Genomic DNA, 54,305 nt, shown 5'->3' on the forward strand with positions numbered 1-54,305 from the left:
CCTCTGCGATGCGTGCTGAAGCTGTAGGTGCCGTCGCCGCACCGGGCGGATGCGCCGGCCGGAGCCTTGCCGGTTTTCGAATGCGCCGGGCTATGCACGGTCTGTCCATCCGAGTTTTGGTAACTGCCATGCTCTAGCAATTGGGACTCGTTAGGCTTGTCGCTATAGGACTGGCTGGGCTTCTTGGCGAAAACAGGCTGAAATGCCAATGCTGCGGCGAGGGCGAGGATGGCGAGGCGCATGCAATTTCCTTTTCTGCTCGAGAAATGTCAAGTGCATTTTACGTATTTCTACCAGCTCTCGCATACAGGATTCTGACGCTGCGCTGCCTGGCCGGGCGCGATACCCGGCCTCTGCCGAATCCATACGCCGGGCATGAGGGCGATTGGCGGTACGAAACAGCCGCGCTTTGGTTTTGCGACATGGCGGACGGCGTCATGCCCACCGCGAAGGCAGCCGCAGCGGCGTGTTTCTGGCCAGGCTATGCCCTGCGCTGCTGACGGTTTTGGATTTGGCGATCGTGAAAAGCGGCGCAATGCCCGGCGGGAAAGGCGGCGGCATCGGCGGGTTTCTAGCCGGGTATTGCACCCTAACACTCTGTGGAAAATCACACTCTCAGTGGAAGCATCAATCACTGTGCTTGAAAGTTTTCTCGGTAAACATCGGGCTTCCTGTTACTCATCCCAACCTACCCCCCTTCCCCGCGCAGATCGCAAGCGCGCTGGCGAACATGACGGGCTCCTGGCAGATCGGGCGATATTTGGCGGGTCTCCGGCGCCAGGTGTTGACCAATGCGACCCGACTAGGGGAGGACGAATTGGAAGAAGGTCATGATGGCTTGATATGTGACTGAAAAGGGCGGCTGTTGCCGCCCTTTGTTACTGGTTGGTCTGATACGCTTTTAAAATCTGAAGCCCATGGGCTTGGGCGCGGACTTGATCATATCGGCCAATCATCTTGCTGTTCTCTATCAAGCTTTGCACACCAGAAAACAGATCGAAACGGGCAGGCTGCGAATATCCCAACTGCTCGTTGATATCGCGAAGCATAACAGTGGGCGAGATGGTCTGATATTCCTCAAGACTCAGCGTTCCATTCCTGAGCATGCCAATCAACAAGTCCGATGCTTGCTCGGTCGTAAGATTGGAGAGATCAACCTTGCCGGATGCTGTGGAGGTTTGTGTTGCGACATCGGACTTGGCTTGCTCCAGTACCTGGGAAAAGTTTGATGCCCTTCCACTCGCAACCTGCTGTTGGGGCATTGCAGCTTGTTTTTCAGACGCTGAAGGGATGAGCATTCTTCCTCCTTCGTATTTTTGGACTTGGTGATACACCACAACGGTGCAATGCCCGGCTGAAAGGCAGCTACAGCGACACATTTCTGCCAGGTCTTGCACCCTACCCACGTTAACGCCCCATCTTGCGCAGCGCCGCCGCCCGCGCCTCGAACTGAGCGAAGCGCTGGTCCAGCCGCTGCCGTTGCCGCGCCTTGTCCGCCGGGCTGAGGAAAGAATAGCGGATGCTGTTGTAGACGGTGCGCTTCAGTTCGTCGTACGAGGGCTGGTAGCGGCTGACGTACAGCAGGTATTCATTGCTGATGTCGCTGCGCGACACGCCTTCATCGTCGGTGGAGATCACGAACGGCACGCCGTACTTGCGGTACAGCAGGATGGGATGCGCGGCGCCCTGCACGCCCAGGATGAACTGGTTGCTGGTGAGGTTGATTTCCACCGCCACGTCGCGGCGGCGCATTTCGTTCAGCAGGCTGTCCGGCCGGCTTTCATGGCCGACGTCTATGCCGTGGCCTATCCGCTGCGCGCCGGCCAGCTCCACCGCCAGCCGGATATGGTCGCGCAGGCCCTCCGGCGGCACCATGCCCAGCACCAGCTCGCCGGCGTGCAGCGCCAACTTCACATCGGGAAAGCGCTGCTTGAGGAAATGGATCATGCGCATGTGCAGCGCGTAATCGCGCATCGCCACAATGCCGTTTTCCGGGCCGACGATGTTCAGCCCCACCACCAGCGGGTTGTCGTGCGCGGCGGCGAAGCCGGCGTACAGCCCGGCGAAGGTGATGGATGGCTTGTTATTGCGCGAGACATAGGTCTGGAAGCGCAGCGTGAAGTCGTCGTCGTCCATGCCCTGGGCGAAGCCGGCCAGATCCTGCCGGTAACGCTGGACTTGCTCGGCGGTGGAGGCGTCCGCCGCCAGCGCCGATGCGGCCTGGCCCAGCGCCTGCTCGATGGCGGCCGGAGCGGCGTCCGGGGCCAGGCTGTCCAGATTGGCGGCCAGCGCGCTGTTGCCGGACGGCGCGCCGCGCAGCATGGTTTCCAGGTATTGCAGGTTTTCCGCCTTGGCCCGGGTTTTCAGCAGCTGCAGGCCTTCGCGCGGCGAATAGCCGGAAACGCCGCCGAAATAGCCGAAGGTATCGAAAAACTGCTTGTCCGGCGGCGGCTGGTCATGGCTGTGGTTGTCGAAATCCTTGTCCGACCACAGCGTCAGCAGCTTGCGGTACAGCGCGTTGTCGTCCTTGATCTGGCTGCCGCTCAGGCACGCCGCGCCCGGCTGCGCCTGCTCCGGCTTGGTTTCTATTCTCAGCGTGGCCTGATAGACGCAGTACTTCTGCCTGTCCACCCAGTCCAGATAGGTTTCGGCGTACAGCGCGCCGGTGTAGTGGTGATGCAGATCGCCGCCCTTGGGCAGCATGTTCATCAGCATGCCCAGTTCGGCCACCCGTCCCTTGTCGGCCAGCAGCTGCTGGTAATAAGCGCGCGCCGCCTGGTAATTCGTCTTTTGCTGCGCCGCGCCCAGCGGCGCTTCCGCCCGCGCGCCCAGCGGCAGCAGCGCCAGCGACAGTTGCAGGCAGGCCAAAGCCAGTATCGATTTCACATTCGCTCCCATTCGCATTTTGACGACGGCATAACCGTAACAGCAGCGCAGGGAAACCGGAAGGATGGCGGCGTGGCAGCATGGCCAGCTGGACAAAGGCCAAGCGGCCAGACAAGAAGCGTACCAGCCGTAACAAAAAATAACGAAAACAGCTATTTAGGCCAGCTATAAAAGACCGATATAAGGCACAAGCAGTCCCGATCATCTCACCATGGAGCGATGCATAGCGGCAAACTCAGGCGAACCTTCCGATCCCGCACTTTGATTGGTTGCGCCGCGCCACACCGCCATCCGCAGCACCCACCAGACCGCTATTCCGGCCAGGACTCCGGCAACGGTCACACTGCGAGACGACAGGCGGCAGCGACGCCAGATTGCCAGCGCTCTGCGCGACAACATCAACTCAGGCCATCCCAGCAGGATGGCCTTTGTTATGGCCAGGCGGGCCATGCCCCGCGGGTTTTACCAAACTTTTACCGTTTGCGCCGGCACTCGGCGGCCGGCGGCGGTCTATTCCTGTTTCGCCATCTTGCGCAGGAAAGCCGCCACATGCTGCAAAACTACTTCCCCATCCTGTTGTTCATTCTGATCGGCCTGCTGGTCGGCGTCGTGCCGCTGCTGCTGGGCAAGCTGCTGGGCCCCAACCGGCCGGATGCGGAAAAATTGTCGCCGTACGAATGCGGCTTTGCCGCGTTTGAGGACGCGCGGATGCGCTTCGACGTCCGCTACTACCTGGTGGCCATCCTGTTCATCCTGTTCGATCTGGAAGTGGCCTTCATGATTCCGTGGGCGGTGACGCTGAAAGACGGGCTGGGCCTGTTCGGCCTGGGCGCGATGGCGGTGTTCCTCGCCATCCTCACCGTGGGCTTTGTCTACGAATGGAAAAAGGGCGCGCTCAATTGGGATTGAGCGCGCCAAAGAGGCCATCCGGGGCGGGATGGCCTGGAGCCCGGTTTATCAGGCCAGCAGGTGGCCCAGGAAGGCGTAGGCCAGGCCGAAGTAGATGAACACGCCCAGCATGTCCATGATGGAGGTGATCAGCGGCGAGCTGAGCGTGGCCGGGTCGGTGCCCAGGCGCTTGGCCAGGAAGGGCAGCATCGCGCCGATCACGCCGCCGGCCAGCGTGCACAGCATCATGCTCAGGCCCACCACCAGCAGGATGTCGGCGCCGACGCCCTTGCTGAAGTGCGACAGCACCATGTCCAGCAGCGCCACCGCCACGCCCAGCGCCGCCGCCACCGGCAGTTCGCGCCGGATGACGAAGGCGACGTCGCGCCAGTTCAGCTTGAGCTGGCCCAGCGCCATCGAGCGGATCACCAGCGTGGCCGACTGGCTGCCGGCGTTGCCGCCCATGTCGACGATGGGCGCGATGAAGGCGGCCAGAATCACCACATTGCTCAGCAGCTCTTCCTGCTGGGCGACGAAGGTGCTGGTGATGGCGCCGAACACCGTCAGGATCAGCAGCCAGAACACCCGCACCGAGAACATGCGACGGACGCTGGAATGCACCACGTCCAGATTGCCCTTGTCCAGCGGCGCGGCGCCGCCGAAGCTGGCCAGCCGGCCGGTGTCGTCCTCGCGCTCGATGTCCATCGCGTCGTCGATGGTGACGATGCCTATCATCCGCTGCGCCTCGTCCAGCACCGGCAGCGCCAGCAGCTCGTAATGGCGGATCAGGTCGGCGGCGCGGTGGCGCGCCCAGCCGGCCTCGGCGTAGGCCGGATTGTGCTGCATCAGCTCGGCCACGCTGGTTTCCAGCGGCGCCAGCACCAGCTCGCGCAGCGGCAGCGTGCCCAGCAGCTGGTGCTCGTGGCCGACGATGTAGATCACCTCGATCTGCTGCCGGTCGCCGGCGCGCAGCGCGGCCATCGCCTCCGCCGCGGTCAGCTGCGGCGAGATGGCGGCGTAGTCGGAACTGGTGACCGAACCCACCGTATCCTCGCCATAGCTGGCCAGCTTGAGGATGTCGTCGCGCACCATCCGCCCCAGCGCCGGCAGCAGCCGGCTTTGCTCGTTCTGGCTCAGCCGCTTGTAGAGGTCGGCGCGCAGGTCAGACGGCAGGCGCTCGAACACCGCCACCACCGCCGGCTGCGGCAGCCGCTGCAGCAGCTCGTCCTGCTGCTCGGCCGGCAACAGCGCCAGCACGTCGGCGGCCAGCTTGGGCCGCATCGCCTGCAGCAAGCGCGACACCGCCTCCGGCGGATGGGCCGCCAGCGCCTCCACCACGTCGGCCAGCGGCAGCGCGCGGGTCAGCCGGTCGAAAGCCTGGTCGTCAAAAGCGCGCAGCTGGGCGCGGATCGATACTTGCAGTTGTTCCTGGTTCATCGCTTGGTCCTGTGCGAATGTCCGCGGCGCGGCCGATAACACCGGCGCGCCGGGGGAAGAAATGCTTGCCGCAATGAATGCAGGCGCGACAAGCCGCATCGCCTATTCGCGCTGGCGATGTTTATTTCTTCCGCAATATTGAATACGGGGTGGTTTTATCAGTCGGCGCGCCAATTAAAAATCCATGCCTGGCCATTGAATGGAAATTCAAAATCAGCCATGCATCAGGCATTGCGCAAACTGAATGGGCGGGGTCGGCCGGGCGCTGCGCCGGCCGCTGAAAAGGCGGGATCAGGCGGCTGGGCGCGCGGGCCGACACGGTCGAGGTTCTGGCTCTTCTGGCATCGCTGCCTCCGTGTGGCGTAGAAATGAAACCCTGCCGCGGGCGCTGCGCCCGGGGCGAGGGAAATTATTTAATGTTCAGGAACAACGAGATAACAACACAAGACAGGCGCAGTGAGGCCTGGACGCGTCGCCGCCGCTGGGGCGGAATCGGGAAGGGCGCGAGTTGGCCGATGGCCAAGGGCAACCGCATCCTGGCTTTGCAGGATGCGGCAGAAGAAATCAGTTCTGCGGGATCCGGCAAAGCGGCGTGGCGATCGAAGATCGACTACTGCCGTCGTTGTTCACGATGAACCTTTGCTTTGTGGATAATGGCGCAAACTATAAACCAGCTATTAATTCGAATCAAACTTTGTAATGGTGGTTTTACATTTCTCTTATTTAATGGGCGGATATTATATGCCCCCTCTTTATTCAGCCATGCCATGGCGATGAGGCTCGCCATTTTTCATATCCATTCTTTATTTCAAATAAATAACCATACGCCGCAAACTTGCCGCTCGCCATGCTCGGCAAGCGGAAAATCAACTGTCATTCCGCTGTGATATCATGGCGCCACACCACTACAAGCCATGTCCGAATGGCACACGCTCCGTGAAACCCATCGCTCGCGCCAACCTTATCCTGATGGCGGCCGCCCTGCTGTCGTTCGCCTGCGCGCCGCTTCGCGCCGCCGACGCTAGCGACGCCGCCCATGCCGCCAACCGCCCCGCCGCGGTGTTCAACCACGGCGTGGCGGTGTTCGAGCAGCAGCGCGAGCTGGCGCCGCGCGCCAGCCTGCGCTTTCGCGTGCTGCACGGCGGCGGCGGCGCGTTGACGCTGTGGCTGAAAAGCCCGGCCGGCCAGATGCCCTTGCCGCTGACGCCGGACTCCACCTTCAACCCCACCGCGCTGTCCGACGGCCAAAGCATCGTGGCGGCGCCGGACAACCATGCCGGGCCGCTGGCCTGGCGGCCGGACATCCGCAGCCCCGGCCTGCCGCCGCACAGCCGCCGGCTGGGCGATTTGAGGCTGGAATGCCTGGTGGACCAGCAAAGCGGCCTCAATCCGCAGGAGCCGCGCGCCAATTGCCTGCCGCCGGCGCGCCAGGCCGACTGCCTGGAACAGATGGGCGATTGCCTGCGCGGCGCCTCGCTGGCCCTGCTGGCGCAATGGCACGCGATGCACCGGCTGCAATGGGCCCGCGCCACCGGCCAGCCGCAGCCGGCGCGCTACCTGTTCATCGCCAAGCATCCGCTGGCCGCCATCCAGCTGGCGCACGGCGAGCATAGGCTGACGCTGCCAGCCGGCTGGCTGCACGGCGGCGGCGCGCAAAACGGCGCTCCCTGGCCATACCCGCGCGAATACCTGTATTCGCTGCCGCTGGACGCGGTCGAGTGGCCGGACGACACGCTGGTGACCTTCGGCGACGCCGCCAAATCCTGACGCGGCGTGGACGCGCCGATACAGTCAATACGCGGATAATTGTGTAACATTCAGCATCATCCCCCCGCAGCCCGCGCCATGATCGTCCGCAACACCTCTTCCTGGTTCCGTCTGCTGTTCGTCTGGCACGGTTCGGTGCTGCCGCGCATCCTGCCGCGGTTGCTGCTGGTTTTCGCGCTGGCCATCCTCGCCTCCTCCATCCGCCACTGGTGGCTGACCAGCCTGGCCGATTCGGCGCTGAGCATCCCCACCTTCACACTGCTGGGGGTGTCGCTGGCCATCTTCCTGGGCTTTCGCAATTCGGTGAGTTACGACCGCTTCTGGGAAGCGCGCAAGCTGTGGGGCAGCCTGGTGATCGCCAGCCGCTCGCTGGCGCGGCAGATGATTTCGCTGACCGGCGCCGGGCCGGACAGCCGGCGCGTGGCCGACGGCTGCTGCGCCTTCGCCTACGCCTTGAAGGAACAGGTGCGCGGCCAGCAGGACGACGCGCCGCTGGAAAGGCTGCTGCCGGCCGACGTGTTCCAGCGGGTGCGCGCCGGCCGCTATCGCCCGGCTTTGATTCTGCTGTGGCTGGGCGAGGAAGCCGCCCGCCTGCAGCGCGAAGGCGCGCTCAGCGAGCGGCAATGGCAGGCGCTGGACCGCAGCCTGAATACGCTGTCGGAAGTGCTGGGCGGCTGCGAGCGCATCGCCACCACGCCCATTCCCTTCACCTACCGAGTGCTGCTCAACCGCACCGTCACCCTGTACTGCCTGCTGCTGCCGGCGGGGCTGGTCAGCAGCATAGGCTGGCTGACGCCGCCGATCGCGGTGTTCATCTCCTACACCTATTTCGCGCTGGAGCAGATCGCGGAAGAGCTGGAAGACCCGTTCGGCTTCGAAGGCAACGACCTGCCGCTGGCCGCGCTGTGCCACGGCATCGAGTCGTCGCTGCGCGAGATGCAAGGCCTGCCGCTGCTGGACGAGCCTGCCCCGCGCCAGGGCATTTACCTGCAGTAAGCCGGTCAGCGCAGGCGTTCGCGCACCGTTTCCTCGCGCAGCAGCAAGTGGCTATTGGCCAGCAGATCGGCCAGCGACACGATGCCGACCAGCCGCATGCTGTCCGGGCCGTCCACCACCGGCAGCCGGCCGACGCCCAATTGCGCCATCCGCCCGGCCGCGTGGCGCGCGCTCATGCCGGCCAGCAGCGCCTGATCGCCGGATAGCGGCTCCGCCCACACCACGCAGGGCTGGCGGCTGGCCGCCGCCTCCTGCAGCCGCCGGCGCAGCAGCACCCCCACCACCTTGCCGTCGCGCAGCACCGGATAGCCGTTATGGCCGCGCGGGCCGAAGAATTGGCGCCAGGCGTCCGCCGCCGGCAGCGCGCCGTCTATCGCCACCGCCGCGCGCGTCATCACGTCGGCCACGTTCAGCCGCTCCAAGGGGTCGACGCTGTACTCGCGGTGGATGTGCAGACCGCGGCGGGCGATCTTCTCGGTCATGATCGACCGTTTCAGCGCCAGCGCCGTCACCGCGCAGGCGACGGCGGTGGTCAGCGTCAGCGGCAACAGCGCCGTGGCGTCGCCGGTCAGGCCGAAGGCGAACACGATGGCGGCGAGCGGCGCGCCCAGCACGCTGCCCAATACCCCCGCCATGCAGGCCAGCGCCCATAATTCCGGCGAACCGCCCGGCAAGGCCGGCGCCAGCGCCGCGCCCAGGCCGGCCCCCAGCATCAGCAAGGGCGCCAGCACGCCGCCCGAGGTGCCCGAGCCCAGCGCCAGCAGCCAGATCACGGCTTTCACCGCCAACAGCGCCAGCAGCGCGCCCAGCAGCAGCCGGTTGTGCAGCAGGTCGCCGATCACGTCGTAGCCCACCCCCAGCGCGCGCGGCTGCAGCCTGCCGCCGATGCCGACCGCCAGCCCGCCCAGCGCCGGCCACCACATCCAGTGCAGGCGCAGCTTGCCGAAGCCGTCCTCCACCCGGTACAGCCCCCAGGTCAGCAAGGCCGCCAGGGCGCCGCAGGCCAGGCCGGCCAACAGGCAGGAGCCCAGCGCCGCCAGCGTGGCCGGCGGCGTGCTCAGCGGAAACAGCGGCCCGGCGGCGAAGCACAGCCCGCGCAGAAAGCCGGCGCAGGCGCAAGCCAGCGCCACCGGCAGCAGGCTGCGCGGCCGCAGTTCGAACAGCAGCAGCACCGCCGCCACCGGCGTGCCGAACACGGCGGTCATGCCGGCGCAGGCGCCGGCCACCAGCAGCGTCTTGCGCTCCGCCGCGGTCAGGTGCAGGCGCTGCGCCAGCAGCGAGCCCAAGGAGCCGCCGGTCATGATGATGGGGCCTTCGGCGCCGAACGGCCCGCCGCTGCCGATGACGATGCCGGACGACAAGGGCTTGAGCAGCGCCACCTTGGGCGACATCCGGCTCTGGCCGAACAGGATGGCCTCCATCGCCTCCGGAATGCCGTGGCCGCGGATCTTGTCGCTGCCGTAGCGCGCGATCAAGCCCACCAGCAGCCCGCCCGCCACCGGCGCGGCGATGGCCCAGGCACCCAGCGCGTGGCCGGCCGGCCCGCGATCGGCCAGCGACAGCGTCTGGTAATAGAACAGATTGGTGCACAGCCGGATCAGGTCCAGCAGCGCCGCCGCCGCCAGCGTGCTGACCGCGCCGGCCAGCAAGGCCAGTCCGGACAGCAACAGCAGCCGCCGGTCCACCGAATAATCGCGCCGCGCCGCGCTCATTTGCCGCCGTCCCCGTCGTTGAAGGCGGTGATGCGCGACACCCGGAACACGTCGCGCAGCGAGCGCAGCTCCGCCTCGTGCCGCGCCGCCAGCCGCGCGAGATGGCCTTCGCCGGCCGCGGTCAGATGCACCTCCACCTGGCGGCGGTCGTGCTCGCTCTTGCGCCGCGCCACCAGGCCCAGTTCCTCGCAGCGGGTCAGCAGCGCCACCGCGCCGTGATGCAGGATCTGCAGCCGCTCGGCCAGTTCGCCCACCGTCGCCCAATCGCGCCCCGGCACCCCGCGCACATGCAGCAATAGCAGGTATTGCTGCGGCGTCAGTCCCTCGCTTTTGGCCGCCTCTTCGCTGAAATGCAGGAAGCGGCGCAGCTGATAGCGGAATTCCGACAAGGCCTCGTATTGCTGCTTGCCCATGCCGACAGCCGGCGCGGCGGTGTGTTCCATGGCGTTTCCACGCTCCACATATATCATAATATGATATTTATACCCGACCGCGCCTTAGCCTGCAATATGCATCACAATATGATATATATGCCGGTCACGGCCGCAAACGGCATGGAACCACACCACGATGCGACATCTGAAACGACACTGCGGCGACTGGCTGCGCGGCTTCTGGCCGCAAGCCATCGCAGCCAGCCCGCGTGACCGGCTGGCCGGCAGCCTGGGCGCGGCTTTCGGCCTGATCGCCGCCGCCTGGCTCAGCCGCCACGCGCTGGGCGAAGCCAATCCCTGGTTCATCGCGCCGATGGGCGCGTCGGCGGTGCTGCTGTTCGCGGTGCCGGCCAGCCCGCTAGCCCAGCCCTGGTCCATCATCGGCGGCAATCTGTGCGCGTCGCTGGTGGGGGTGAGCTGCGCGCGGCTGATCGGCGACCCGGCGCTGGCCGCCGGCGCAGCCGCCGCCCTCGCCATCGCGCTGATGTTCCCGCTGCGCTGCCTGCATCCGCCCAGCGGCGCGGTGGCGCTGACCGCGGTGCTGGGCGGCCCGGCGGTGGCCAGGCTGGGCTACGGCTTCGTCTGGCATCCTGTGCTGCTCAATTCGCTGCTGCTGGCCGCGGCGGCGCTGCTGTTCAACCGCCTGGCCGGCCGCCGTTACCCGCATAACCAGTCCGCGGCGCCCACCCCCAGCGAGCGCGTCGGCGTCAGCCGCGCCGACCTGCACGCCGCGCTGGCGGAGCGCGGCGAAGTGGTGGACGTCAGCGAGGACGATCTGGAGGACATCCTGCAGCGCGCGGAGGAAAGGCTGCACCAGCGCCGCTTCGGCGCGCTGCGCTGCGCCGACTTCATGGCGCGCGAGGTGCTGAGCGTAGGCGCCGACGCCCGCTGCGCCGACGCGCTGGCTTTGCTGCGAGCCCACCGTTTCGAAGCGCTGCCGGTCACCGCGTCCGACGGCAGGCTGCTGGGCGAAATCACCCTGCGCGGGCTGCTGGCCGAAGCCGTCCGTCCCGACGCCCGCGTCGGGCAATGGATGGACCCGCGTCCGCACACCTCAAGCCCGGACGACCCGATCGAGCGGCTGATCCACCCGTTCGCCGACCGCGGCGTGGCGCGCAGCATGGTGGTGGACGCCGATGGCCGGCTGCTGGGCCTGGTGGGCCAGGGCGACCTGATCGCCGCGCTGTTCCGCGAGCAACTGGAGCGGCCGGTCTGAACGCCTATCGGCTATACCGAAATCTGCCGGACGCCATCGCGCCGCTGGCCATGACAATGGCCTTTGCATAGAATGTGCACTCTCAAACCGCCGCGCCGCCAAGACCCGCCCATGAGCCTGCCCCGCCTGCTGTTTTCCTTCGTCCTGCGCCATCTGCGCCCCTACTGTCTGGCCGCGCTGATGCTGGCGGCGGTGGCGGCGCTGACCGTGATGATCCCGCGCGAAGTCGGCCGCATCGTCGACGCGCTGGTGGCGCACCGGCTGGCCGGCGGCGATCTGCTGCGGGAGCTGGCCAAGCTGCTGGCCATGGGCCTGGCCATCTATTTTCTGCGCGTGGGCTGGCGGCTGCAGCTGTTTTCCACCTCCTACCAGTTGGGCGTGGAGCTGCGCACCCGGCTGTACCGCCAGCTGTCGCGCCAGGGGCCGGCGTTTTTCCAGCGCCAGCGCACCGGCGACCTGATGGCGCGCGCCACCAATGACATCGATTCGGTGGAAATGGCCGCCGGCGAGGCGATACTGGCCGGCTTCGACGGCCTGCTGACCCTGGTGCTGGTGCTGGCGATGATGACGCTGAGCGTGGATTGGCGGCTGGCGCTGGCGGCCTTGCTGCCCTTCCCCTTCATGGCCTGGGCTTTCTCCCGCATTTCCAACCACATCCACCGCGAATGGGGCGAGGCGCTGTCGCGCTTCGGTCGGCTGAACGACCACGTGCAGGAAACATTGAGCGGCGTGCGCACGCTGCGCTCGCTGGGGCTGGAGGCGCGCAACGACGCCGAATTGTCGCGGCTGGCCGCCGCCGCCGCCGACAGCAGTTTCGAAGCGCAGCGCTGGGAGGCGGCGTTCGAGCCGGCTGTCGGCGTGTCGCTGGTCAGCGCCTCGGTCATCGCGCTGTCGGTCGGCGGCTACCTGGTATGGCATGGCCAGCTGACCATAGGCGCGCTGACCAGCTTCAATATGTATCTGGTACAGCTGATCTGGCCGATGTTCGCCGCCGGCTGGGTGCTGTCGCTGCTGCAGCGCGGCTCGGCCGCCTGGCAGCGGCTGCAGCCGGCGCTGGAGGCCGAGCCGGACGTGGCCGACGCCGGCGGCCGCGCCGAGCTCGTCCCCGGCGCGCTGCATTTCGACAGTCTGACCTTCCATTACGCGCCCGAGGCCGCCGCCGCGCTGAGCCAGGTTTCGATCGACCTGCCGCCGGGGCGCACGCTGGGGGTGGTCGGCCCCACCGGCAGCGGCAAGTCCACGCTGCTGAAGCTGTTGCTGCGGCAATACCCGCTGCAGCAGGGCGCCATCCGCTGGGACGGCGCCGACATCGCCGACTACCGGCTGGCCGCCTTGCGCGCCGCCATCAGCTGGGTGCCGCAAGAGGCCTTTCTGTTTTCCGCCAGCGTGGCGGAAAACATCGCGCTGGCGCGGCCCGACGCCAGCCAGGCCGACATCGAGCGCGTGGCGCGCCTGGCGGCGGTGCACGACGACATCCTGCGCCTGCCCCAGGGCTACGCCACCCCGGTGGGCGAAAAGGGCGTGGCGCTGTCCGGCGGCCAGCGCCAGCGCGTCGCCATCGCCCGCGCGCTGCTGGCCGACGCGCCGCTATTGCTACTGGACGACGCCTTGTCGGCGGTGGACACCCAAACCGAGACGCAAATCCTGCAGCACCTGCGCGAAGCGCGGCGCGGCCGCAGCGTGATCATCGTCAGCCACCGGCTGTCGGCGGTGGCCGACGCCGACCACATCGTGGCGCTGCACCACGGCCGCATCGCCGAACAAGGCAGCCACGAGCAACTGCTGCAACGCGACGGCTGGTACGCCAGCCAATGGCGCTATCAACAACTGGAGGCCAGCCTGGATGAAATCTGACGCCACCCGCACCCAAAGCCGCGAGGCCGTCGCCCTGCTGACCGACGCCGCCCGCCCCGACCTGCGCCATCTGTGGCTGGGCGGCGGCTGGCTGCTGATCGCCGCCCTGCTGGAAGCGGCCGCGCCGCTGCTGGGCAAGATCTTCATCGACAGCTACCTGCTGCCGCACCGGCTGGAATGGTCGCCCGTCGTCGGCCTGCTGGCCGGCAGCCTGGCGCTGGGCGTCATCGCCGCCGTGCTGCGCTACCGGCAGCTGGTGCGGCTGGCCGGCGTGGCCATGCGCGCGGTGCTGCGCCTGCGCGAGCGGGTGTACGGCCATGTGATCCGGCTGCCGATGGCCTTCTTCGACCAGGCCATCACCGGCCAGCTGGTCAGCCGCGTCACCAACGACACCGAGTCGGTCAAAGCGCTGTACGTGCAGGCGCTGTTCGTCATCCTCAACAGCAGCATCGTGGTGCTGGGCGCGCTGGCGGCGATGGCCTGGCTGGACTGGCGGCTGATGCTGGTGACGCTGCTGCTGTTCCCGGCCACTTTCTTCATCGTCTGGCTGTACCAGCGGCTGAGCGCGCCGTCGGTGGCGCGCGCCCGCGCGCTGCGCAGCGACATCAACGCGCAGATGGCGGAATCGATAGCCGGCATCGCCGTGCTGCAGGCCAGCAACGCCGAGAGCCGCTTCGTCTCCCGCTTCGACGACACCAACCAGCGTTATTACCAGGCGCGGCTGCGCGAATTGAACGCCAACGCCTGGCTGCTGCGCCCGGCGCTGGACCTGTTGAACGTGCTGCTGTTGATCGCGGTGATCTACAGCTACGGCCAGCGCGAGCTGGGCGGGGTGGAAATCGGCGTGCTGTACGCCTTCGTCGGCTACATCGGCCGGGTGGTGGAGCCGCTGATCCAGATCACCTTGCAGTTCGGCCAGCTGCAACAGGCGGTGGTGGCGGCCAGCCGCGTCAGCCACCTGCTGCGGGAAACCGCCGCGCCGCAGTCGGCCGCCGACGGCGCCATCGCCGCCGGCGCGGTCAGCTTCCGCGGCCTGCGCTTCGGCTACCAGCCGGAACACCCGGTGCTGCACGAGCTGAGCCTGGAGATTCCGGCCGGCGGCTTCGTCGGCATCGTCGGCCACACCGGCAGCGGCAAATCGACGCTGCTGTCGCTGCTGCTGCGCTTCTACCGGCCGCAGCAGGGGCAAATCCTGATCGACGGCCAGCCGCTGGACGATATCGGCGACGCCGCCTTCCGCGCCGGCGTCGGCCTGGTGCCGCAAGACCCGTTCCTGCTGGCCGCCAGCGCCCGCGAAAACATCGACATGGGCCGCAACCTGCCGCAGAGCGAAATCGAGGAAGCCGCCCGCGCCGCCGGCGTGCACGAGCTGATCCTGTCGCTGGAGAACGGCTACGACAGCGATATGGGCGAGAGCGGGGCGCGGCTGTCCAGCGGCCAGAAGCAGCTGATCGCCATCGCCCGCGCGCTGGCCGGCAAGCCGCGCATCCTGCTGCTGGACGAGGCCACCTCGCACATCGACAGCGAGACCGAGCGACTGGTGCAGCAGGCGCTGGCCAAGCTGGCCGGCAAGATCACGCTGATCTCCATCGCCCACCGCCTGTCCACCATCCGCGACGCCGACGCCATCATCGTGCTGAACCACGGCCGCATCGCCGAAACCGGCGACCACGAGCAGCTGATGCAGCTGGGCGGCATCTACCAGCGGCTGTACCTGCTGCAGCAGATGCAGACCGAGGACGAGGCGTGAGCCTGGATGCGTGCGCGGCCATCCGCGCCGAGGTGGCCGCCATTACGCCGCTGGACGCGCTGGAGGCCCAACACCGCCAGGCCGCGCTGGATTGGATAGACTCCGGCGCGGAATTGTGGCGGCGAGCGAAGCCGGCCACGCCGCTGGTGCATTTGTCGACCTATTTCGCGCTGAAGGACGATGCCGGCCTGCTGCTGGTGGACCATCGCATCGCCGGCTTGTGGCTGCCCGCCGGCGGCCACGCCGAGCCCGGCGAGCACCCGCGCGATACGGTGGTCCGCGAGCTGTTCGAAGAACTGGGCGTGAAAGGCTTGCCGGTGCCAGCCGCCTCGTTTCTCACTTGCACCAAAGTCGCCGGCGGCCATACCGATGTGACGCTATGGTATGCGCTGCCGATTTCGCGCTCCCTGCCGCTGCGCCATGGCCAGGAAGAATTCCGCGAAGCGCGCTGGTTTGATTTCGACCAGATGCCTCCCGCCAGCGAGCCGCATCTCGCGCGCTTTGCCGCCAAACTGGCTAAGATAGACGCCTGAACGCGGGCCCTGGCCCTTTCACACTACCGGAGCCCCCATGTCCCGCCTGCACTTCCTCGCCAGCCTGCTCTTGCTGTCGCTGGCCTCCCTCTCCTGCCGCGCCGACGACGGCAAGGACCTCGACCTGTCGATCAGCACCGAGCTGATGACCCGGCAGACCGCTTACGGCAATTCCTCGCGGCTGCAGCCCAGCGTGGACATGCAGTACCGCACCCGCTTCGGCGCCTTGTACATCCAGGATGGCGAAGGCGGCTGGGCGCTGCCGGCGCCGGCCGGCTGGGTGTCGCTGGGCGTGGCCAGCGAGCCGGCCTGGAGCCTGGGCGGCGGCGTGTCGCAGAGCCTGGCCATCGCCCGCTACGGCTTCGACCTGCCGCGCGACGGCAGCCTGTCCTTCGGCTACGCCAGCCGCATCGGCGACAGTCACCCCGGCCAACTGCTGGTGGCCAGCCTGGACGCGCCGCTGGGCGATTGGCGCGGGCAAAAATTCTCGGTGCTGGGCTGGGCCAGCCTGGCCAACCAGGAGCGCCGGCTGGGTTTGAATCACCATGACGACGGCGCCGGCTGGCAGCTGGAGCAAAGCAATCTGATGCTGGTGATGTCGCACCCGCTCTCCCGCCACTGGACGCTGGACCTGGGCGCCGGCAGCCGCTGGGCGGCGGAAAACACCGGCAGCCATACCGCCGGCTGGCAGACGCTGCTGGGTTTCACCTGGAAACTGTGATGCGCTTCGATCCGCTGCCGCCGGAGGACTGCCTGATAGACAGCCACTGCCACCTGGACGCGCCGGAGCTGGCGGCGGACGTGGACGGCGTGGTGGCGCGCGCGCGCGCGGCCGGCGTCGGCCAACTGCTGGTGCCGGCGGTGACGGCCGGCACTTTCGCCGACGTGCTGGCGATGCGCGAACGCTACGGCTGCTGGATCGCCTTCGGCCTGCACCCCATCTATCTGGACCAGCATCTGGACGAGCACTTGGCGCTGCTGGACGCCGCGCTGGCAGAGCACGCGCCGGTCGCCGTCGGCGAGATCGGACTGGATTTCTACTTGCCCGAGCTGGAGCCGGCGCGGCAGGAAAAACTCTTGGTCGAGCAATTGAAGCTGGCGCGCAAGCACGGCCTGCCGGTGGTGCTGCACGTGCGGCGCTCGGTGGACCGGGTGCTGAAACACCTGCGCGAACAGAAGGTGGAATGCGGCATCGCCCACGCCTTCAACGGCAGCGAACAACAGGCGCAGGCCTTCATCCGCCAGGGCTTCAAGCTGGGCTTCGGCGGCGCGATGACCTACAGCGGCTCGCGCCGCATCCGCGCGCTGGCCGCCACCCTGCCGCTCTCCAGCCTGGCATTGGAAACCGACGCGCCCGACATCCGGCCGGAATACGCGCAGGACACGCCGAACGAGCCGTTCCAGCTGGCCCGCTTCGTCGAGGTGCTGGCCGAATTGCGCGGCATGGCGGCCGCGCCGCTGCGGCGGGCGCTGCGCGAAAACACCCTGGCGGCGCTGGCCTTGCGCTGAGCGCCGGCCCAGCGAAAAGCCCCGGACCTGCCGGGGCTTTTTTGCGACGGGCGCAGCCGCGGCCGCTCAGGTGCGGAAACGCTGCAGGCAGCCGTCCAGTTCGTGCGACAGCGTCTGCAGCCGCGACGCCAGCGTGCTGGCTTCGCCGGCGGCCTGGTTGGTCTGGCCGTTCATCTGCGCGATCTGCTCGACGTTGCGCGCCACTTCCTGGCTGGCGTGGCTTTGCTCGGTGATGGCGCTGGCGATGTCGGTGATGCGCTCCACCGAATGCTCGGCCAGCTCGCGGATCTGGCCCAGCGCGTCTGCGACGCTGGAGGCGCTGACCACGCCGGTTTCGATGCGGCTGTTGGCCTGCTGCATGCTCTGGTAGGCGCGCTGGGTATCGGCCAGCACGCCGTCGATATGGCTGGAGATCTCGGTGGTGGCCTGGCTGGTGCGTTCGGCCAGCTTGCGCACTTCGTCGGCGACGACGGCGAAGCCGCGCCCCATCTCGCCGGCGCGCGCCGCCTCGATCGCCGCGTTCAGCGCCAACAGATTGGTCTGGTCGGCGATGTCGTGGATCACCCGCACGATGTCGCCGATATCGGCCGAGCGCTGGTTCAGGCCTTCCATCACCGCGGCGGTTTCGGTGATGCTGCTGGCGATCTGGCGGATTTCGCCGGCCGCCTTCTGCGCCAGCTCGTTGCCCGCCGACGCCTGCTCCATCGTCAGGCGCGCCTGGCGCTCCACGTCCTGGGTGCTGTCTGCCACCAGATTGATGCTGACCGACATCTGCTCGATCGCCGCGGCGCCGCTGGCGGCGGCCTCGGATTGCCGCGCCGACGCCGACGACACGTGCTCGCTGACCTGGCTGAGCTGGCCGGCGGCCTGGGCCAGGCTGGTCGAGTGGCCCTGCGACTCCACCACCACCGCCCGCACCGTGTCCACCAGTTTGGTCAGCGAGCCGGCGACGTTGCCCAGCTCGTTCTGGCCGAAATCGGGCAGTTGCAGCCTGAGGTTGCGCTGGTCGGCCAGCTCATGGCTGCTATCGCGCATCTGCAGCAGCGGCTGGCGGATGGAGGCGATGATGATCCAGGCCACCAGCGCGCCGGCCGCCAGCGCCACGGCGATTTCCACCAGCAGCTGGTTGCGCACGCTGGCGGCGGTGGCGTCGATCTGGTCGTCCAGCTGGCCCACCGCATCGGCCGCCACCTTGCCCAGCGCCTCGCTGACGCTTTCCATCTGATGGATGTTGTCCTTGTACTGATCCAGCTGCTTGTTGGCGTCGGCGGTGGCGGTGACCTGCTTGCCTTCCACCATGCCGGACACCTTGCCGACGCCGTCGGCGTAGCCGGCCAGCAGCGTCGACAGCTTGTTCAGCTGCTGAGCGGCGTCGTCGTTGAGCGGATGGCCGCCGGCCTGCTGGATGGCCTTCTGCGCGCCCGCCTGCGCGCTCTTCCACTTGCCCAGGTATTCGGCGCGCTTGGCGTCGTCGGCGATATTGATGAAGTAGTCTTTTTCGAAGCGGCGCAGATTGCCCATATTGCGCTGCAATTCGACGATGTCCGTGTAGAACAGCAGGTCATGCGAGCTGACCTCCTCCACCCGCTTGGAGATCTTGTTCAGACCCAGCTGGGTCAGACAACCGGTCAAGATCAGGGCCGCCAACAATAGCCCGAAGCCCAGGGTGATCCTGGCCGCGATAGACAAATTCCGCATGGTATTTCCCCATACCCGATGAGATTGAACCTGGCCGGGCTGAGCCCGATCCGTTTTAGTGCTGCGATTCTAGTTGACGACTGTCGTTACAAACCAGTTACAACATCCCCAACGGTTAAATTCACGCCGTCGCAGTATCAAAAAGCTCAAAAAAAAGCCGGCAGCATGGGCCGCCGGCTTTTTCGCGCGCGTGTCGCAGCTCAAGCTCTGCGCTTGAAGCTCCTGGCAAATCCCAATACACAGATAAAGAATAGTGTACTAAGCAGAACTTCACCCAAGGCAAAGCGTCCGGCGAGGCCGGGGTCCGCCCAGCCGCGCATCACCCCTTCGCTGAAAAAAGCCAGGATGAACATGCTGGACCATTGATAGGTATAGAGCCGGCCGGCCAGGATGCCGCGCAGCGGCAGCAACAGCAGCAAGGCCTTGAACGCCAGGAAGGAGCCGCCCGGACGCAGCGGCGCCAGCGACAGCTCCCAGGCCAGCGTCAGCAGGATCAGCGCGATCAGCGCCGCCGACGCGCCGCGGCGGAAGAAGTCGCGGCTCATGGCGCCGATTCGGCCTGTTCGCGCGCGCGCGCCTTGCGCTCCATCAGCGCCGCCGCCAGGACCCCCACTTCGAACAGCAGCCACAGCGGCACCGCCAGCATGGTCTGCGACAGCACGTCCGGCGGCGTGACGATGGCGGCCACCACGAAGGCGCCGACGATCACGTAAGGCCGCGCCTCGCGCAGCTTGGCCACCGTCACCACGCCCATCCGCGTCAGCAGGATCACGATCACCGGCACCTCGAAGGTGGTGCCGAAGGCGAGGAACATGCCGAGCACGAAGGACAGGTATTTGTCGATGTCGGTCATCATGCTCACCCCCGCCGGCGTCACCGCCGACATGAAGTGGAACACCACCGGAAACACCAGGAAATAAGCGAAGCTCATCCCCAGGAGGAACAGCAGCAGGCTGGCCAGCACCAAGGGCAGGACCAGCTTTTTCTCATGGCTGTAAAGCCCGGGCGCGACAAAGGCCCACACCTGGTACAGCGTGTTGGGCAGCGACACCAGGAAGGCCACCAGCATGGTCACCTTCATCGGCACGAAGAAGGTGGACGTGACTTCGGTGGCGATCATGCTGCCGCCCTGCGGCAGCGCGTCCAGCAAAGGCTTGGCCAGCAGATGGTAGATGTCGGACGACCAATGGAACAGGCCGAGGAAGACCAGGGCGATGCCCAACAGGGCGCGCACCAGCCGGGTGCGCAGCTCGATCAGGTGCGCGAGCAGCGGTTGTTCGTTCATTCGCGGGCTTGGGAGGCGGAGGGTTGGGAAGCGGGCGGATGGTGCGGCGGCAGATCGTCGAACAGGTCGAGCTGGTTTTCGTCGCGCGGCGCGGCGGCTTCGGCCGCGGCCGGCGCCTCGGCCGCTTCCGCTTCGGGATGCAGGCTCTGGTGTATCGTGCGCTCGGCCTCGAACAGCGGGCCGGCGGCCTCGTCAGCCAGCGCGCGCGCTTCGGCGGCATGGCCATCCACCGCCTGCCGCACTTCATTCACTTCCGCTTCCAGCTGGCCGCGGAAGGTATGGGCGGCATCCTGCAAGTCCTGGCGCAGGCTGTCCAGCCCGCTCAGGTTGGCCTGCTGGTGGATGTCGGCCTTCACCGTGGCGACGAAACGCTGCGCGCGCGCCACCAGCGCCCCCACGGTGCGGGCCACGGTGGGCAGGCGCTCCGGCCCCAGCACCACCAGCGCCACCACGCCGATCAGGACGAATTCGCCGAAACTGATGTCAAGCACGCCGCGTCACCGTGCTTATTTCTTGTCGGCTTCGCCGTCGATGATGCGGCCGGTCTGCTCGGGAGGCTGCTGCGCGCCGCCCTTGCCTTCGTTCATGCCTTCCTTGAAACCCTTGACCGCATTGCCCAGATCCTTGCCGATATTGGGCAGCTTCTTGGTGCCGAACACCAGTACCACGATCAGCAGCACGATCAGCCAGTGCCAGATGCTGAGAGAACCCATTTTCACTTTCCTTATTTCAGAAACGGGCGGCGCCGCGCGACGCCCAGGCGCGCTCAGCCTTTGTGGCCGAACACGTGCACATGCAGGTGGAACACTTCCTGGCCGCCGCCGCGGCCGGTGTTGATGCCGGTCTTGAAGCCGGACTCCAGGCCCTGCTCCTTGGCCAGCTTCGGCGCCAGCGTCAGAATCCGGCCCAGCACCGCCTCATGCTCGGGACCGCAATGGGCCAGCGAATCGACGTGCAGCTTGGGAATGATCATGAAATGCACCGGCGCGATCGGACGAATGTCGTGAAAGGCCAGCACGTCGTCGTCTTCGTAAACCTTGTTGGCGGGAATCTGTCCCGCCACGATCTTGCAGAAAAGGCAGTCGCTCATCTTGTATCCCGTATCAGGCGGAGGGTTTGCGCGAGGCTTTCTCGTCCAGCCCGGAAATGCCTTCGCGGCGATGCAGCTCCATCACCACGTCTTCCGGACGCAGGCCATGATATGTCAACAGCACCATGGTATGGAACCACAGATCGGCGACTTCGCGCACCAGGTGCAGTTTATCCTTGTCCTTGGAGGCCATCAGCGTTTCCGCGGCCTCTTCCGCCACCTTCTTCAGGATGGCGTCCTCGCCCTTGTGGAACAGCGAAGCCACGTAGGACGATTGCGGAGCGGCCTCGCGCCGCGCCTCCAGCGTATCGGCGATGTTTTTCAACACATCCGGGGTCATATCGATATCCTTTGCGCCGAAATCCGGCGATTATGCGGGCCCGGCATGGCGCGCTGATGACAGCGCGGCCCGGCCAGCCATTCTAACCCGTCCGCCTGCCGCGGCGTTGATCGGCGGCAACTCAGCCGTGATAGATGCTGTGCGGATCCTTCAGCACGGCGTCGACGATGGTCCAGCCGCCATTCTCGAAACGGCGGTAAAAACAGCTTTCCCGTCCGGTATGACAGGCGATGCCGCCGATTTGTTCTATCTGCATCACGATGACGTCGCCGTCGCAGTCCAACCGCAACTCCTTCACCGTCTGCCGGTGGCCGGACTCCTCGCCTTTTTTCCATAGTTTCTGCCGCGAGCGGCTGAAATAATGCGCGATGCCGGTGTCGGCGGTCAGCTGCAGGCTTTCGCGGTTCATCCACGCCACCATCAGCACCCGGCCGCTGGCCGCGTCCTGGGCGATGGCGGTCACCAGGCCCTTGTCGTCCCACTTCACTTCATCCAGCCAGCTCATAGCCGCACCTCGATGCCGGCGGCGCGCATCGCCTCTTTGGCCTGGGCCACCGTGTATTCGCCGAAGTGGAAGATGCTGGCGGCCAGCACCGCGTCGGCGTGGCCTTCCTTCACCCCGTCCACCAGGTGCTGCAGATTGCCGACGCCGCCGGAGGCGATCACCGGAATGCCCACCGCGTCGGACACCGCGCGCGTCAGCGGCAGGTTGAAGCCGGACTTGGTGCCGTCGCGGTCCATGCTGGTGAGCAGGATTTCGCCGGCGCCCAGCTCTTGCATCTTGCGCGCCCACTCGACGGCGTCCAGCCCGGTGCGGTTGCGGCCGCCGTGGGTGAACACTTCCCAGCGGTCGTTCTCCGGCGTCACCGCCTTGGCGTCCAGCGCCACCACGATGCATTGGTTGCCGAAATGGTCGGCCGCCTCCTGCACGAATTCGGGATGGGTGACCGCGGCGGTGTTGATGCTGACCTTGTCGGCGCCAGCGTTGAGCAGGCGGCGGATATCTGCCAGCGTGCGCACGCCGCCGCCCACCGTCAGCGGGATGAAGACCTGGTCGGCCACCGCCTCGATCACGTGCAGGATGATGTCGCGCTGGTCTGAGCTTGCGGTGATGTCGAGGAAGGTGAGTTCATCGGCGCCCTGCTCGTTGTAGCGGCGGGCGATTTCCACCGGGTCGCCCGCGTCGCGCAGGCCGACGAAGTTGACGCCTTTGACCACCCGGCCGGCGGTCACGTCAAGACAGGGAATGATGCGTTTGGCAAGCATGTGAGTATCCGCAAAACCGGCAGCGCGCCGACGCCGGGAACGCTCCCGGCGGCGGACGCGCCGCCTGCAGCCGTTTTTATTCGGCCAGTTCGTCCGCCAGCGTCTGCGCGGCGGCGAAATCAATGCTGCCCTCGTAGATCGCGCGGCCGGTGATGGCGCCTTCGATGCCCTCTTCCTCCACCGCGCACAGCGCGCGGATGTCGTCGAGGTTGGTCAGGCCGCCGGAGGCGATCACCGGGATGGTCAGCGCCTGCGCCAGCTTGACGGTGGCTTCGATGTTGACGCCGTTCATCATGCCGTCGCGGCCGATGTCGGTGTAGATCACCGAGTTGACGCCGTAATCCTGGAAGCGCTTGGCCAGATCGATCACATTGTGATTGGTGATCTTGGCCCAGCCATCGATCGCCACCATGCCGTCCTTGGCGTCCAGGCCGACGATGACTTGGCCGGGGAAGGCGTCGCAGGCGTCATGCAGGAAGCCCGGCGTCTTGACGGCGGCGGTGCCGATGATCACATAGGACAGGCCCATGTCGAGGTAGGCCTCGATGGTGTCCAGATCGCGGATGCCGCCCCCCAGCTGCACCGGCATGTCCTCGCCGACCTCGCCGAGGATGTCGCGGATCACCGCCAGGTTTTTGGGTTTGCCGGCGAAGGCGCCGTTGAGGTCCACCAGATGCAACCGGCGCGCGCCCTGGTCGCGCCAGTGGGCGGCAACCTTGACCGGATCGTCGGAGAAAATGGTGGCATCGTCCATCGCGCCCTGTCTCAGGCGCACGCATTGACCGTCTTTCAGGTCTATCGCGGGTATCAGCAGCATGGTGCTAAGTCGAAACGTAAGTTAAACATTGCCGTCCCAGGCCAGGAAGTTCTTCATCATCTGAAGTCCGGCCCGGTGGCTCTTCTCGGTGTGAAACTGTGTGGCGAATATATTGCCACGCCCGACGATACAGGAAAAACGCTCGGGATAATCACTTTCCGCCAGGCTCAGCGACGCGTCGCCGGGCGCAAAGTGGTAACTATGCACAAAATAGAAGCGCTCGCCATCGGCGATGCCGGCGAACATCGGGTGGGCGCGGCGCTGGTAAACCTGGTTCCAGCCCATGTGCGGCACCTTCAGGCGCTCGCCGCCGGCGACCAGGCCGTCGGCGAAGCGCACCACCTTGCCCGCAAACAGGCCCAGGCCGGCGGTGTCGCCTTCCTCGCTATGATCGAACAATAGCTGCGCGCCGACGCAGATTCCAAAAAACGGCTTGCTCTGCGTGGTTTCACGGACCGCGTCGGCCAGGCCGTGGCGGTTCAATTCGCGCATGCAGTCGGGCATCGCGCCCTGGCCGGGGAAGACTACCTTATCGGCCTTCACCACCGCTTCCGGGTCGCGGGTGAGGAAAATATCGGCGCCGGTTTCGTTGACGGCCTGCAGGGACTTCAGCACCGAGTGCAGATTGCCCATGCCGTAGTCGATGACTGCGACTTTCATCTTGCTACCTGCTCATATTCGGGTTGGAACCACTCCGCGGCGCGGCTCATATGCTCAGCGTGCCCTTGGTGGACGGCGTGATGCCGGCCATCCGCTCGTCGTGCTCGCAGGCCATCCGCAGCGCGCGGCCGAATGCCTTGAAGATGGTTTCGGCCTGGTGGTGGCTGTTGTGGCCGCGCAGATTGTCGATGTGCAGCGTGACCATGCTGTGGTTGACGAAGCCGTGGAAAAACTCGGAGAACAGGTCGACATCGAACTGGCCGATGCTGGCGCGGGTGTAGTCGACGTGGTAGACCAGGCCCGGGCGGCCGGACAGGTCGATCACCACCCGGCTCAGCGCCTCGTCCAGCGGCACGTAGGCGTGGCCATAGCGGCGGATGCCCTTCTTGTCGCCGATGGCGCGGGCGAAGGCCTGGCCCAGCGTGATGCCGATGTCTTCCACCGTGTGGTGGGCGTCGATGTGCAGGTCGCCCACCGCCTTGACGTCGAGGTCGATCAGGCCGTGGCGGGCGATCTGGTCCATCATGTGGTCGAGGAAGGGCACGCCGGTTTCAAAGCGGCCCTGGCCTGTGCCGTCCAGATTCAGCATGACGGTGATCTGGGTTTCCAGCGTGTTGCGGGTGACGGTTGCGGTTCTCATGGCTTCAGGCGAAAAAACGTTGGATGGCGGACAGCAGCGCGGCGTTCTCATCCGGACTGCCCACGGTCAGGCGCAGGCAGTGGTCCAGCAACGGGTGGCTGCCGTGCAGCTGCTTGATCAGGATGCCGGACGCCTTCAGGTGCTGGAACAGCGCCGGCGCGTCCGGCGCGCGGACGGTGAGGAAGTTGGCCTCGGACGCGAACACCGCCAACTGCGGCAACGCCGACAGCGCATCGCTCAGGCGGGCGCGTTCGGCGCGCAATTCGGCGGCCTGGCGGTTGAACACGTCCAGGTGCTTCAGCGCGAACTTCGCGGCGGCGAGGGTCAGCACGTTGACGTTGTACGGCGGCCGCACCTTGTTCAGCTGCTCGATCCAGGCCGGGCTGGCCGCGGCGTAGCCGAGGCGGATGCCGGCCAGGCCCAGCTTGGACAGGGTGCGCATCACCAACAGGTTGTCCAGCTCGCAGGCCAGATCCATGAAGCTGTCGGAGGCGAAGCTCTGGTAAGCCTCGTCCACCACCACCAGCCCCGGCGCGGCGCGGCAGATCGCCAGCACCTCGTCGCGGGCGTAGCGCGGACCGGTCGGGTTGTTGGGATAGGACACGAACACCACCGCCGGCTGTTCGCGCTCGATGGCGGCCAGCGTGGCCGGCAGGTTCAGCGTGAAATCGCCGTTCAGCGGCACGCCGACATACTGCAGGCCGGAAAACAGCGCGTTCATCTTGTACATCACGAACGACGGCTCCAGCGCCAGCAATTTGGCACCGGGACGCGCCAACGCCTGGGTGACCAGCGTGATCAGCTCATCCGAGCCGTTGCCGAGCACGATGTCGGCGCCGGCCGGAATAGCGAAGGCGGCGCGCAGATCGTCCTTCAGGCCGCCGCCGTTGGCGTCCGGATAGCGGTTCAGCGCCACCTGGGCCAGTTCGGCGGCCAGCGCGTGCTGCAATTCGATCGGCAGCGGCCACGGGTTTTCCATCGCGTCCAGCTTGATCAAGCCGGCGGCCGGCGCCACATGGTAGGCGCCGATGGCGGCGATCTCGTCGCGGACGAGTTGCTTGGCGGTCAGTTTGGTCGTCATCGTGTGTCTGCGGCGCGGCGCGCCGTCATGAGCCCGCGGGCGGGCAAAAAAACATCGTAACGCGTCGGCGCGCGGCGGGCTACCGCCGCGCGGCCAGGAAGCCGCGCCTGTTGCGGCGCGGGCACGGCGCTTACTTGTCCAGCCGCAGTTCGGCGGCGCGGGCGTGGGCGGTCAGGCCCTCGCCATGCGCCAGCAGGCTGGCGATGCGGCCGAGCTTCTGCGCGCCGGCCTGCGACACGCGGATCAGGCTGCTGCGTTTCTGGAAATCGTACACGCCCAGCGGGCTGGCGAACCGCGCGGTGCGGCTGGTCGGCAGCACGTGGTTGGGGCCGGCGCAGTAGTCGCCCAGGCTTTCCGAGGTGAAGCGGCCCATGAAGATGGCGCCGGCGTGGCGCAGCTGCGGCAGCAGCGCGTCCGGATCGGCCACCGACAGCTCCAGGTGCTCCGGCGCGATGTAGTTGCTGATCTCGCAGGCTTCGGCCAGGTCGGCCACCTGGATCAGCGCGCCGCGGTTGCCGAGGCTGGCCTCGATGATGGCGCGGCGCGGCATGGCCGGCATGAGCTTCTGGATGCTGGCTTCCACCCGCGCGATGTAATCGGCCGACGGGCACAGCAGGATGGCTTGGGCGATCTCGTCGTGCTCGGCCTGGCTGAACAGGTCCATCGCCACCCAGTCCGGATCGGTGTCGCCATCGCAGATCACCAGGATTTCCGACGGGCCGGCCACCATATCGATGCCCACCACGCCGAACACGCGGCGCTTGGCGGCGGCGACATAGGCGTTGCCGGGGCCGGTGATCTTGTCCACCTGAGGGATGGTTTCGGTACCATAGGCCAGGGCCGCCACCGCCTGGGCGCCGCCACAGGTAAAGACCTTGTCGACGCCGGCGATATAGGCCGCGGCCAGCACCAGATCATTGCGCTCGCCGCCCGGCGTCGGCACTACCATGATGATTTCGCCTACGCCGGCCACCTTGGCCGGCAGCGCGTTCATCAGCACCGAGCTGGGATAAGCCGCCTTGCCGCCCGGCACGTAGATGCCGACGCGGTCCAGCGGCGTCACCTGCTGGCCCAGCAGGGTGCCGTCTTCGTCTTCATAACTCCAGGAGTGAGCAAGCTGCTTTTCATGGTAGCGGCGCACGCGTTCGGCGGCGGCGGTCAGCGCGTCGCGCACGTCGGCCGGCAGCCGCGCGAACGCCGCCTCCAGCTGCTCGCGCGACAATGTCAGGTCGGCCATGGAGGCCGCCTGCATGCGGTCGAAACGGTTGGTGTACTCCACCAGCGCCGCGTCGCCGCGATGATGGACATCGGCGCAGATGGCCGCCACGGCGGCGTCCACTGCGGGGTCCTGCGCGGTTTCGAAGGCCAGCAGCGCTTGGAGGCGCGCGGCGAAGTCGGGCTGGGAGGAGGACAGTTTCAACATGATGATTCTCTGATGCTTGGAGTCTGAACAGTTGGCAACGCCGGCCGCAGGCATACGGTTGACCGCTACCCAGCCGGCATGCGGATGAATCAGGCCGGCACAGCGCCGGCGAAAGCGTCCAGCACCGGCTGGATCGCGTCGTATTTCAGCTTGAGCGCGGCCTGGTTCACCACCAGGCGCGAGCTAATGTCGATGATGTGTTCGACCGCCGCCAGCTTGTTGGCGCGCAGCGTGCCGCCGGTGGACACCAGGTCGACGATGGCGTCGGCCAGGCCGACCAGCGGCGCCAGCTCCATCGAGCCGTACAGCTTGATGATGTCGACGTGCACGCCCTTCTTGGCGAAGTGCTCGCGGGCGATCTGCGGGTATTTGGTGGCGATCTTCAGCCGCGCGCCCTGGCGCACGGCGGCGTCGTAATCGAAGCCTTCCTGCACCGCCACCATCATCTTGCACTTGGCGATGTTCAGGTCAAGCGGCTGGTACAGGCCGGCGCCGCCGTGCTCGATCAGCACGTCGCGGCCGGCGATGCCGAGGTCGGCCGCGCCGTACTGCACATAGGTGGGCACGTCGGAGGCGCGCACGATCACCAGCTGCACGTCCGGATGATTGGTGCCGATGATCAGCTTGCGCGAGGATTCGGGATTCTCCGCCGGCACGATGCCGGCAGCCGCCAGCAGCGGCAGCGTTTCTTCAAAAATGCGGCCCTTGGACAGGGCGATGGTCAGCTTCATGATGTTCTACTGCGGTAAAAGTATGTGGATCGTGTGGAATCAGCCGACCAGCGCGCGGCGTTCGCGCTCCAGGAAGCCGACATAGCGCTGGATCAGGGTTTCCATCTGCGGCGTGAGGTTGAGATAGGAGCAGCCTATCCGCATCGCCTCGTTGCCGTTGCGCATGCGCGCGGTCAACCGGTGGCGCACCTCGATGCCGAGGTTGAGCGTGCCGAACGGCTTCAGGTCTATCGTGCATTGGCGGTACTGCTGGCCGATTTCGAAACCGGTGGTGGACACGCCGGGCAGCCACAGACTCATGCCGCCCAGGCTGATGTCGAACAGCGCCAGGTCGATGGCGCGCTGGCCGAAGTCGGCGATATGGCAGAACACCGGGGTGCCCAGCGGGGTCTGGATGCGGAAAAACTCGCGCCGCTGCAGCTTGATCACCTGTTCGGGCAGCTTGCTGAGGAAGGCCGGCCGGCCCTCCAGCATCACCTTGCTCACCTGGCCCGTGACGAACTGGGTTTTCACTCCTTCCGGCGAGCAGACGAAGACATTGCGCTCGCTGTTCAGCACCTGGGCATTGGTATCCTCTTCCGCGCCCCAGTCAAACGTGAACAGACCTGTCTGGAAGTCGACATCGAGCAGGCGCGTCAGGATGAAGCTTTTCCCCTTGTTGGCGAAAACCGTCACCATGTGGCCGTGCTTGGCGATGCTCGCCAGGTGCTGCGCGATCTCCGCCGGCGTGGCCAGGGTGAACTTGGCCAGATCCAGCGGCTGATGCGAGCCTGTCGGGCTGCCGGGAGAGGTGTCGTTGCTCACGATGTTCCGACCTTCATGTCTGCGAATGAGAGTGATACGCCCAGTTTAGCGTAACAACTGCTGGATATCATAAGCAAGGTTGGCTGCCGGCGTGCCATAGGCCTGAAACACCCTCAGCTTGCCTTTCTGGTCCAGCAGATAGGAACCCGCGCTGTGGTCCACGCTGTAGCCGCCACCCGGCGTCGGCACTTTCTGCGCCACCACCTTGTATTGCTTCTTCACTTTTTCGATCTGCTCCGGCGTGCCGGTCAAGCCGATGAAGCGCTTGTCGAAGTGCGGCACGTAGCCGGCCAGCACCTTGGGCGTGTCGCGCTCCGGGTCGACGCTGACGAACAGCACCTGCACCTTGTCGGCGTCGGCGCCCAGCTGCTTCATCACCGACGCGTATTCCAGCATGGTGGTCGGGCACACATCCGGACAATTGGTGTAGCCGAAGAACAGCGCCACCACCTTGCCATGGAAAGCCTCCAGGCCAAGCGGCTTGCCGTGGAAATCGGTCAGCGTGAAATTGCCGCCCATGGAATCGTCATCGATCGCCGTGCCTTTGAAATTGACGGCGGGCGCACAGGCCGACAGCGCGAACGCCGTCAGCAGGCCAAGCAACAACTGCAGGAATTTGGACATCAGGTAAGCGGTATCAGACAGTAGTGGTCGATCAGTAAAGCCGCGAACAGCCAGGTCAGATACCAGATCGACCAGCGGAACGTGCGGCGCGCCAGAGCGTCAGCATACTGGCGATGCAGGCTGACAGCAAGAAACAGCAGCCTGGCGTCCAGCAGCAATACCGCTGCCATGTAAATCCGGCCCGACTCACCCAAAGCCACTGGCAGCAAGGTGATCGCCGACAGCAGCAGCGTGTACAGCACGATGGACAAGGTGGTGTAGCGCTGGCCGTGGGTGACCGGCAGCATCGGCAGATTGGCGCGGGCGTAGTCGTCGCGGCGGTACAGCGCCAGCGCCCAGAAATGCGGCGGCGTCCAGGCGTAGATGATCAGGAACAGCACCAGCGCGAAGGCGCTGATCTCGCCGCTGACCGCCGCCCAGCCCAGCACTGGCGGCATGGCGCCGCTGGCGCCGCCGATCACGATGTTCTGCGGCGTGTTCGGCTTGAGCAGCAGGGTGTAGACGATGGCGTAGCCGACAAAGGTGGCCAGCGTCAGCCAGGCCGTCAGCGCGTTGCAGCCGGCAAACAGCAGCAGCAGGCCCATGCCGCCCAGCGCCAGCGCCGCCAGCAGGGTTTCCAGGCCGCCGATCTCGCCGGTGACGGTGGCGCGCCAGGCGGTGCGGCGCATGCGGGCGTCGACGCCGCGCTCCACCAGGCAGTTGATCATCGCCGCCGCCGCCGCCACCAGCGCGATGCCCAGAGTCGCCGCCGCCAGCACCGCGGGGTCGGGCAGCCCCGGGCTGGCGAGAAACATGCCGATCACCGCGCAGAACACGATCAGCGCCACCACCCTGGGCTTGGACAGCTGCCACAAGGCCTGCGCGTGCTGCCGCCACAGCGGCAAACTCAATTCGCTCATCTGCCCTCTCCCGGTCTGGTGACGCCGGTCATGACGGCCGGCGTCACCCGCGCCGCCGGCCTGAGTTCAGCCGCGCGCGGCCGCAGCCGCGACAGCAGCAATAAAGCGGCCATCAGCAGCAGCGCCGCGCCGGCGTTATGCGCCACCGCCAGCGGCAAAGGCAGCTGCAGCAACACGTTGGCGATGCCCAGGCCCACCTGCAGCAGCCAAGCCGCGGCCAGCCAGGCCAGATGGCGCCGCAGCGGCGGCAGCCGCCAGCCCAGCGCCAGCACCGACAGCAACAGCAGCGACACCAGCAGCGCGCCCAGCCGGTGCAGCCAATGGATGGTCACCAGACTGGCGAAATCCAGCAGGCTGCCGTCCGGCGCCTCGCCCAGCTCGCGCAGCAGATGGAAGGCATGATCGAACCGCAGGGCCGGCCAGGCGTCGCCGTTGCAGCCGGGAAACCCCTGGCAAGCCAGCGCCGCGTAATTGCTGGACACCCAGCCGCCTAGCGCCAGCTGCAGCGCCAGCGCCGACGCCAGCAGGCCGGACAGACGGCCCAGCAGCGGCGGCGCTGTCACCGCGGCCAGCCGCGGCGATGCTGCCATCCACGCCAGGATCTGCAGCACGCCCATGCCGCCCAGCAGATGCGAGGTGACGATGGCCGGCTTCAACAACAGGGTGACCGTCAGCATGCCCAGCAGGCCCTGCGTCAGCACCACACCCAGCAACAACGCAGCCGGCAGCCGCTGCCGGCCGGTGCGCCAGGCCTGCCAGGCGATCAATACGATCAGCGCGCCCAGGCTGCCGGCCAGGTAGCGGTGCAGCATCTCCTTCCAGGCCTTGTCCAGGCTGACCGGCCCATCCGGCGCCAGCGCCTGGGCCTGCTGGATGGCAAGCGCCGCGTGCGACGGCGACAACTGGCCGTAGCATCCGGGCCAGTCGGGACAGCCGAGGCCGGCATGGGACAATCTGACATAGGCGCCGAACGGCACCACGACCGCGGCCAGCAGCAAGGCCAGCCAAACCAGTTTTCGCATGGCAAAAGTCCCCTATCGCGCAACGCGTCCGCCGGCCAGCCGCCGGCTCAGCCCAAGCCGTTGTTCACCTTCAGCACCTTCGCCACTTCATCGATGATCCGCCGCGGGTCGGCGCCGTCCTGGTAGAACATCACCTGATTGCCCAGCGGGTCCACCAGGTAAAAGCCCTGGTTGCCCGCCGGCAGCGCCTGAGCGGAAATATGAGGCAGCCTGTGCGGAACATCGTCCATCGCCGCCGCCCGCGGCGACACCAGCAGCGCCACCCGGGTCAGCCGGGATGCCGCCTCTCCTTGCGCCCGTTCAATCTGCCGCATCGCATACCAGCGCTGCCGGCAGCGGTTATGGCAGTCCGCGCCCAGCACCGAGGCCAGCACCCACTTGCCGCGCGGCCACTCCGGCTGGCCGGACGCGGCGAAGGGATGGGTGGGCAACAACTGGCCGTAGCTGCGTCCGCCTCCCGGCGGCAGCAGCGCATAGGCCAGCCACGCCGCCACCACCGGCGCCAGGCATAGCAGGGCCATCGCGATCAGCGCTCTTTGTCCGCGCTTAATGGACTTCATGTCGGCGTCTCCACATCAGCCAGCTCAAGCCGGTCAGGCAAAATCCCAACAACAGCCACTGGATGGCGTAGGCGTAATGTCGATCCGGCATGAACTCCGGCACCACCGGCCAGTGCAGCAGCGGGTCGGGAGAGTTCTCCAGCACCACCACGCCCTGGAACCAATGCCCGGGATAACGGCGGCGCAGCGCCGCCTCGTCCACCTCGTCCACCGGTCCCGCCGTACCCTTGGCCGCGCCGGACAGGACGAAATGATGGGGCGTCGGCATCCGGTAGCCCTGCGGCTGAATCTGTTCCGGCGGAAAGTCAGGCATTTTGGCGCCGTCCACCAGCCATCCCAAATCCAGCAACACCAGTGAACGGTCCGGCCCCTGCCGCCAGGGCTGCAGGATGCGGCGGCCGCTCTGGCCGCCCAGATAGCTGTTGCGCAGCTCGATGACCGGTCCGGCCGGCTCGCCCTGCGCCAGCCGCACCCGGGTGAAGGCCGGCGGCGGCTCCGCCTCCCGGTACACCAAGCCAACCGGCGCGGTGCTCATCGCGCTGGTCAGCGAGCGCATCAGCACTTCCTTGTCTTGACCCCGCTGCCACTGCCATACTGCCAATGCATAAGGCAATAAGGTGATCAGCAGGAGCAGCAGCCATAGCGTCCGCTGCCACCCTGGCCGGCGCTGCTTCTTTTCCGAATCGGAATGTGTGGAGGATACGGTCATGAAACTCGTCATCCTGTTCTTGCTTGTCTGCATCGTCCTGGCGTTGTTCTGGGGGCTGACCGGACTGCTCAAAGCCGAGCATGGCTCCCAACGTCTGGTCAGATCGCTGACCCTGCGGGTCGGGCTCTCCATCGGCCTGTTCCTGTTATTGCTGCTGGGCGCGCTGTTCGGCTGGTGGCGCCCGCACCAGGTTTGACTGCCGCCCCCCGTTCATAGCCAGTAAACGAAGATGAACAGCAGCAGCCATACCACATCGACGAAGTGCCAGTACCAGCTGGCCGCCTCGAAGGCGAAATGCTGGCTGGCGTCGAAATGCCCGTTCAACGCGCGCAACCACACCACCAGCAAGATGATGGAACCCAGCAGCACGTGCAGGCCGTGGAAGCCGGTCAGCATGAAGAAGGTCATGCCGTAGGCGCCGGAAGCCAGCGTCAGATGCAGCGTGGAAAACGCATGGCCGTACTCGTGCAGCTGCAGCGTCAGAAAAGAGAAGCCCAGCAGCACCGTCAGCAGCAATCCCAGCTTGAATTGCTCGCGCTTGCCTTGCAGCAGCCCCCAGTGCGCCCAGGTGACGGTGGCGCCGGAGCTGAGCAGGATCAGCGTATTGAACGCCGGCAGCCCCCAGGCCTCCATCGCCTGGTAAGCCTCGGTGATGCCCGGCCCGGTGGCCAGCGGCCACGACGCCTGGAAGTCCGGGTACAGCATCTTGTAGTCCAGCGAGCCCAGCAGCGGCACCGACACCGTACGCACCCAGAACAGCGCGCCGAAGAAGGCGCCGAAGAACATCACCTCGGAAAAGATGAACCAGCCCATCCCCCAGCGGAAGGACATGTCCTCGCGCCCTAGGTAAACGCCATGGCGGCTTTCGCGGATCACATCGCCGAACCAGCCCACCAGCATGAACACTAGGATCAGGAAGCCCAGCCCCAGCGACAGCTTGCCCAACAGCAGGCCGTTGACCGCGAAAGCCGCGCCCAGCCCGATGAAGAACAGCGCCACCGCCCCCACCATGGGCCAGCGCGATGGCGGCGGCACGAAATATCGGTCCTGCTCGGCGACGGACGCCATTTGCTCAGTTGACATGTCTTCCTCCTAGCTGGTCACCCAGGACACCACCAACAGCAACAGCGCGATCAGCCCCGCCATCAGCAGCAGGGCCGTCGCGATCAACTGCCACGGCTTCAAGATCTGATCCACCCTGGCCGCGGAACCCTTGCGCACGCCGATGAAAGCGCCCAGCACCGCCCGCACTCCTTGCACCCAGCTCATGACTTGCCTCCCTGCCCCGGCACATCGAACACGGTGTAAGCCAGCGTGATGCTGGCGATCGAGGCCGGCAGCTTGCGGTCGATCACGAACACCACCGGAAAGGTGCGGGTCTGTCCCGGCAGGAAACGCTGCTGGGTGAAGCAGAAGCACTCCAGTTTCTTCACATACTGCGCGGCCTCGCCGGGCAGGTAGCGCGGCAGCGCCTGGCCGACCACCTCGTGCGGGCTGGCATTGGTGATCTGGTACTGCACCTGGACGAAGGTGCCGGGTTTGACCTTCAGATGCCTGGTCAGCGGTCTGACCTGCCATGGCAAGCCCGCCTGCACCGTGGCGTCGAAGGTCATGTCGACTTCGGCGCCGCCGGCCGCCAGGTCGCCGCTGGACAGCTCGTCCGCCTTCACCACATCGTTCAGGCCGGTCTGCTCGCAGACGATCCGGTACAGCGGAATCATGCCCCAGGCGAAGCCGAACATCAGCGCGGCGATCACCATCAACCGCCCCATCAGGCGGAAGTTGCGGCGCTGCGTCCTGGCGGCCGTGTCCATTGCGTCATCCTCAATGCGCGCGCGGCTCGCCTGGCAGGTGGGACAGGATCACGCCGTTCTCCCCGACCTCGAGCTTGGGCGCCTGCTCGAAGCTGTGGTAGGGCGCCGGGGTCGGCAGCTCCCACTCCAGCGTGTTGGCGCCCTCCCACGGCCTTTGCGGCGCGACCGCGCCGTGCCGCAGCGAATGCAGGATGTTGTACAGGAAGATCAGCTGGCCCAGGCCGAACATGAAGGCGCCGACGCTGGCGATCTGGTTGAATTCGGTGAACTGCAGCGCGTAGTCGGGAATCCGCCGCGGCATGCCCGCCAGCCCGAGGAAGTGCATCGGGAAGAAGGTGACGTTGAACCAGATCATCGACCACCAGAAATGCAGCTTGCCCAGCCTCTCGCTGTACATCCGGCCGCTCATCTTGGGAAACCAGTAATAGATGGCGGAGAACAGGCTGAACAGCGCGCCGGCCACCAGCACATAGTGGAAATGCGCCACCACGTAGTAGCTGGCGTGCAGCTGGATGTCCACCGCCGCCACGCTGAGGGTGATGCCGGACAGCCCGCCGATGGTGAACAGCAGGATGAAGCCGATGGAGAACAGCATCGGCGTCTCGAACGTCATGCTGCCTTCCCACATGGTGGCGATCCAGTTGAACACCTTTACCCCGGTGGGCACCGCGATCAGCATCGTCGCGTACATGAAGAACAGCTGGGCGGTGGCCGGCATGCCGGTGGCGAACATGTGGTGCGCCCACACCATGAACGACAGCACGCCGATGGAGCTGGTGGCGTAAACCATCGAGGTGTAGCCGAACAGGGGCTTGCGCGCGAAGGTCGGAATCACCTGGCTGACGATGCCGAAGGCCGGCAGCGCCATGATGTAGACCTCGGGGTGGCCGAAGAACCAGAACACATGCTGGTAGAGAATGGGGTCGCCGCCGCCGGCGGCGTTGAAGAAGTGGCTGCCGAAGTGGCGGTCGGCCAGCACCATGGTCACCACCCCGGCCAGCACCGGCATCACCGCGATGATCAGATAGGCGGTGATCAGGCTGGCCCAGGCGAACATCGGCATCTTCATCATCGTCATGCCCGGCGCCCGCAGGTTGAGGATGGTGACGATGATGTTGATCGAGCCCATGATGGAGCTGATACCCAGAATGTGGATGGCGAAGATGGTCATGTCCATCCCCACGCCCATCTGGGTGGACAGGGGCGCGTACAGCGTCCAGCCGGCCGCCGCCGCGCCGCCCGGCACCGCGAACGACAGCAACAGCAGCAGCGCCGCCGGCGGCAGCAGCCAGAAGCTCCAGTTGTTCATCCGCGCGAAAGCCATGTCCGGCGCGCCTATCATCAGCGGCAGCATCCAGTTGGCCATGCCGGTGAAGGCCGGCATGATGGCGCCGAACACCATGATCAGGCCGTGCAGCGTGGTCAGCTGGTTGAACAGCTCCGGCTGGAAGAAGCGCAGGCCGGGGCTGAACAACTCGGCGCGTATGCACAGCGCCAGCACGCCGCCGGACAGGAACATGGTGAAGGAGAACCACAGGTACATCGTGCCGATGTCCTTGTGGTTGGTGGCCATCAGCCAGCGTGCGATGCCGTGCGGCTTGCCGTGGTGGGCGCCGCCGGCGTGGGTGGTTTCTGCGATTGCCATGACGTCTCCTTATGCCGCTTTGCCGCGCGCGGCCTTCACTTCTTTGGGCTGCACCGCCTGGCCGGTATGGTTGCCCCAGCTGTTGCGCTCGTAGGTGATCACCGCCGCGATGTCGGTATCGGACAGCTGCTTGCCCCAGGCCGCCATCGCCGGGTTCTTCTTGCCGCCGAACAGCACGATCTCGATATGGGCGGCCTTGTCGCCGGTGGCGATGGGCGAGCCGTCCAGCGCGGGGAAAGTGCCGGGAATGCCCTTGCCGTTGGCCTGATGGCAAGGAATGCAGTTCTGGGTGTAGATCTTCTCGCCGCGGGCCTTCAGGTCCTCCAGCTTCCACACCTTGTTGGGATCGTCGGCGCTGGCCGCCATCTGCTTGATCTTGGCCTCGCGCCACTTGGCGTAGTCGTCCGGCGACTTGGCCACCACCACGATGGGCATGAAGCCGTGGTCCTTGCCGCACAGTTCCGAACACTGGCCGCGGTAGGTGCCCGGCTGTTCTATCAGCATCCAGCTGTCGCGCAGGAAGCCGGGCACCGCGTCCTGCTTGACGCCCAGCTGCGGCACCCACCAGGAGTGGATGACGTCGTTGGCGGTCAGCAGCAGGCGGATCTTGCGGTTGGTCGGCACCACCAGCGGCTCGTCCACCTCCAGCAGGTAATTGGCCGGCCGCGGGATCTTGCCCTCTATCGCCTCGCGCGGCGTGGACAAGTGGCTGACGAAGCCGAAGTTGTCATCCAGATAGTCGTAGCGCCACTTCCACTGGTAGCCGGTGACCTTGATGGTCATGTCCTCGTTGCGAGTGCCTTTCTGGGCCAGCACCGCCCGGGTGGCGGGCAGGGCGATCAGTACCAGGATCAGCAGCGGCACCACGGTCCAGATGATTTCCACCGTGGTGTTTTCGTGGAACTGCTTGGCCTGGTGCCCGGCCGACTTGCGGTGGCGGATGATGGAGTACAGCATCACCAGGAACACCACGGCGAAGATGACGCCGGTGATGATCAGCAGCAGGGTGTGCAGATGGTATTCGGTGCGCGCCAGCGGGGTGACCGGCGCCTGCAGGTTGAATTCCGCCGCCGCCGCGCTTTGCGCGGCCAGCAGCAAACAGCACAGAATGCGCAAACAAGACATGTCGCCCCCCTGGTGGTCAAATGACCGACACAATGAAATGCATGCACAGCCGCCGGTTAGGCCCGGCATGCTTTCATCGTAGGAGCTAAGTCAGGAAAAACAAGAAGCTGTCATGACGCGGCGCAATGCCGCGGGACAAGAGGATAAGCCGCGGCCTGAACGCTGCCGCCGCAGCCGATCGGGCCCGTTGCGGCACAGCCATTCGCCGGGCGGCGCGCGCCGCCGCGTCGGCATGCCAGGCCTCGGGCCATCCGGCGGCGCGTTTGGACGCGGCCCGCCAACATGCGCCTGCTGGCCGGAGTGACAGGCCGGATGCGAGTCGCACAGCGGCCGTCATCGCCTAGCCATGGGGTCAGCGGCGCTTGCCGTCGGCCAGCCCATCCGCCAGCGCGGGCAGTTCCTTGAGAAAGGCCTCGCGCGAGCGCACGCCTGGGGTGCCCGGCAGTTTGCCATCGTCCTGGATCAGGCGGGCGAATATCAGCCGGCGCTCTCCCTGCTCGGCCCAGCCGACGAACCAGCCATACGGGTGCGCCAGATCCTGCTTGCCGTTCCGCAGCCAGGGGTAAGCCATGCCGGTTTTGCCGCGCACGTTCCAGCCGCCGGGCAGCGCGGTTTGTTCGACGATGCTGCGCGCCAACCGTTGCGCCTCTGGCGAGGCCGGCAGCCGGTCGTGCAGCAGATTGTCGAGGAAAGCCACTTGCTCCAACGGCGACACTTTCAGCGAAGAGCCGATCCAAGCCCGCTCCAGGCCATTGTTCTTGCCGGGATCGCCGGAGAAATCGGCATTGCCGTAGCCGAATGCCCGCACGTAGCGGCCCAGCGCCTCGGCGCCCAGGCGGTGGGTAATCTGCTGCGAATACCACACTACCGAATATTTCAGCCAGCGCGTCGGATCGGTGTCCTGCCGCCACGCCTCGCCGCCCCAGTCGACATAACCCTGGCGGTAGGGCAGCGCCGGCGCATGCTCGCTCTTGAGAAAGCCGGCATCGTATCCCATCACCGCCAGCGGGATCTTGAATGTGGACGCCGGCGAGACGCGATCGCGGCAATCGCCCTGCTGCAGCAGGATGGCGCCGCTGTGGCCATCGGCCACCGCCGTGCAAATCGTCTTGGCCTGGGCTGGCGCGAGGGCGCAGACGGCTGCCAGCCAGCCTGCCGCCAGCGCGATCGGGTGCTTCATTGAATTTCCTTGTCCGGATGATCAGAGTAGATATCTGTCAGCCAGCCGGCGCGGATGTTCCCGACGCCGCGGCGAATCATGGCTGGTACGGGATTTCCAGCAGCATCGGCGCCGGGATATGGCGCTTGAGGGTTTCCAGATTCTCGTCATACGCGGCCTGCCGCGGCTGCGGACAATTGGCCACCCAGCCGGCCAGCGCCAGGCCGCTGCCCTGGATGGCGCGCGCCGTCAGCAACGCGTGGTTGATGCATCCCAGCCGCATGCCCACCACCAGGATCACCGGCAGGGCCAAATCCCGCGCCAAATCCTCCATGAACAGCGCATCGGTCAATGGCGCCAGCCAACCGCCCGCGCCTTCGACCAGCACGATGTCGGCCTGCGCCGCCAGTTGCTCATAATGCTGGCGGATGCGCGCCAAGTCGATCTCCACTCCCGCCTGGCGCGCGGCGATGTGCGGCGACACCGGCGGCAAAAAGCGGTAGGGATTCATCAGCTCCAGATCGGTTTGCCCAGTGGCGGCGGTCAAACGCGCCACATCGTCGTTATGCCAGCGGCCATCCGGCAAAATCTCGCAACCGGACGCCACCGGCTTCATCGCCAGCACCGATCTGCCTTGCCCCCGGTAATGGCGGATCAGCTCGACTGCGGAATGGGTTTTGCCGATCTCGGTATCGGTGCCGGTGATGAAATAGCCCTGGCTCATTGCGGTATGTCCTGTGGTGAAACCGCCGGAAAACGGCGAAACAGCGGCAGTTCTACACCAGCGCGCGCCAGTCTTCCAGTATTTCCACCATCGATTCGCCCGCATCCACCCTGACATTCACCCCCAGCGGCAGGGTGAGCATCGGGTGGGTATGGCAGCAGTCGAAGTCGGCGAGTATGGGCAGCGGCAGGCCATCCAGCACCTCCAGCAGAATGTAGGACGGTCTGCGGCCAGTGCCGCAATCATCGAAACCCTCATGCTTGCCCAGCAAAACCGCGCCGGCTTTGTCGAATATCCCGGCCAGCTTCAGCATGGCGAGGTTCTTCTCCACCGTGGCCGCATCTTTCAGGCCATCCTCCAACAACAGGATGTCCCCTTGGCGGATAGGCGGAAAATATTCGCTGGCGAGAAAGCCGTACAGCGTATTGAGATTGCCGCCTATCAGGCGGCCCTCAGCGCGGCCAGGTTGAATGCAGCGCCACTGGTTGGCTTGCAGCGTCTTGGGCCGATCCTGGCTCTCCCACGGCAGACGTTCATCGCTCCAATGCGCGGGCATCCGCAATGCGTATGGATAGGACGGCTCCCCCATCGCCAATGCTGCAAAAGCCCGCCAGGTCTCCTCCACCAGCGGCGGAAACTCGCCCAGCGACGCGACCAGCGCAGGGCCATAAAAAGTCGGGACTCCGGTTTTCGCATACAGGGCCAGCAGGATCGCGGTGGCGTCGGAATAGCCGACCACGATCTTGGGATCGCGGCGGAAGGCGTCATAGTCCAGATAAGGCAGCATCGCATTGCTGTTGCTGCCGCCAATGGTGGACATGATGCAACGCACCTCGGGGTTGCGCAGCAAGGCATTGAACTCCGCCGCCCGCTCGCGGGCGCTGCCGGAACGGTAGCCGTCGTCGGCGCCGGTCAACGCGCCGGGCAGGAAACGCAATCCCTGCCTGCCGACAAACTCCACCGCGCGCCGGTAACGCGCCGGCTGCCTCGCCGTGATGGGAAAAGAAGGACTGAAACAGGCGAGCATATCGCCCGGCTGCAAATGACGCATCGCGCTGTCTCCGGATAGTGGCATAAATCCTAGGTCTAGCCACAAGCAATAACCCGAACGTCATGCAAGAATCAAGCTCCACAACTAATCTATGACAGAGAGGAGCCGGATATGAACGAAAACGAAGCCTTCGCGACGCTGGCCGGCATGGGCATCATGATGCTGGTGGTCGCGGGCGCGCTGGCGCTGGCGGTCAGCATCTTCTACTACCTGACGCTGCACCAGACGATGAACGCGATCAGCGAGGTCAACCGGCCGCTGGCCGGCGGCCTGGTCTGGCTGGCGCTGATCCCCTTCGTCGGCGTGATCTGGTACATGGTCTACATCATCCTGCTGTCCAACGCGCTGAAACGGGAGGCGGCGCAACGCGGCCTGCCCGGCGACGGCGCCGCCGGCGTCAGCCTGGCTCTGGCCATCCTGCTGGCGCTGTGCTTCGTGCCCTACGCCAACCTGATCGCGGTGATTCCCGCCATCGCGCTGTGGGTGATCCACTGGGCGAGGATGGCCGGCTACCGCAAGCTGCTGCAGGCGGCGCAGCCGGCATTGGCGACCTGATGGCAGCGCCGGCGGCATGGCAACGCCGACCTCGTGGGTCGGCGCTGTGCCGTCTGCCTTGTGAGCCGTGGCGCAATAGGTTGGCCGGATAGGCCTGCGGATTTCACGCGGGATGGAGTGAAAGCCTGTTCGGTCTGGCAGGGCGGGCCGGCGGGCGCAACGACAAGAACGGGATGGAAAACCTTGCCGCCTCCCCCGGTCCGCGCTGCCGCGCCGGGAAATCGAAAAATCAGACTATGGCCTGGGCGTGCACCTTCACTTCGCTGGAGAGCTTGTTCAGCGCCGACAGATAGGCCTTGGCGCTGGCGACGATGATGTCGGTGTCGGCGCCCTGGCCGTTGACGATGCGGCCGTCCTGCTGCAGGCGCACGGTGACCTCGCCTTGCGACTCGGTGCCCTTGGTGATGGCGTTGACCGAATACAGCTGCAGCTCGGCGCCGCTGTGGGCGATGCTTTCTATCGCCTTGAACGCGGCGTCCACCGGGCCGGAGCCGCTGGATTCGGCATGGCGCTCCTGGCCGCTCTCGGCGAACACGATGCTGGCCTGCGGCGCCTCGCCGGTTTCGGTGGCGATGCGCAGCGACACGAACTTGTAATGCTCCTGCTCGATCGCCACCATTTCGTCCGACACCAGCGCGTGCAGGTCTTCGTCGAAGATCTCGCGCTTCTTGTCGGCCAGCTCCTTGAAGCGGGCGAAGGCGGCGTTCAGCGCCTCTTCGCTGTCCAGCACGATGCCCAGCTCGGCCAGCTTGGTCTTGAAGGCGTTGCGGCCGGACAACTTGCCCAGCGTCAGGCGGTTGGCGCTCCAGCCCACCGACTCGGCCGACATGATTTCATAGGTTTCGCGGTGCTTGAGCACGCCGTCCTGGTGGATGCCGGACTCGTGGGCGAAGGCGTTGGCGCCGACGATGGCCTTATTCGGCTGCACCGGGTAGCCGGTGACAGTCGACACCAGCTTGGATGCCGGCACGATCTGGGTGGCATCGACCGCGCTGTCGACGCCGAACACGTCGCGGCGGGTCTTCACCGCCATCACGATTTCTTCCAGGCTGGCGTTGCCGGCGCGCTCGCCCAGGCCGTTGATGGTGCACTCCACCTGGCGCGCGCCGCCCAGCACCGCGGCCAGGCTGTTGGCCACCGCCATGCCCAGATCGTTGTGGCAATGCGCCGACCACACCACCCGGTCGCCGCCCGGCGTGCGGGCGATCAGCTCGCGGAAGAAAGCCTCGGTCAGGCGCGGCACAGCGTAGCCGACGGTGTCCGGCACATTCAGCGTGGTGGCGCCGGCCTTGATCACTTCGCCGAAGATGCGGGCCAGGAAGTCGATGTCGGAGCGCAGCGCGTCCTCGGCGGAGAACTCGACGTCGTCGGTGTATTCGCGGGCGATCTTCACCGCCTTCACCGCCGCGTCCACCACCTCGTCCGGACTCATCCGCAGCTTCTTTTCCATGTGGATGGGGCTAGTGGCGATGAAAGTATGGATGCGGCCGCGCGCGGCCGGCTTGATGGCTTCGCCGGCGGCGCGCACGTCGCGCTCGTTGGCGCGGGCCAGGCTACAGACGGTGGATTCCTTGATCACCTCGGCGATCGCATGGATGGCGTCGAAGTCGCCCGGGCTGGCGGCGGCGAAGCCGGCCTCGATGATGTCCACGCCCAGCCGCTCCAGCTGGCGCGCGATGCGGATTTTCTCTTCCTTGGTCATCGATGCGCCCGGCGACTGCTCGCCGTCGCGCAAGGTGGTGTCGAAGATGTAAAGACGATCGCCCATATTGATAGCTCTCCCTGCTCCCTGTGCCGGCTCGCCGACCAGATAGTCGTTGAAATCAAAGCGCCTGCCCTGGCCGGCGGCCAGCTGCGCCAGTCGGCTCAGCTGCGCCAGCGGCAGGCTGCCGCGTTCCCTCCATTTGTATATCGCCGCCCGGCTCACCTGCTCGTCTGGGAACAACCGGTTCAATTCATCCGCCAGCCGCCCCGGCCCGCCGAAGTCCGCCACCAGTCGTTCTATATCCACTTGCATCGATGTGCTCCTGCAGCATGTTTTACACCACACTAACCAGAGAAGGACATGTCGTCAAATTTAATGCCAGATTTCTGTGTAAAATTCGTCACACCCAATGTCCAAACTACACAAATTAGACATTTAGTAGAATAAATCGGCAATTAGCTATCGAAAACCACCGCCTCCGTTAGCGCTTCCGCCCGTGGACAGCCGATTCGACTGGCGCCGCGCGCCATGCCGTCTCGACAATTGCGCCGCAACATGAATTCAATTAGCATTTGATTATCAAAAACATTATGTTTAACGACTGGTAGCAGCCGGCCCGCCGGATGCTGCGCCGCCCATACCAACTCATAGAGACTGATCGATGCGAAAGCTTGCCTGCCTTGTACTGATGGGAATGCCGCTGATGGCCTGCGCGGAAGGAAACGACGGCCAGACCGGCGGCGGTTTTTCCGGATCGCTGGGCTTGGGCGTCGGCTATTACCGGGTGGAAACCAATTTCTTCAAAACCCCCAGCGATGACCAGCGTTCGATTTCCAGCCTGAATTCATCCCCGGCGACGCAGCATTACGTCACCGGCGTGCCGTCCGCCAACCTGCGCTACGCGCTGCCCGGCAGCGGCACCCAGCTGTTCCTGAGCGTGGAGCCGCTGGCTACGCTGGGCGAGGGCGGCGGCCTGCAAGCCGGCGTGCGCCAGACGCTGCCGGGCGCCGGCACCCTATCTGCCGCGCTGAAATACGACCAGGCCAGCGTCTGGCGCGACCCCTACGCGCTGAATACCGAGCGCAGCGACGACAAGCTGAAAACCTACGGCTTCGCGTTCGGCTGGCACGGCATCATGGAAACGCCGTTCAGCGCCAGCTTCAGCTACGGCAAGGTCAAGATGAACCAGGAGCAAAGCGGGCAGAACCTGGGGCTGTCGGCGGCGAACCAGGCCCTGCTCGACCGCAACGGCAAGCAATACGGCGCGCAGCTCGCTTACACGCTGAAACTGGATCCGGCCGGACAGCAAAGCCTGAGTCCGGCGTTGATTTATGTCCGCAACGATCTGGACGGCAAGGCGATGAGCACCACCCGCAGCGGCCTGCAACTGGCCTATGCCTACAAGGGCGACCTCAATGAGCTGAGCGCCGCGCTGGCCATCGCCCGCACCGGCTACCAGGCCGGCAATCCGATTTTCGCCGGACGCAAGGCCGACAGCGACGACTACCTGCTGACCGCCACCTACACCCGCAAGCAGCTGTTCGGCGCCAAGGCCTGGTCGGCCTTCGTCAGCGGCGTGTATGGCCAGTCCAATTCCGACATCAGCTTCTTCGACGCCCAGGCCCGCGCGCTCAACGTCGGCATCGGCTACCGCTTCTGACCCGCTACCGGCCGCAGCCCGGCGCCAGTCCGGACTGCGGCCGCGCCCCGCCTCAAACCGGCAATGCGCAACGCCATGCGTTATAATCCGCCGTTTACATTAAATATTTTGAGAACGCCCGTGTCCGAGCGCCTGTTTGTATTGTCCCAGCACGTGATGCCCAAGCTGGCCCTCACCCGTTTCGCGGGATGCGTCGCCGGCTGGAAGGGCGGCAGCCTGACCACCGCGCTGATCCGCCGCTTCATCGCCCGTTACAACGTGGACATGAGCGAAGCGCAAAACAGCGACCCGGCGTCCTACGCCAGCTTCAACGATTTCTTCACCCGCGCGCTCAAGCCCGGCGTCCGCCCGCTCGCCGACGCGCGACAGGTCTGCCCGGTGGACGGCGCGGTCAGCCAGTTGGGGGCGATAGACAACGGCCGCATCTTCCAGGCCAAGGGCCGCGACTACAGCGCCACCGCGCTCTTGGCCGGCGACGCCGAGCTGGCCGCCCGCTTCGCCGACGGCCACTTCGCCACCATCTACCTCAGCCCGCGCGACTACCACCGCATCCACATGCCCTGCGCCGGCCGGCTGCTGGAAATGACTTACGTGCCGGGCGAGCTGTACTCGGTGAACCCGGCCACCGCCCGCGGCGTGGATAGGCTGTTCGCGCGCAACGAGCGCGTGGTGTGCCTGTTCGAGGACGAGCAGGGGCAGCCGTTCGTGATGGTGCTGGTGGGCGCCACCATCGTCGGCAGCATGGCCACCGTCTGGCACGGCGTGGTCAATCCGCCGCGCCGGCCGGCGCTGGAGAAATGGGATTACCGCAGCCAGGACATCCGCCTGGCCAAGGGCGAGGAAATGGGCCGCTTCCTGCTCGGCTCCACCGTGGTGCTGCTGTACCCGGCCGGCCCGCTGCGCTTCAACCCGCAATGGCAGCCCGCCAGCCCGGTGCGGCTGGGCGAGAAAATGGCCGACTGAGCCAACTCCACAACGGCGCGCCAGCGCCGTTTTTTTGCGCCCGGCAGCCCTGCCACGTCCCTGTCATCCGCGAACTGCGGCCCTGCTTACGTAAAAATAACTATCAAGTAGGAATACTTGATTGCCTATCCAAAAATGACAAGGCACGCCCGGCTCATGCCGCCGGGTCGGCAATCGATCAACGCCGGAGGCAGCCATGCACATCACCGATGTTTTGCGCAAAACCATCCACAACCCCGCCACCTGGAGTCAGCAGGAGCTGTACGACAATCTGCAGGCCGCGGTGGACGTGGAGCTGTGGACCATCCCGCTGTACCTGACCACCCTGTATTCGATGCAGGGCTTGAACGCCGACGATCAGCAGGCCTATCCGGGCGTGGCCAAGCTGATCGAAAGCGTGGTGATCCAGGAAATGCTGCACCTGGAGCTGATTTCCAATCTGTGCAACGCGCTGGGCTACGCGCCGCGATATCCATTCCCCAGCAATGAAGAAACCGAGGGCATTCCCTTCCTCAAACCCGACGTGCCGCCGCAATACGCCGGCTATCAAGTCAAGCTGGGGCCGCTGGACATCAACCAGCTCAAGCTGTTCTGTGTGATCGAGTTGCCCGAGCCGCCCGGCAAGCCGGACTGGAACAAGCAAACCCGCTACAACTCGATAGGCGAGCTGTACCAGGCGCTGGAAATCGCCGTCAAGGTGCAGTGGAAAGACCTGTACGTCGGCGCGGCCGCCAACACCAAGCAACAGGCCAACTTCACCGACTACGCGCAGAAAAACCAGCACGGCGCCGGTTTCAGCCAGACCATCAACAGCCTGGAGCAGGCGCTGGCGGCGATGCAGGCCATCGTCAAACAAGGCGAAGGCAACCGCGCCACCGCGGAAATCCCGCTGCGCGACCAGCCGCCGGCGGAAAATCCGGCCAATTACGACCCCAGCGATTTCGATCCGGCGCAGAGCCATTTCCTGAAATTCAATGAAATCCTCGACATCCTGCGCCTGGGGCTCACCCCCTGGATTCCCGCCGTCTACCCGCTGATTCCCCGCCCCGACAAGCAACAACTGGCGGAGCAGGAAATGGCCCAGCGCCAATTGCAGGCCGGCTTCCGCGCCTTCATGGCGCAACTGCAAACCGGCTTCAACACCGCGCAGCCCAATCAGCAAATGCCGGGCAGCTTCTACAACAGCATGTTCAATCTGCAGAACCTGATCACCGCGGTCTGGCAAACCGGCGCGGTGCCGGCCTTTCCCAGCGAGTGAGCCGGCCAGCCGCCGCCATGAAAAAAGCCGGGCATCGCCCGGCTTTCTGTTTGCCAACCCGTAAACCGATGGGTCAGTTCTTGGACTGGTCCACCAGCTTGTTATTGGCGATCCACGGCATCATCGCGCGCAGCTCGGCGCCGACCTTCTCGATCGGGTGGGCGGCGGTCAGACGGCGGCGGGCGGTCATGGACGGGTAGTTGGTCTTGCCTTCCAGGATGAACATCTTCGCGTATTCGCCGCTCTGGATGCGGTACAGCGCCTTCTTCATCGCTTCCTTGGTGGCGGAGGTCACCACTTCCGGACCGGTCACGTACTCGCCATACTCCGCGTTGTTGGAGATCGAGTAGTTCATGTTGGCGATGCCGCCTTCGTACATCAGGTCGACGATCAGCTTCAGTTCATGCAGGCACTCGAAGTAGGCCATTTCCGGCGCGTAGCCGGCTTCCACCAGCGTCTCGAAGCCGGCCTTCACCAGCTCGACGGCGCCGCCGCAGAGCACGGCCTGCTCGCCGAACAGGTCGGTCTCGGTTTCCTCGCGGAAGTTGGTTTCGATCACGCCGCCCTTGGTGCCGCCGTTGGCCGCGGCGTAGGACAGCGCCACGTCGCGCGCCTTGCCGGATTTATCCTGGTAGACGGCGATCAAGGTCGGCACGCCGCCGCCCTTCAGGTATTCGGAACGCACGGTGTGGCCCGGGCCTTTCGGCGCCACCATGATCACGTCGACATCGGCCGGCGGCACGATCTGGTTGTAGTGGATGTTGAAGCCGTGGGCGAAGGCCAGCGCCGCGCCCTTCTTCAGGTTGGGGGCGATGTCCTTGTGGTAGACGTCCGGCTGCGATTCGTCCGGCAGCAGGATCATCACCACGTCGGCCTTCTTCACCGCCTCGGCCACTTCCTTGACCTTGTGGCCGGCCGCTTCGGCCTTCTTCCACGACGCGCCGTCCTTGCGCAGGCCTACGATGACGTCGACGCCCGATTCCTTCAGGTTCTGCGCGTGGGCATGGCCCTGCGAGCCGTAGCCGATGATGGCCACTTTCTTGCCCTTGATGATGGAGAGGTCGGCGTCTTTGTCGTAATAAACTTTCATTTCTTTGTCCTTGGTATTGGTTTGCCAAGGGGCTTGCAGCCCCCTGCTTAAATTTTCAGAACCCGTTCGCCTCGACCGATGCCGGATGCGCCGGTACGGACCGTTTCCAGGATCACTGTGCGGTCCACCGCCTCGATAAAGGCGCCGAGCTTGTCGCTCGTACCAGTCAGCTCGATGGTGTAGGTCTTTTCCGTCACGTCGATGATGCGGCCGCGGAAGATGTCGGCCATCCGCTTCATCTCCTCGCGGTCCTTGCCTACGGCGCGGACCTTGATCAGCATCATCTCGCGTTCGATGTGTTCGGATTCGTTGAGGTCTATCACCTTGACCACCTCGATCAGCTTGTTGAGCTGCTTGGTGATCTGCTCGATGACTTCGTCGGAACCGTGGGTGACGATGGTCATCCGCGACAGCGTCGGGTCCTCGGTGGTGGACACTGTCAGCGAATCGATGTTGTAGGCGCGGGCCGAAAACAGCCCCACCACGCGGGACAAGGCGCCCGCTTCGTTTTCCAGAAGTATGGATAAGATGTGTCGCATGCCGGCCGCCTTAGCACATATTGCCGTAGTCACGGTTGTTCTCGAAAGGCACCTGCTGGATGTCGCGCATGTGCGGCGGCAGGTCCATCTCATCCAGCCCCTTGCCGTTCTGGATCATCGGGAACACGTTTTCCGACTGGTCGGTGCGGAAATCCAGGAACACCAGACGCTCCTTCAGCTTGTCGCTGAACGCCTCGCGCAGCACCGGCTCGACGTCGGCCGGGTTCTCCACCTTGAAGCCGACGTGGCCGTAGGCCTCGGCGATCTTGACGAAGTCCGGCAACGCGTCCATGTAGGACTCGGAGTAGCGGGTGCCGTAGAAGAACTCCTGCCACTGCCGCACCATGCCCAGGTAGCGGTTGTTCAGCGCCACCACCTTCACCGGGGTGTGGTACTGCTTGGCGGTGGACAGCTCCTGGATGTTCATCTGGATCGAGCCCTCGCCGGTGATGCAGGCCACCTGGGCGTTGGGGTTGGCCAGTTGCGCGCCGATCGCCGCCGGCAGGCCGAAGCCCATGGTGCCGAGGCCGCCGGAGTTCAGCCATTGCTTGGGGCGGTCGAACTTGTAGTACTGCGCCGCCCACATCTGGTGCTGGCCGACGTCGGAGGTGATGATGGCCTGGCCGCCGGTGATCTCGTACAGCTGCTGCACCACCATCTGCGGCTTGATCAGCTCGCTGGACGGCGTATACAGCAGACAGTCGTGGCCGCGCCATTCCTCAATCTGCTTCCACCACTGGTTCAGCGCCGAGCCATCCGGCTTCTGGCCGGACTGCTTCAGCTGCTCCAGCATTTCCTTCAGCACCAGCTTGACGTCGCCGACGATGGGTATGTCGGCGCGCACGCGCTTGGAGATCGACGACGGGTCGACGTCGATGTGGATGATCTTCTTGGGACGGCCGAGGAAATGCGACGGCACGCTGATCACGCGGTCGTCGAAACGCGCGCCGATGGCTACCAGCACGTCGCAATGCTGCATCGCCATATTGGCTTCGTAGGTGCCATGCATGCCCAGCATGCCGAGGAACTGGCGGTCCGAGCCCGGATAGGCGCCCAGGCCCATCAGCGTGTTGGTGCACGGCAGGTTCAAGGAGCGCACCAGCTCGGTCACCTCGGCCTCGGCGCGGCCCTGCACCGCGCCGCCGCCGACATAAATGAAGGGACGCTTGGCCTCAAGCAGCAGGTTGACTGCCTTCTTGATTTGTCCGCTGTGCCCGCGGGTGGCCGGCACGTAGGAGCGGATGTGCACGCTTTCCGGGTAATGGAATTCCGCGCGCTGCTGGGTGATGTCCTTCGGGATGTCCACCACCACCGGGCCAGGCCGGCCGCTCTTGGCGATGTAGAACGCCTTCTTGATGGTGGCGGCGATCTCGTTCACGTCCTTGATCAGGAAGTTGTGCTTCACACAGGGACGAGTGATGCCCACCATGTCCACTTCCTGGAACGCGTCCAGGCCGATGGCCGGCGACGGCACCTGGCCGGAGATCACCACCATCGGGATGGAGTCCATATACGCGGTGGCGATGCCGGTGACGGCATTGGTCGCGCCGGGACCGGAGGTCACCAGCGCCACGCCCACCTTGTCGCTGGAGCGCGAGTAGGCGTCGGCGGCATGCACCGCGGCCTGCTCGTGCCTGACCAGCACGTGTTTGAACTTGTCTTGCCGGAAGATGGCATCGTAGATTTCCAGTACCGCGCCGCCCGGATAGCCGAATACGAATTCGGCCCCCTCTTCCTGCAGGCAGCGGACTACTATTTCGGCGCCCGATATCTGCATATCGCCTCTATTTCATGTTGATTTCATCCCGTTTGCTCAAAGACCTTAGCGTATTGCTCAAACCATGGTCAAGCGATTTTGTGCAGGTGCAAAAAAGCGCTAAATCACGGTTATTTCAGGAGAAAAACTCGTACTAGCCTAGCGATTCCTGCTCTGTTACCATCGCAGGTTGGCATCAACCTGAAACGCACAGATGGCAAGCCGCAAGGAAATGGCCGACTTTCTGCAGTCGGTGGAAAAACGCGCCTTCAAGCAGGCGCTGTACGCGGTGCGCCAGGAAGACAATGCGCTGGACATCGTGCAGGACTCGATGATGAAGCTGGCCGACCGCTACGCGCACGCGCCTGCCGACGAACTGCCGCTGATCTTCCAGCGCATCCTGCAGAACACCATCCGCGACCACTACCGACGCAGCAAGGTGCGCAGCTTCGTCAGCACCCTATTGTCCTCGCTGATCCCCACCCATGCCGAGGACGACAGCCCGGATCCGCTGGAAACCCTGGACGTGGCCGCCGACGAGGCGCACACCAATCCTGAGCAGTGGTACCAGCGCAAGGAAGTGGCGCAGATGATAGACGCCTCCCTGCAGCTCCTGCCCGCCCGTCAACGCGAGGCCTTCCTGCTGCGTTACTGGGAAGGACTGGATGTTGCCGAAACCGCCCAGGTGATGGGGTGCTCGGAGGGCAGCGTGAAGACGCATTGCTCGCGCGCCAACCACACCCTGGCCGCCATTCTTGCGCAAAAGGGAGTACTGCTATGAATCACGCCAACGATAGCCAAGGCGACCATTTGCCGTCCCACATCACCCGCATTCTGGACACCCCCACCGCCGAACCCACCCACGCCCAGATGGAGCGCCTGAAAGTCGCCCGCGCCCGCGCGCTGCAGCGCTTCGACCAGCGCGCCGCCGAACACATCAGCCTGCAGGAAAGACTGGCGATCTGGGCACAGCGCCATACGCTGCTGCTCAAGCGCGGCGGCGCCGCGCTGGGCTTCGCCGTGGTCACCGGGGCCGGCCTGATGCTGCTGGACGGCCTGCTGGTGGAGAGCGAAGCGGTCGACGCCGCGGTGCTGTCGCAGGACCTGCCGCTCAACTCCCTGCTGGAGCCCAATTTCAGCCGGGGGCTGCATGAGTAAGACCAGACGCCTGGCCTGCTCGCTGGGCCTGGCCAGCCTCTTCGCCGCCGCCTTGGCGCAAGCTTCTCCCCTGGCGGATCCCCGCTGGGATCAATTGAACAGCGAACAGCAGCAGGTGCTGTCGCCGCTGGCGGCGGAATGGAACCGTTACGCGCCCAACAAGAAGCAGAACCTGCTCGCCATCGTCCCCCGCTTCATCGACCTGCCGCCCAAGCAGCAGCAAAGAGTGCGGCAGCGGCTCAAGGCCTGGTCGGAGCTCAGCCAGCCGCAACGCGACGAGATCCGCGCCAACTGGAAAAAATTGCAGCAGCTGCCGCCCGAGCAGCGCGAGCGCGTGATGCGGCGCCTGCGCGAGGGCGGCGCCAAACCGGAAACCCCGCAATAAGATGAACGACTTTCCCGTCCCCAGCCTGCTCCGCTGCCTGGCCAGCCTGTGCTACGAAACGCTGGTGCTGGTCGCCATCATGCTGCTGGTCGGCGCCGCGCTCACGCCGCTGCAGTTGGTGCTGGGCCAGGATTCGGCGCTGCTGCACGCGCTGATCCAGCTGGGCGTGGCCGCCGCGCTGTTCGCCTATTTCGGCTACTGCTGGACCCGCAGCGGCCAGACCGTGGCGATGAAAACCTGGCATATCCGCCTGGTGGCGGCCGATGGCCGGCTGCTTGGCTGGCAGCAGGCGCTGATGCGCTTCGCCATCGCCGCCATGCTGTTCGTCGGCCTGCCGGTGGTGTCCTACCTGGGCTGGCAACGCAGCTACGGCGACCATCCCGCCGTCAAATGGCTGGCGCTGATCTGGTGGCTGCTGCCTTTCCTCGCGCGCTACTACGACAAGGACAAGCGCCATCTGCACGACCGCCTGGCCGGCACCCGCCTGCTGGTGCTGCCCAAGCCGCCGCGCCGCTAGTCATCCCCGCAATTGCGGCGCGTCGGCCGCGAAGTCCAGCAGCGCGTCCAGCACCGCCCGCACCCGCGCCGGCAGCGCGCGCCGCTGCGGCCACACCGCGTAAACCGGCCGGGCGGCGATCTCCCACTGCTCCAGCACGCGCACCAGCCGCCCTTCCGCCAATTGCCGGTGGCAGATGCTGAGCGGGCTGACCGCGATGCCGGCCCCCGCCTCCGCCAGGCGGCGCGTCAGCAGCATGTCGTTGGCCTGCAAATCGGGCTCCGCCGGCCAGGCGGCCTCCTCGCCGGTTTCCGCATGCCGCAGCCGCCAACGCTCAAACGGCTCGGCCAGCAGCAAGCGGTGCGCCGCCAGATCGGCCGGCCGCTCCAACTTGCCGTGCGCAGCCTGATAGTCCGGCGCCGCCACCAGCATGGTGCGCACCATGCCGACCTTGCGCTGCCGCAGCGCGGCGTCCGATTGCTCCCCCACCCGCAGGGCCAGATCGGCCATGCCGCTGTATAAATCATCCAGGCTGTTGTTCAGCTTCAATTCCAGCTTGAGCCGCGGATGCTCGCGCAGCAGGCGCGTCCACACCGGCAGCAGCATGTCGTTGGCCATGCTCAGCGGCGCCAGCAGCCTCACCACGCCCTCCACCCGGTTCAGCATTCCATCCAGCGCGGCCGTTTCCCGCCGCAGCGCCGCCAATAGCGGCTTGCAGCGCTCGTAGTATTGCCAGCCCTCGTTGGTCGGCGCCAGCCGGCGCGCGCTGCGGTTCAGCAGCTTGCAGTCCAGGCCCGCCTCCAAGGCCTGCAGGCGGCGGGTCAGGGTCGGCGCCGGCATCCCCAGCCGCTTGGCCGCCGCGTTCAGGCTGCCGGCATCCACGATCGCCACGAATAGTTCCAGATCATCCAGCATGATTGCAAAAACGGAATTTGAGATTGATTTTTTGATTCTATTTTCATAATCCATGTTTGGCTAGACTGCGTTCATCCAATCGAAACCAGCCAAACCATGAACCCGACGCCGCGCCCACGCCTGCCCCTTTCGACGCGGATGCCGCTGGGCCTGGCCGCTGCCGGGGCGCTTCGATCCATCCGCCGACGGCGCTTCGGCCCATCACGCAACAGGAGCAAGACCATGAGAGTCGATTACACCCAACTGTCGCCCAAGGCTTACCAAGGCCTGCTGGCCTGCAAGAACGCGCTGGCGGAAAGCCCGCTGGGCCTGCCCTTGATCGAATTGGCGTATTTGCGGATCGCCCAGCTCAACGGCTGCGTGTTCTGCCTGAAACTGCACAGCCATGCGCTGCGCCGCAGGGGAGAAAGCCAGGAGAAGCTCGACGCGCTGGCCGGATGGGATGTGGCGGAAGAAAAGCTGTTCACGCCGCGCGAAAGAGCCGCCATCACCTGGACCGAGGCAGTCACCCGCATAGGCGAAAGCCGCGCGCCGGACAGCGTCTACCTGCCGCTGCGCGAACACTTCAGCGACGCGGAGATTTCCGACCTGACGCTGGCCATCGCGCTGATGAACGCCTTCACCCGCGTCGCGGTGGCGGTGCGGCAGTAAGCTTCAGCCTGAATGGGCCGGGTGCCACACCAGCACCCGGTTCGCCGCCGGCAGCCATGCCCGCAGCGTCAGCAAGGCCTGTTGCCGGGCCGCGTCTTCGGCAGCCGCCGGAGACAACGCCAGCAAGTCCAGCGCCTTGCGGCAATCGCCCAGATCATGCCATTGCCAGCGGCCGCCCTGCCACGGCGCGAACAGGTTCAGCCAGTAAGTGGCCGGGTCGATGTCCTGCAGCACATTGCCGCTGAAGGGCAGATTGATCTGCGGCGCGAAAATCCAGAACCAGGGAAAAGGCATGCGGCCTCCATGCGGAAGGCGGCAGGCCCGGATGGCCGCGCCGCCTCCGCTTGGTATAAGGCCGCGCGCGGCCAGGCGAAATACGTGCAAACACGATGCGCGGCGCTTATCCACAGCTTTGGCCATGGCGCGGACTTATCCACAAAAAGGCGCAGCCGCCTCGCCTGGCCCCGCGCCCCAGCCCGATTTACGCCGCGCGGCGGTACACCTCGCGGCCGGCGACATAGGTGGCCGCCACCGCGCGGTCGTCGCCCAGCATCATCTGCACGAACAGAGCCTCCGACAAGTCGCGCGCGTAGCGCATGCGGAAATCCAGCAGCGGGGTGGAGCGCAGGTTCAGCACCGCCAGGTCGGCCTCCATGCCGACCGCCACGCTGCCCACCTTGTCGGCGATGCCCAGCGCCTCGGCGCCGCCGCGGGTGGCCAGATAGAAAGCCTGCGCGGCCGACAGTGGCTTGCCGTGGCTTTGCGCCGCCATATAAGCGGCGTTCATCGTCTGCAGCATCGAGAAGCTGGTGCCGGCGCCCAGGTCGGTGCCCAGCCCCACCGCCACCGGCCGGTCGCCCAGCACGCAGCGGCGCAGGTCCAGGCTGCCGGAGCCGAGGAAGAAATTGGAGGTCGGGCAATGCGCCAGCGAGGCGCCGCTGGCGTGGAACATCTCCAGCTCGGCGTCGGACAAATGAATGCCATGGCCATAGACCGCGCGCGGCCGCAGCAAGCCGTAGCGCTGA

General features: G+C 65.8%; 64 protein-coding genes (2 of these 64 cut by a window edge). 22 read left to right on the forward strand and 42 right to left on the reverse strand.

Annotated features, from left to right (window positions below; all coding sequences use genetic code 11):
- Positions 1–242, reverse strand: partial view of a DUF3761 domain-containing protein gene (locus MY55_RS06840; RefSeq protein WP_047249952.1) — the 5' portion only. It extends 40 nt beyond the left edge of the window; the window shows 242 of its 282 coding nt (coding positions 1–242); its start codon is at positions 240–242; the stop codon falls past the left edge of the window.
- 143 nt (positions 243–385) lie between these two features.
- Between MY55_RS06840 and MY55_RS23355 the strand changes: the two genes are divergently transcribed.
- Positions 386–853: a hypothetical protein gene (locus MY55_RS23355; protein WP_152680382.1), complete on the forward strand. Its 468-nt coding sequence runs from the start codon at positions 386–388 to the stop codon at positions 851–853.
- Between the two features lie 25 nt (positions 854–878).
- Here the strand turns inward: MY55_RS23355 and MY55_RS06845 are convergent, their stop codons facing one another.
- Positions 879–1,298 carry a hypothetical protein gene (locus tag MY55_RS06845; protein WP_152680383.1) on the reverse strand — a complete coding sequence of 140 codons (420 nt, stop codon included), beginning with the start codon at positions 1,296–1,298 and terminating at the stop codon, positions 879–881.
- 109 nt (positions 1,299–1,407) lie between these two features.
- Positions 1,408–2,886 carry an adenosine deaminase family protein gene (locus MY55_RS06850; protein WP_201775829.1) on the reverse strand — a complete coding sequence of 493 codons (1,479 nt, stop codon included), beginning with the start codon at positions 2,884–2,886 and terminating at the stop codon, positions 1,408–1,410.
- 549 nt (positions 2,887–3,435) lie between these two features.
- On the opposite strand from MY55_RS06850, the gene ndhC reads away from it, so the two are divergent.
- Positions 3,436–3,795 carry an NADH-quinone oxidoreductase subunit A gene (gene ndhC, locus MY55_RS06855; protein WP_043578462.1) on the forward strand — a complete coding sequence of 120 codons (360 nt, stop codon included), beginning with the start codon at positions 3,436–3,438 and terminating at the stop codon, positions 3,793–3,795.
- A gap of 48 nt (positions 3,796–3,843) precedes the next feature.
- On the opposite strand, the gene mgtE is transcribed toward ndhC, so the two are convergent.
- Positions 3,844–5,211 (reverse strand): magnesium transporter, encoded by a 1,368-nt coding sequence (gene mgtE / locus MY55_RS06860; RefSeq protein WP_047244090.1) that lies wholly within the window; start codon positions 5,209–5,211, stop codon positions 3,844–3,846.
- A gap of 77 nt (positions 5,212–5,288) precedes the next feature.
- On the opposite strand from mgtE, the gene MY55_RS23360 reads away from it, so the two are divergent.
- From MY55_RS23360 to MY55_RS06870, 4 genes are all read left to right on the forward strand, one after another.
- Positions 5,289–5,492, forward strand: a complete 204-nt coding sequence (locus tag MY55_RS23360; protein ID WP_152680384.1) for a hypothetical protein — start codon at positions 5,289–5,291, stop codon at positions 5,490–5,492.
- 135 nt (positions 5,493–5,627) lie between these two features.
- Positions 5,628–5,846, forward strand: a complete 219-nt coding sequence (locus tag MY55_RS23365) for a hypothetical protein (RefSeq protein WP_155419346.1) — start codon at positions 5,628–5,630, stop codon at positions 5,844–5,846.
- Between the two features lie 301 nt (positions 5,847–6,147).
- A complete protein-coding gene (locus tag MY55_RS06865; RefSeq protein ID WP_152680386.1) occupies positions 6,148–6,978 on the forward strand; it encodes a hypothetical protein in 831 nt (276 codons plus the stop codon).
- A gap of 78 nt (positions 6,979–7,056) precedes the next feature.
- Positions 7,057–7,974: a bestrophin family protein gene (locus tag MY55_RS06870; RefSeq protein WP_043578455.1), complete on the forward strand. Its 918-nt coding sequence runs from the start codon at positions 7,057–7,059 to the stop codon at positions 7,972–7,974.
- A gap of 5 nt (positions 7,975–7,979) precedes the next feature.
- Here MY55_RS06870 and MY55_RS06875 read toward each other — a convergent pair whose 3' ends face one another.
- Together MY55_RS06875 and MY55_RS06880 are read right to left on the reverse strand one after the other, a co-directional pair.
- Positions 7,980–9,686, reverse strand: a complete 1,707-nt coding sequence (locus tag MY55_RS06875) for a chloride channel protein (RefSeq protein ID WP_065202150.1) — start codon at positions 9,684–9,686, stop codon at positions 7,980–7,982.
- A complete protein-coding gene (locus tag MY55_RS06880) occupies positions 9,683–10,129 on the reverse strand; it encodes a MarR family winged helix-turn-helix transcriptional regulator (protein WP_043578449.1) in 447 nt (148 codons plus the stop codon). The genes MY55_RS06875 and MY55_RS06880 overlap by 4 nt, the downstream gene beginning before the upstream one ends.
- Before the next feature lie 127 nt (positions 10,130–10,256).
- On the opposite strand from MY55_RS06880, the gene MY55_RS06885 reads away from it, so the two are divergent.
- From MY55_RS06885 to MY55_RS06910, 6 genes are all read left to right on the forward strand, one after another.
- Positions 10,257–11,336, forward strand: a complete 1,080-nt coding sequence (locus tag MY55_RS06885; RefSeq protein ID WP_047257719.1) for an HPP family protein — start codon at positions 10,257–10,259, stop codon at positions 11,334–11,336.
- Positions 11,337–11,447: 111 nt separating this feature from the next.
- Complete coding sequence (locus MY55_RS06890; protein ID WP_065202151.1) at positions 11,448–13,190, forward strand: ATP-binding cassette domain-containing protein; 1,743 nt, start codon at positions 11,448–11,450, stop codon at positions 13,188–13,190.
- On the forward strand, positions 13,180–14,940 hold the full coding sequence (locus tag MY55_RS06895; RefSeq protein WP_043578440.1) for an ABC transporter ATP-binding protein: 1,761 nt from the start codon (positions 13,180–13,182) through the stop codon (positions 14,938–14,940). Before MY55_RS06890 ends, MY55_RS06895 begins: the two co-directional genes overlap by 11 nt.
- Complete coding sequence (locus MY55_RS06900; RefSeq protein WP_065202152.1) at positions 14,937–15,473, forward strand: NUDIX domain-containing protein; 537 nt, start codon at positions 14,937–14,939, stop codon at positions 15,471–15,473. The genes MY55_RS06895 and MY55_RS06900 overlap by 4 nt, the downstream gene beginning before the upstream one ends.
- A gap of 37 nt (positions 15,474–15,510) precedes the next feature.
- Entirely contained in the window at positions 15,511–16,194 is a 684-nt protein-coding gene (locus tag MY55_RS06905; protein WP_047249961.1) for a hypothetical protein, read from the forward strand.
- Positions 16,194–16,982, forward strand: a complete 789-nt coding sequence (locus MY55_RS06910) for a TatD family hydrolase (RefSeq protein WP_047237455.1) — start codon at positions 16,194–16,196, stop codon at positions 16,980–16,982. The genes MY55_RS06905 and MY55_RS06910 overlap by 1 nt, the downstream gene beginning before the upstream one ends.
- A 66-nt stretch (positions 16,983–17,048) precedes the next feature.
- Here the strand turns inward: MY55_RS06910 and MY55_RS06915 are convergent, their stop codons facing one another.
- The 21 genes from MY55_RS06915 to MY55_RS22590 form a co-directional block, all read right to left on the reverse strand.
- On the reverse strand, positions 17,049–18,680 hold the full coding sequence (locus tag MY55_RS06915; RefSeq protein WP_043578426.1) for a methyl-accepting chemotaxis protein: 1,632 nt from the start codon (positions 18,678–18,680) through the stop codon (positions 17,049–17,051).
- A gap of 200 nt (positions 18,681–18,880) precedes the next feature.
- Positions 18,881–19,225, reverse strand: coding sequence for a DUF2069 domain-containing protein (locus tag MY55_RS06920; RefSeq protein WP_047237454.1), 345 nt, complete (start codon positions 19,223–19,225; stop codon positions 18,881–18,883).
- Complete coding sequence (gene tatC / locus MY55_RS06925; RefSeq protein ID WP_043578419.1) at positions 19,222–19,965, reverse strand: twin-arginine translocase subunit TatC; 744 nt, start codon at positions 19,963–19,965, stop codon at positions 19,222–19,224. Before tatC ends, MY55_RS06920 begins: the two co-directional genes overlap by 4 nt.
- Complete coding sequence (gene tatB / locus MY55_RS24590; RefSeq protein ID WP_047237453.1) at positions 19,962–20,456, reverse strand: Sec-independent protein translocase protein TatB; 495 nt, start codon at positions 20,454–20,456, stop codon at positions 19,962–19,964. The genes tatC and tatB overlap by 4 nt, the downstream gene beginning before the upstream one ends.
- A gap of 15 nt (positions 20,457–20,471) precedes the next feature.
- The gene (tatA, locus tag MY55_RS06935; protein WP_043578407.1) at positions 20,472–20,678 is read right to left on the reverse strand and encodes a Sec-independent protein translocase subunit TatA; all 207 of its coding nucleotides are present in this window, start codon (positions 20,676–20,678) and stop codon (positions 20,472–20,474) included.
- Positions 20,679–20,731: 53 nt separating this feature from the next.
- Entirely contained in the window at positions 20,732–21,055 is a 324-nt protein-coding gene (locus tag MY55_RS06940) for a histidine triad nucleotide-binding protein (RefSeq protein WP_043578405.1), read from the reverse strand.
- A 13-nt stretch (positions 21,056–21,068) separates the two neighbouring features.
- A complete protein-coding gene (locus MY55_RS06945; RefSeq protein ID WP_043578402.1) occupies positions 21,069–21,395 on the reverse strand; it encodes a phosphoribosyl-ATP diphosphatase in 327 nt (108 codons plus the stop codon).
- A gap of 121 nt (positions 21,396–21,516) precedes the next feature.
- Entirely contained in the window at positions 21,517–21,900 is a 384-nt protein-coding gene (gene hisI / locus MY55_RS06950; RefSeq protein ID WP_047237452.1) for a phosphoribosyl-AMP cyclohydrolase, read from the reverse strand.
- A complete protein-coding gene (gene hisF, locus MY55_RS06955) occupies positions 21,897–22,661 on the reverse strand; it encodes an imidazole glycerol phosphate synthase subunit HisF (RefSeq protein WP_043578396.1) in 765 nt (254 codons plus the stop codon). Before hisF ends, hisI begins: the two co-directional genes overlap by 4 nt.
- 76 nt (positions 22,662–22,737) lie before the next feature.
- Complete coding sequence (gene hisA, locus MY55_RS06960) at positions 22,738–23,478, reverse strand: 1-(5-phosphoribosyl)-5-[(5-phosphoribosylamino)methylideneamino]imidazole-4-carboxamide isomerase (protein ID WP_043578393.1); 741 nt, start codon at positions 23,476–23,478, stop codon at positions 22,738–22,740.
- A 21-nt stretch (positions 23,479–23,499) separates the two neighbouring features.
- Positions 23,500–24,138, reverse strand: a complete 639-nt coding sequence (gene hisH / locus MY55_RS06965; RefSeq protein ID WP_043578390.1) for an imidazole glycerol phosphate synthase subunit HisH — start codon at positions 24,136–24,138, stop codon at positions 23,500–23,502.
- A gap of 46 nt (positions 24,139–24,184) precedes the next feature.
- Entirely contained in the window at positions 24,185–24,778 is a 594-nt protein-coding gene (hisB, locus tag MY55_RS06970; RefSeq protein WP_043578387.1) for an imidazoleglycerol-phosphate dehydratase HisB, read from the reverse strand.
- A gap of 4 nt (positions 24,779–24,782) precedes the next feature.
- A complete protein-coding gene (hisC, locus tag MY55_RS06975; RefSeq protein ID WP_065202153.1) occupies positions 24,783–25,859 on the reverse strand; it encodes a histidinol-phosphate transaminase in 1,077 nt (358 codons plus the stop codon).
- 130 nt (positions 25,860–25,989) lie between these two features.
- Positions 25,990–27,282 carry a histidinol dehydrogenase gene (gene hisD / locus MY55_RS06980; RefSeq protein WP_065202154.1) on the reverse strand — a complete coding sequence of 431 codons (1,293 nt, stop codon included), beginning with the start codon at positions 27,280–27,282 and terminating at the stop codon, positions 25,990–25,992.
- An 89-nt stretch (positions 27,283–27,371) separates the two neighbouring features.
- Positions 27,372–28,013 (reverse strand): ATP phosphoribosyltransferase, encoded by a 642-nt coding sequence (hisG, locus tag MY55_RS06985; RefSeq protein ID WP_043578379.1) that lies wholly within the window; start codon positions 28,011–28,013, stop codon positions 27,372–27,374.
- A gap of 39 nt (positions 28,014–28,052) precedes the next feature.
- Positions 28,053–28,817, reverse strand: a complete 765-nt coding sequence (locus MY55_RS06990; RefSeq protein WP_052941462.1) for a flagellar brake protein — start codon at positions 28,815–28,817, stop codon at positions 28,053–28,055.
- A 45-nt stretch (positions 28,818–28,862) separates the two neighbouring features.
- Positions 28,863–29,441, reverse strand: coding sequence for an SCO family protein (locus MY55_RS06995; RefSeq protein ID WP_043578376.1), 579 nt, complete (start codon positions 29,439–29,441; stop codon positions 28,863–28,865).
- A complete protein-coding gene (locus MY55_RS07000) occupies positions 29,441–30,340 on the reverse strand; it encodes a heme o synthase (RefSeq protein WP_043578374.1) in 900 nt (299 codons plus the stop codon). The genes MY55_RS06995 and MY55_RS07000 overlap by 1 nt, the downstream gene beginning before the upstream one ends.
- The gene (locus tag MY55_RS07005; RefSeq protein ID WP_043578371.1) at positions 30,337–31,362 is read right to left on the reverse strand and encodes a COX15/CtaA family protein; all 1,026 of its coding nucleotides are present in this window, start codon (positions 31,360–31,362) and stop codon (positions 30,337–30,339) included. The genes MY55_RS07000 and MY55_RS07005 overlap by 4 nt, the downstream gene beginning before the upstream one ends.
- Positions 31,363–31,409: 47 nt before the next feature.
- Positions 31,410–31,922: a hypothetical protein gene (locus tag MY55_RS07010; protein WP_047236578.1), complete on the reverse strand. Its 513-nt coding sequence runs from the start codon at positions 31,920–31,922 to the stop codon at positions 31,410–31,412.
- Positions 31,909–32,631, reverse strand: coding sequence for an SURF1 family protein (locus tag MY55_RS22590; RefSeq protein WP_052258221.1), 723 nt, complete (start codon positions 32,629–32,631; stop codon positions 31,909–31,911). The genes MY55_RS07010 and MY55_RS22590 overlap by 14 nt, the downstream gene beginning before the upstream one ends.
- Here MY55_RS22590 and MY55_RS07020 point away from each other — a divergent pair.
- Positions 32,630–32,827, forward strand: a complete 198-nt coding sequence (locus tag MY55_RS07020) for a DUF2909 family protein (protein WP_043578367.1) — start codon at positions 32,630–32,632, stop codon at positions 32,825–32,827. The genes MY55_RS22590 and MY55_RS07020 overlap by 2 nt on opposite strands.
- Positions 32,828–32,841: 14 nt before the next feature.
- Here MY55_RS07020 and MY55_RS07025 read toward each other — a convergent pair whose 3' ends face one another.
- The 8 genes from MY55_RS07025 to MY55_RS07055 all read right to left on the reverse strand — a co-directional run bounded on the left by MY55_RS07025 (position 32,842) and on the right by MY55_RS07055 (position 40,149).
- Entirely contained in the window at positions 32,842–33,714 is an 873-nt protein-coding gene (locus MY55_RS07025) for a cytochrome c oxidase subunit 3 (RefSeq protein ID WP_326912745.1), read from the reverse strand.
- Between the two features lie 9 nt (positions 33,715–33,723).
- Complete coding sequence (locus tag MY55_RS22595) at positions 33,724–33,900, reverse strand: DUF2970 domain-containing protein (RefSeq protein ID WP_076098003.1); 177 nt, start codon at positions 33,898–33,900, stop codon at positions 33,724–33,726.
- Entirely contained in the window at positions 33,897–34,445 is a 549-nt protein-coding gene (locus tag MY55_RS07030) for a cytochrome c oxidase assembly protein (RefSeq protein WP_065202155.1), read from the reverse strand. Before MY55_RS07030 ends, MY55_RS22595 begins: the two co-directional genes overlap by 4 nt.
- Positions 34,446–34,455: 10 nt before the next feature.
- The gene (gene ctaD, locus MY55_RS07035) at positions 34,456–36,090 is read right to left on the reverse strand and encodes a cytochrome c oxidase subunit I (protein WP_047257722.1); all 1,635 of its coding nucleotides are present in this window, start codon (positions 36,088–36,090) and stop codon (positions 34,456–34,458) included.
- A 9-nt stretch (positions 36,091–36,099) separates the two neighbouring features.
- On the reverse strand, positions 36,100–37,215 hold the full coding sequence (gene coxB, locus MY55_RS07040) for a cytochrome c oxidase subunit II (RefSeq protein WP_043578353.1): 1,116 nt from the start codon (positions 37,213–37,215) through the stop codon (positions 36,100–36,102).
- A 352-nt stretch (positions 37,216–37,567) separates the two neighbouring features.
- Complete coding sequence (gene blaOXA, locus MY55_RS07045) at positions 37,568–38,395, reverse strand: class D beta-lactamase (protein ID WP_065202156.1); 828 nt, start codon at positions 38,393–38,395, stop codon at positions 37,568–37,570.
- 76 nt (positions 38,396–38,471) lie between these two features.
- A complete protein-coding gene (gene bioD, locus MY55_RS07050; protein WP_043578344.1) occupies positions 38,472–39,098 on the reverse strand; it encodes a dethiobiotin synthase in 627 nt (208 codons plus the stop codon).
- Positions 39,099–39,150: 52 nt separating this feature from the next.
- On the reverse strand, positions 39,151–40,149 hold the full coding sequence (locus MY55_RS07055; protein WP_099049613.1) for a S66 family peptidase: 999 nt from the start codon (positions 40,147–40,149) through the stop codon (positions 39,151–39,153).
- 111 nt (positions 40,150–40,260) lie between these two features.
- Here MY55_RS07055 and MY55_RS07060 point away from each other — a divergent pair, with 111 nt between their 5' ends.
- Complete coding sequence (locus MY55_RS07060; RefSeq protein WP_043578338.1) at positions 40,261–40,704, forward strand: hypothetical protein; 444 nt, start codon at positions 40,261–40,263, stop codon at positions 40,702–40,704.
- A gap of 229 nt (positions 40,705–40,933) precedes the next feature.
- Here MY55_RS07060 and MY55_RS07065 read toward each other — a convergent pair whose 3' ends face one another.
- Positions 40,934–42,721, reverse strand: a complete 1,788-nt coding sequence (locus MY55_RS07065) for a 2-isopropylmalate synthase (RefSeq protein WP_043578335.1) — start codon at positions 42,719–42,721, stop codon at positions 40,934–40,936.
- Between the two features lie 349 nt (positions 42,722–43,070).
- On the opposite strand from MY55_RS07065, the gene MY55_RS07070 reads away from it, so the two are divergent.
- The 3 genes from MY55_RS07070 to MY55_RS07080 all read left to right on the forward strand — a co-directional run bounded on the left by MY55_RS07070 (position 43,071) and on the right by MY55_RS07080 (position 46,290).
- Positions 43,071–44,069, forward strand: coding sequence for a DUF2860 family protein (locus MY55_RS07070; protein WP_080509358.1), 999 nt, complete (start codon positions 43,071–43,073; stop codon positions 44,067–44,069).
- Between the two features lie 120 nt (positions 44,070–44,189).
- Positions 44,190–45,032 carry an archaetidylserine decarboxylase gene (gene asd, locus MY55_RS07075; protein ID WP_043578328.1) on the forward strand — a complete coding sequence of 281 codons (843 nt, stop codon included), beginning with the start codon at positions 44,190–44,192 and terminating at the stop codon, positions 45,030–45,032.
- Between the two features lie 196 nt (positions 45,033–45,228).
- On the forward strand, positions 45,229–46,290 hold the full coding sequence (locus MY55_RS07080) for a ferritin-like domain-containing protein (protein ID WP_065202158.1): 1,062 nt from the start codon (positions 45,229–45,231) through the stop codon (positions 46,288–46,290).
- Between the two features lie 73 nt (positions 46,291–46,363).
- On the opposite strand, the gene ilvC is transcribed toward MY55_RS07080, so the two are convergent.
- The 3 genes from ilvC to ilvB are packed head-to-tail and all read right to left on the reverse strand — an operon-like array spanning position 46,364 to position 49,696.
- Positions 46,364–47,419, reverse strand: coding sequence for a ketol-acid reductoisomerase (gene ilvC / locus MY55_RS07085; protein WP_279625437.1), 1,056 nt, complete (start codon positions 47,417–47,419; stop codon positions 46,364–46,366).
- Positions 47,420–47,427: 8 nt separating this feature from the next.
- Positions 47,428–47,919: an acetolactate synthase small subunit gene (ilvN, locus tag MY55_RS07090; protein WP_011134142.1), complete on the reverse strand. Its 492-nt coding sequence runs from the start codon at positions 47,917–47,919 to the stop codon at positions 47,428–47,430.
- Between the two features lie 10 nt (positions 47,920–47,929).
- Positions 47,930–49,696, reverse strand: a complete 1,767-nt coding sequence (ilvB, locus tag MY55_RS07095) for a biosynthetic-type acetolactate synthase large subunit (RefSeq protein ID WP_047244077.1) — start codon at positions 49,694–49,696, stop codon at positions 47,930–47,932.
- Between the two features lie 193 nt (positions 49,697–49,889).
- Here ilvB and MY55_RS07100 point away from each other — a divergent pair, with 193 nt between their 5' ends.
- Genes MY55_RS07100 through MY55_RS07115 form a run of 4 tightly spaced genes read left to right on the forward strand, consistent with a single transcriptional unit; the run spans position 49,890 to position 51,735 of the window.
- On the forward strand, positions 49,890–50,456 hold the full coding sequence (locus MY55_RS07100) for an RNA polymerase sigma factor (protein WP_043578319.1): 567 nt from the start codon (positions 49,890–49,892) through the stop codon (positions 50,454–50,456).
- Complete coding sequence (locus tag MY55_RS07105) at positions 50,453–50,833, forward strand: DUF3619 family protein (protein ID WP_043578316.1); 381 nt, start codon at positions 50,453–50,455, stop codon at positions 50,831–50,833. The genes MY55_RS07100 and MY55_RS07105 overlap by 4 nt, the downstream gene beginning before the upstream one ends.
- Positions 50,826–51,218, forward strand: coding sequence for a DUF3106 domain-containing protein (locus MY55_RS07110; protein ID WP_043578313.1), 393 nt, complete (start codon positions 50,826–50,828; stop codon positions 51,216–51,218). The genes MY55_RS07105 and MY55_RS07110 overlap by 8 nt, the downstream gene beginning before the upstream one ends.
- A gap of 1 nt (position 51,219) precedes the next feature.
- Positions 51,220–51,735 (forward strand): RDD family protein, encoded by a 516-nt coding sequence (locus MY55_RS07115; protein WP_043578310.1) that lies wholly within the window; start codon positions 51,220–51,222, stop codon positions 51,733–51,735.
- Here the strand turns inward: MY55_RS07115 and MY55_RS07120 are convergent, their stop codons facing one another.
- The gene (locus MY55_RS07120) at positions 51,736–52,629 is read right to left on the reverse strand and encodes a LysR family transcriptional regulator (RefSeq protein WP_043578307.1); all 894 of its coding nucleotides are present in this window, start codon (positions 52,627–52,629) and stop codon (positions 51,736–51,738) included.
- 222 nt (positions 52,630–52,851) lie between these two features.
- Between MY55_RS07120 and MY55_RS07125 the strand changes: the two genes are divergently transcribed.
- On the forward strand, positions 52,852–53,280 hold the full coding sequence (locus MY55_RS07125) for a carboxymuconolactone decarboxylase family protein (protein WP_043578304.1): 429 nt from the start codon (positions 52,852–52,854) through the stop codon (positions 53,278–53,280).
- A gap of 3 nt (positions 53,281–53,283) precedes the next feature.
- Here MY55_RS07125 and MY55_RS07130 read toward each other — a convergent pair whose 3' ends face one another.
- A complete protein-coding gene (locus tag MY55_RS07130; protein WP_043578302.1) occupies positions 53,284–53,574 on the reverse strand; it encodes a hypothetical protein in 291 nt (96 codons plus the stop codon).
- A gap of 187 nt (positions 53,575–53,761) precedes the next feature.
- Positions 53,762–54,305, reverse strand: the 3' portion of a protein-coding gene (guaD, locus tag MY55_RS07135) for a guanine deaminase (RefSeq protein ID WP_065202160.1). It continues 764 nt past the right edge of the window; only the last 544 of its 1,308 coding nucleotides appear in the window; its start codon lies beyond the right edge, outside the window — the gene reads right to left on this strand; it ends in the stop codon at positions 53,762–53,764.

Source organism: Chromobacterium subtsugae (assembly GCF_001676875.1).
GTDB lineage: Bacteria > Pseudomonadota > Gammaproteobacteria > Burkholderiales > Chromobacteriaceae > Chromobacterium > Chromobacterium subtsugae.

Coding starts and splice junctions, on each gene's coding strand:
- MY55_RS06845 (WP_152680383.1), bottom strand. CDS start 1,298: ATGCTCATCCCTTCAGCGTCTGAAAAACAAGCTGCAATGCCCCAACAG.
- ndhC (WP_043578462.1), top strand. CDS start 3,436: ATGCTGCAAAACTACTTCCCCATCCTGTTGTTCATTCTGATCGGCCTG.
- mgtE (WP_047244090.1), bottom strand. CDS start 5,211: ATGAACCAGGAACAACTGCAAGTATCGATCCGCGCCCAGCTGCGCGCT.
- MY55_RS23360 (WP_152680384.1), top strand. CDS start 5,289: ATGCAGGCGCGACAAGCCGCATCGCCTATTCGCGCTGGCGATGTTTAT.
- MY55_RS23365 (WP_155419346.1), top strand. CDS start 5,628: ATGTTCAGGAACAACGAGATAACAACACAAGACAGGCGCAGTGAGGCC.
- MY55_RS06870 (WP_043578455.1), top strand. CDS start 7,057: ATGATCGTCCGCAACACCTCTTCCTGGTTCCGTCTGCTGTTCGTCTGG.
- MY55_RS06875 (WP_065202150.1), bottom strand. CDS start 9,686: ATGAGCGCGGCGCGGCGCGATTATTCGGTGGACCGGCGGCTGCTGTTG.
- MY55_RS06880 (WP_043578449.1), bottom strand. CDS start 10,129: ATGGAACACACCGCCGCGCCGGCTGTCGGCATGGGCAAGCAGCAATAC.
- MY55_RS06885 (WP_047257719.1), top strand. CDS start 10,257: ATGCGACATCTGAAACGACACTGCGGCGACTGGCTGCGCGGCTTCTGG.
- MY55_RS06890 (WP_065202151.1), top strand. CDS start 11,448: ATGAGCCTGCCCCGCCTGCTGTTTTCCTTCGTCCTGCGCCATCTGCGC.
- MY55_RS06895 (WP_043578440.1), top strand. CDS start 13,180: ATGAAATCTGACGCCACCCGCACCCAAAGCCGCGAGGCCGTCGCCCTG.
- MY55_RS06905 (WP_047249961.1), top strand. CDS start 15,511: ATGTCCCGCCTGCACTTCCTCGCCAGCCTGCTCTTGCTGTCGCTGGCC.
- MY55_RS06910 (WP_047237455.1), top strand. CDS start 16,194: ATGCGCTTCGATCCGCTGCCGCCGGAGGACTGCCTGATAGACAGCCAC.
- MY55_RS06915 (WP_043578426.1), bottom strand. CDS start 18,680: ATGCGGAATTTGTCTATCGCGGCCAGGATCACCCTGGGCTTCGGGCTA.
- MY55_RS06920 (WP_047237454.1), bottom strand. CDS start 19,225: ATGAGCCGCGACTTCTTCCGCCGCGGCGCGTCGGCGGCGCTGATCGCG.
- tatC (WP_043578419.1), bottom strand. CDS start 19,965: ATGAACGAACAACCGCTGCTCGCGCACCTGATCGAGCTGCGCACCCGG.
- tatA (WP_043578407.1), bottom strand. CDS start 20,678: ATGGGTTCTCTCAGCATCTGGCACTGGCTGATCGTGCTGCTGATCGTG.
- MY55_RS06940 (WP_043578405.1), bottom strand. CDS start 21,055: ATGAGCGACTGCCTTTTCTGCAAGATCGTGGCGGGACAGATTCCCGCC.
- MY55_RS06945 (WP_043578402.1), bottom strand. CDS start 21,395: ATGACCCCGGATGTGTTGAAAAACATCGCCGATACGCTGGAGGCGCGG.
- hisI (WP_047237452.1), bottom strand. CDS start 21,900: ATGAGCTGGCTGGATGAAGTGAAGTGGGACGACAAGGGCCTGGTGACC.
- hisF (WP_043578396.1), bottom strand. CDS start 22,661: ATGCTTGCCAAACGCATCATTCCCTGTCTTGACGTGACCGCCGGCCGG.
- hisA (WP_043578393.1), bottom strand. CDS start 23,478: ATGCTGCTGATACCCGCGATAGACCTGAAAGACGGTCAATGCGTGCGC.
- hisH (WP_043578390.1), bottom strand. CDS start 24,138: ATGAAAGTCGCAGTCATCGACTACGGCATGGGCAATCTGCACTCGGTG.
- hisB (WP_043578387.1), bottom strand. CDS start 24,778: ATGAGAACCGCAACCGTCACCCGCAACACGCTGGAAACCCAGATCACC.
- hisC (WP_065202153.1), bottom strand. CDS start 25,859: ATGACGACCAAACTGACCGCCAAGCAACTCGTCCGCGACGAGATCGCC.
- hisD (WP_065202154.1), bottom strand. CDS start 27,282: ATGTTGAAACTGTCCTCCTCCCAGCCCGACTTCGCCGCGCGCCTCCAA.
- hisG (WP_043578379.1), bottom strand. CDS start 28,013: ATGAAGCTGACCATCGCCCTGTCCAAGGGCCGCATTTTTGAAGAAACG.
- MY55_RS06995 (WP_043578376.1), bottom strand. CDS start 29,441: ATGTCCAAATTCCTGCAGTTGTTGCTTGGCCTGCTGACGGCGTTCGCG.
- MY55_RS07000 (WP_043578374.1), bottom strand. CDS start 30,340: ATGAGCGAATTGAGTTTGCCGCTGTGGCGGCAGCACGCGCAGGCCTTG.
- MY55_RS07005 (WP_043578371.1), bottom strand. CDS start 31,362: ATGCGAAAACTGGTTTGGCTGGCCTTGCTGCTGGCCGCGGTCGTGGTG.
- MY55_RS07010 (WP_047236578.1), bottom strand. CDS start 31,922: ATGAAGTCCATTAAGCGCGGACAAAGAGCGCTGATCGCGATGGCCCTG.
- MY55_RS07020 (WP_043578367.1), top strand. CDS start 32,630: ATGAAACTCGTCATCCTGTTCTTGCTTGTCTGCATCGTCCTGGCGTTG.
- MY55_RS22590 (WP_052258221.1), bottom strand. CDS start 32,631: ATGACCGTATCCTCCACACATTCCGATTCGGAAAAGAAGCAGCGCCGG.
- MY55_RS07025 (WP_326912745.1), bottom strand. CDS start 33,714: ATGTCAACTGAGCAAATGGCGTCCGTCGCCGAGCAGGACCGATATTTC.
- MY55_RS22595 (WP_076098003.1), bottom strand. CDS start 33,900: ATGAGCTGGGTGCAAGGAGTGCGGGCGGTGCTGGGCGCTTTCATCGGC.
- MY55_RS07030 (WP_065202155.1), bottom strand. CDS start 34,445: ATGGACACGGCCGCCAGGACGCAGCGCCGCAACTTCCGCCTGATGGGG.
- ctaD (WP_047257722.1), bottom strand. CDS start 36,090: ATGGCAATCGCAGAAACCACCCACGCCGGCGGCGCCCACCACGGCAAG.
- coxB (WP_043578353.1), bottom strand. CDS start 37,215: ATGTCTTGTTTGCGCATTCTGTGCTGTTTGCTGCTGGCCGCGCAAAGC.
- blaOXA (WP_065202156.1), bottom strand. CDS start 38,395: ATGAAGCACCCGATCGCGCTGGCGGCAGGCTGGCTGGCAGCCGTCTGC.
- bioD (WP_043578344.1), bottom strand. CDS start 39,098: ATGAGCCAGGGCTATTTCATCACCGGCACCGATACCGAGATCGGCAAA.
- MY55_RS07055 (WP_099049613.1), bottom strand. CDS start 40,149: ATGCGTCATTTGCAGCCGGGCGATATGCTCGCCTGTTTCAGTCCTTCT.
- MY55_RS07060 (WP_043578338.1), top strand. CDS start 40,261: ATGAACGAAAACGAAGCCTTCGCGACGCTGGCCGGCATGGGCATCATG.
- MY55_RS07065 (WP_043578335.1), bottom strand. CDS start 42,721: ATGCAAGTGGATATAGAACGACTGGTGGCGGACTTCGGCGGGCCGGGG.
- MY55_RS07070 (WP_080509358.1), top strand. CDS start 43,071: ATGCGAAAGCTTGCCTGCCTTGTACTGATGGGAATGCCGCTGATGGCC.
- MY55_RS07080 (WP_065202158.1), top strand. CDS start 45,229: ATGCACATCACCGATGTTTTGCGCAAAACCATCCACAACCCCGCCACC.
- ilvN (WP_011134142.1), bottom strand. CDS start 47,919: ATGCGACACATCTTATCCATACTTCTGGAAAACGAAGCGGGCGCCTTG.
- ilvB (WP_047244077.1), bottom strand. CDS start 49,696: ATGCAGATATCGGGCGCCGAAATAGTAGTCCGCTGCCTGCAGGAAGAG.
- MY55_RS07100 (WP_043578319.1), top strand. CDS start 49,890: ATGGCAAGCCGCAAGGAAATGGCCGACTTTCTGCAGTCGGTGGAAAAA.
- MY55_RS07105 (WP_043578316.1), top strand. CDS start 50,453: ATGAATCACGCCAACGATAGCCAAGGCGACCATTTGCCGTCCCACATC.
- MY55_RS07110 (WP_043578313.1), top strand. CDS start 50,826: ATGAGTAAGACCAGACGCCTGGCCTGCTCGCTGGGCCTGGCCAGCCTC.
- MY55_RS07115 (WP_043578310.1), top strand. CDS start 51,220: ATGAACGACTTTCCCGTCCCCAGCCTGCTCCGCTGCCTGGCCAGCCTG.
- MY55_RS07120 (WP_043578307.1), bottom strand. CDS start 52,629: ATGCTGGATGATCTGGAACTATTCGTGGCGATCGTGGATGCCGGCAGC.
- MY55_RS07125 (WP_043578304.1), top strand. CDS start 52,852: ATGAGAGTCGATTACACCCAACTGTCGCCCAAGGCTTACCAAGGCCTG.
- MY55_RS07130 (WP_043578302.1), bottom strand. CDS start 53,574: ATGCCTTTTCCCTGGTTCTGGATTTTCGCGCCGCAGATCAATCTGCCC.